This window comes from Klebsiella sp. GN_Kp190 (genome assembly GCF_040061795.1).
Lineage (GTDB): Bacteria > Pseudomonadota > Gammaproteobacteria > Enterobacterales > Enterobacteriaceae > Klebsiella > Klebsiella michiganensis.
On record NZ_JBEAFN010000015.1, the window covers coordinates 1 to 56,077 of the forward strand.

Consider the following 56,077-nt stretch of genomic DNA (forward strand, 5'->3'; position numbering starts at 1 on the left):
AGACCGCACGAATTGTAGCCCGGCTAAGCGCAGCGCGAGCCGGGGAGTTTATTGCGGCTTTTTGGGCCGATACTTTTCCGGTAACTCCGGCACCGGGCGTTTGTCATCGATCAGGTGGCGAATCGTCAGGATCGGGTGCCGCCAGAGCATCCGCGGCCCCGCCCAGCGCATAATCTGCTTCATCTCTTCGCGTTTCGCGGGCTGATAGCAGTGCACCGGGCACTGCTTGCAGGCGGGCTTTTCTTCGCCAAATACGCACTTATCCAGCCGCTTGTCGGCATAGCCGTTGAGCGCCTGATAGTGTTCGGCGTCGTCGCGAGCATCCGGGCAGCGGCGCTGGTAGAGCGCAATCATGCTGCTAATGGTCTTTTTTTCCCGCGCAATACGTTTGCCCGCCATCGCCTGTTCCCTCCGATAAAGATGCATTCATAATACACATTCAGAGAGGACGATGCAGCCCCATACTCCCTGAGGATTATGCCGGTTTATCCACGTGCCCCAGCGGTTTTTCCGGGAAGCACACATCGCGCACCCGGCGCTTGAGCTCCGCCGCGTCGGGGAAACCACCATCCTGCTTGCGCTCCCAGATTTGCACATCATCAACGGCCACCACGAAGATCCCGCCGGTTCCCGGAACCAGCGTGACCGAAGCGATATCGGTGCTAAAGCTGTGCAGCAGTTCCTGTGCCATCCAGCTGGCGCGCAGCATCCAGTTGCACTGCGAACAGTAGGTGATGGTAATCGCGGCTTTATGGCTCATCGGCTTCTCGCTGTCGGTAAAAGGGCAAATTGTAAACAACTTGCAGATTAATTGAAGATAACATGATTATTTTGTTGCAAACGATAATACCTATCATTACCATTCGCAATCAATAAGCATGGAGAAAAAACGTCCAGTAACGGAATAACCGGACACACCTGCACTCTGGAAGTAACGCGTGAGCCAATACTAATAATGATTAAGGCGTGGCTACTATGTATAACTCCACTCAATCAACAGCATGGTTCAAGAAAAGCCTGCTGGTGACTTCTTTGCTTACAGCAATTTATCAGACTTCCGCCGGGGCGGCTGATACCACCGCGAAAACCACCAGCAGCGCATCGACTGATGACAGCTCGGAACGGATGACCGTTACCGCGCCGGCGCCGTTGCTGAAAGCGGGCAGCGAACATTCGATCGGCGCTCAGGAGCTGCAGGATAAAGGGGCCAACGACTTTGGCTCGATCATGCGCTACGAGCCGCTCATTAGCGCCACCGGCGCCAGCGGCGGTTCCGGCAACGGCAAAAGCGGCTTCGACCGCGGCGGCTATACCGGCTACAACATACGCGGCATGGAGAGCAACCGCGTCGGGATCGACGTCGACGGCATCGCCCAGCCGAACGCCACCGGGCGCAGCTACGCCAGCCGCGCGGGCCTTAATACCTTCGGTATGGGCCGCGACTATATTGACCCCTACATGTACGGCAGCATCGATATTCAGTCCGGGGCGACATCAACGGAAACCGCCAACAGCGCCATCGGCGGCAACGTCTCTTTCCGCCCGAAATCCGCGGATGACTATCTGCATCCGGGCAAAACCAGCGCCTTCGGCTACCGCAGCGGCTACGACTCGTCCGATCGCAGCTGGCACAACGGCGTCACGGTCGCCGGCGGCGATGAGACCCTGCGCGGGATCTTCGTCTACAGCCGTCGCGACGGTCAGGAGACGGAAAATAACAGCGGGACCGTTGATTCCTATCCGGCAAACTGGCACTCGGACGCCTTTATGGCCTCCGGGATCTGGCAGCCGAATGACGAACATAAGTTCACCAGCACCTTCGATTATTACCATAAAACGAACCACACGCATTACGACGCCTGGGACTCCAGCGGCAACAGCGTTATCGGTACGTCAAACCAGACCAGCCAGACCCGCCGCTGGGGCCTGAGCCTGAAAGACGACTGGACGCCGATGAACGACTATATCGACAGCGTATCGACCAAAGTCTACTACCAGCATACCGAGGCCCATGACTGGACATATATGCCGGACAGCGTCACCCGCGCGATGCAAACGGTGAGCTCCGACTACGATACCGACACCTGGGGGATTCAGAGCGCGCTGGCGAAATCGATAGGCCGCCACGATCTGAGCGCCGGTTTTAACGCCAGCACGACGAAAACCCAGCGGCCGTTAACCCAGTCGCCAACCCCGAGCGCCTATAGCCAGATTATGCAGCCGGACGCCGACAGCCGCGGCTATATCGTCGCCGGCTTCCTGCAGGACAAAATTAACTTCGACCTCGACGGCCATAACTTTGCGGTTATCCCGGGCATTCGCGTGATGCATCAGTCGACCAAACCGGAAAACGTCTCCGATTTGGCCAACAACAGCAGCGTGCTGACCGGTTCCGACGTGTCAAATCTGTACGGTAAGAACGCTGATACCCAGGCGCTGCCGTCGCTGGTGTTGCAGTACGATATCACCCCGCGCCTGATGACTTATCTGCAGTATCAGCGCGGCGCGCAGTTCCCGAACGCCAGCCAGCTATACGGTTCGTGGAACCTCGGCTCCAGCTACGCCGGACGCGCCCAGTATGCGCTGATCGGCAACACCGATCTGAAAACCGAAACCAGCGATAACGTTGAGTGGGGGATGAAGGGCGAAGTGGCGGAAGGCATCACCATGCGTACCGCGCTGTTCTACAACACCTATAAGAACTTTATCGCCTATACCCGCTACACCCGCGCCAATAATCCGACGCAGTTCACTAACGTACCGTCGAACATCTACACCATTTACCAGGCGGAAAACCGCGATAAAGCGTACATCTACGGCGGCGAAATCAGCGCTAAATTCAACTTTGGCACCTGGTTTGAAGAGGTTAACGGCCTGAGTGCCACCCTCGCTTACGGCTATAGTGAAGGGCAATCGAAATCCAGCTACAGCGGCGATAAGTACGTCGACCTCGATAGCGTCGCGCCAATGAAGGCCATCGTCGGCGTGGCGTGGGACGATCCGGCAAAAGTGTACGGCACCGCGCTGACCGCCACCTTTGTTAAGGGCAAGCGCGCCACCGCCACCAACCGCGAAAGCTATACCAACTCCGGCTCCGCGATTACCGATTCGACCAGCGAGTATATGCGCGTTCCGGGCTACGGCATGCTGGACTGGACAGCGTACTGGCAGGTCGCGAAGAACGTGCGCGTCAACGGCGGCGTGTACAACATTACCGATCGTAAATACTGGGATTATCTGAGCAGCCGCAATATCGAAACGGCGACGAACCAGGACGCCAACGACAGAGCGCTGGCGGTGATGCCTGGCCGCACCTGGCAGCTGGGCGTGAACGTCGATTTCTGACCGGCCAATAATAAGAAACCTGCTCCCCGGCCGCGCGCCGGGGAAACTCATCGTAGAGAAGGATGTGAATTATGCAAAACACCCAACCGCAACATACCCCGCTGTGGCAGCGCTATCTGACCACGAAAGCGCAATCTTCCGCGAAATACGCCCGCGATATCGCCGCCGAAATGGGGATTAGCGAAGCCGAGCTGACCGAAGCCCGCCTGGGCTACGATGCCGTACGTCTGCAGGACGACGCCCGCGCCATTCTGACGGCGCTGGAAACCGTGGGGGAAACCAAATGCATCTGCCGCAACGAATACGCGGTGCATGAGCAGGTCGGCGAATTTACCCATCAGCATCTGAGCGGCCACGCCGGGCTGGTGCTCAATCCGCGCGCCCTCGATCTGCGCCTGTTTCTCAGCCAGTGGGCCAGCGCTTTTCGCCTGAACGACAACGGCCGCCAGAGCATCCAGTTCTTCGATCCGCACGGCGACGCGCTGCTCAAGGTTTACACCACCGGCAATACCGACATGGCGGCCTGGGATGCGCTGATTGCCGGGCATACGCAGCAATCGCCTGCCCCGCTGGCGATTCGCCCGGCCGAACCGCTGAAATATGCCGACTCCGCCGACGCGGCGGCGCTGGAAAATGAATGGCGGGCCATGACCGACGTTCACCAGTTCTTCGGCCTGCTGAGAAAATATAGCCTGTCGCGCCAGCAGGCTTTCCGCCTGGTCAGCGACGACCTCGCCTGCCGCATTGACACCCAGACGCTGCCGGGCCTGCTGGAAACGATCCGCCAGGATGGCAACGAGATCATGATTTTTGTCGGCAACCGCGGCTGCGTGCAGATCTTCACCGGCGCGCTGGAAAAAGTCGCTCCGATGCGCGGCTGGCTGAATATCTTCAACACCGCTTTTACCCTGCATCTGCGCGAGGAGAGCGTGGATGAAATCTGGGTGACCCGCAAACCGACCTCTGACGGCCACGTCACCAGCGTCGAGCTGTTCGCCAAAGATGGCACGCAGATCGCACAGCTGTTCGGTCAACGCAGCGAAGGCCATCCGGAGCAGGCGCAGTGGCGTGCGCAGGTCGATCGTTTGACTACCGAAGGACTCATCGCATGAAGCGCTGGCTGATATTGCTTGCGGCGTTCCCGCTGTTGGCCAGCGCCGCCGCCGAGCGCATTGTGTCACTCGGCGGAGACGTCACGGAGGTGGTTTACGCCCTCAACGCCCAGCGGCAGCTGGTGGCGAAAGACAGCACCAGCACCTGGCCTGCCGCCGCGCAGAGCCTGCCGGATGTGGGCTATATCCGCCAGCTGAACGCCGAGGGGATCCTCTCCCTGCGGCCGACGCTGGTGCTGGCCAGCGCCCAGGCGCAGCCCTCGCTGGTGCTGAAAAAGGTTGAAGAGAATAAGGTTAAGGTGATCAACGTCCCGGGCGGCTACGACCTGCCGGCAATCGAGGCAAAAATTGGCGTGATTGCCGACGCCCTTGGTAAGCAGAGCGAAGGTAACGCCCTGCGCCAGAAGGTTCATCAGCAGATCGCGCAAATTCCGTCGCAGCCCGTGAACAAGCGGGTGCTGTTTATTCTCAGCCACGGCGGCATGAATACCATGGTGGCCGGGAAACAAACCGCGGCGGATGGCGCAATCAGGGCGGCCGGGCTGCAAAATGCCATGCAGAGCTTCGACCATTATCGCAGCATGTCGCAGGAGGGCGTTATCGCCAGCACGCCGGACCTGGTGGTGATCTCCGCCGATGGGCTGAAAGGCATGGGCGGCGAAGCCGGGCTCTGGAAGCTGCCGGGGCTGGCGCAGACGCCTGCGGGACGCCATAAACAGGTACTGGTGATAGATGATATGGCCCTGCTCGGCTTTGGTCCGCGCACCCCGCAGGCGGTGCTCGCGCTGCGGCAAAAAGCGGAGCAGCTGCCCTGATGCGCTCCCACCCTGCCCGTCATCTGTGGTTAATGACGCTGCTGCTGATTGTCCTGACGCTGCTCGCCACGACCCTGGGCGCCATGCGTCTGCCGTTGGCCAGCCTGCTGCCCTCCGGCGATGAGATCCTGAGAAACATCTGGCTGACCATTCGTTTGCCGCGAGTGCTGCTGGCGCTGCTGGTCGGCGCCGCGCTGGCGCTCTCCGGCTGCGTGATGCAGGGGCTTTTTCGCAACCCCCTCGCCGATCCGGGGCTGTTAGGGATCAGCGGCGGCGCGGCGCTGGCGGTCGCCTGCTGGCTGGTGCTGCCTCTGTCGGTGCCGCTGCTCGTGGCGCTGTACGCCCCGATGCTGGCGGCGTTTATCGGCAGCATGGCGGTGATGGTGGTGATTTTTATCCTCAGCCGGGCGGGAGACGCCTCGCTTTCGCGCCTGCTGCTGGTCGGCATCGCCATTAACGCCCTGTGCGGCGCGCTGGTCGGGGTACTGGCGTGGATCAGCAACGATACCCAGCTGCGCCAGCTTTCGCTTTGGGGGATGGGCAGCCTCGGGCAGGCGGAATGGTCGACGCTGCTGGTGGCGGCCACGCTGATGATCCCGGCTTCCCTCGTGGTGTGGGCGATGGCTTCACGGCTTAACCTGCTGCAGCTGGGCGATGAAGAAGCGCACTACCTCGGCGTCAACGTTCGCGCCCTGCAGCGGCTACTGCTGCTGTGCAGCGCATTGCTGGTGGCGTCGGCGGTGGCTATCAGCGGCATTATCGGCTTTATCGGTCTGGTCGTGCCGCATTTGATGCGGATGTGGCTGGGGCCGGACCATCGCGGCCTGGTCCCCGGTTCGCTGCTGTGCGGCGCGATGTTACTGCTGCTGGCCGACACGCTGGCGCGTACCGTTGCCGCCCCCGCCGAGATGCCGGTCGGGCTGTTGACCAGCGTACTCGGCGCGCCGTGGTTTCTGTGGCTGATTTTTCGTCGGGAGAAAGGGACCCATGGATAACCGCTATAGCGCGCGTTCGCTGTCGCTGCGTCTGGGTAACCGGCAGATTATTCATGATGTTTCGCTCCAGCTCTGCGGCGGTGGAATGACGGCATTGATTGGCCCCAACGGCGCCGGTAAATCAACCCTGCTGCGCCTGTTGACCGGTTATTTAACGCCCGACGGTGGCGTACGGGTGGTGGAGGGCCGTCCGCTGGAGAGCTGGTCGGCAGAAACGCTTTCCCGCCGCCGGGCGGTGATGCTGCAGCGTACCCAGCTTCACGCCGACTGGCCGGTTGAGACGGTTATCGCCATGGGCCGTTCGCCGTGGGGCGGCGTAGCAAATGCGGAGATGATCCGCCGGGTGATGGAAGAGACCGGCTGCGATCATCTGGCCGGGAGACGCTACCCTTCCCTCTCCGGCGGCGAACAGCAGCGGGTGCAGCTGGCCCGCTGCCTGGCACAGCTGTGGCGCGATGGCGCCCCCGAGGGCTGGCTGTTTCTTGATGAGCCCACTTCGGCGCTGGATCTCTATTACCAGCAGCATCTGCTGCGCCTGCTCAAACGCCTGGCCCGCAGCAGCCGGCTGCACGTCTGCATAGTGCTGCACGACCTGAACCTCGCGGCGCTGTGGGCCGACCGGATTCTGCTACTGTATCAGGGGAAGCTGGTAGCCGAGGGCACGCCGCAGGAGGTGATCCAGCAGCCGATTATCAGCCGCTGGTACGGCGCGGAGGTCAGCATGGGGGAACATCCCGATGCGGCCGTTCCGCAGGTCTATCTGGCGCCGTGAACTGGTAGCAGTGTTGCGCCAGAATAGCCCGATGCCAGCCAATAATCCTTTCCCAGCTCGCGCTGCGCTTCGTCGGGCTACAATTCGTGCGGTATGTAGTCCGGCGAAGGCGTCAGCCGCGCCCGGAGGACTCCATAAGGGCGCACGTTGTCAGTAAGGCATTGACGTCCGTTCCATTCGTGATTAGCCGGTTACGGTCTTGAAGCCGTGCCATCCGGCGTCCGCGCCATCGTCCATGACGGAATGCCGCCTTCGCACGGATACTTCGCCGCTTTGGCCTCATCAAGATCAATTCCCAGACCCGGTTTATTATTTAGGTAGGCATAACCGTGGTCTATCTCCGGGCATCCCGGGAAGACCTCGCGCAAAGCATCATTCATCGGCGTGTACTCCTGAATACCGAAGTTGGGCGAGCTAAGATCAAGGTGCATGTTCGCGCAAACCCCAACCGGTGAGATATCGCCAGGCCCATGCCATGCGGTGCGCACACCGTTAAGCTCGCTATACACCGCCAGTTTCTTCGCCGGCGTTATCCCGCCGATAGTGCTGACGTGGCAGCGGATATAATCGATCAGCTTATTGTCGATTAAGGGTTTCCACTCATTCACATTCACAAACAGCTCCCCCATAGAGATTGGCGTAGAGGCCTGCTGGCGGAGCATTTTAAGCCAGTCGATATTTTCCGGGGCGACAGGATCTTCAAGGTAGAAGAGCTGATATTGTTCAAGCGTTTTGGCGAGATGAATTGCGGTTACCGGCGTCACGCGCTCATGCACGTCATGAATGAACTCAATACCGAATCCCAGCTTGTTGCGCAGATGGTCAAACAGGCGAGGAACACTTTTAGCATAAGCGTCCGGGTCAAAATAGATTCCCGGCGTTTTGCTGCGCGGGGAACGCTTCGGTTGGATATTTTTCGCCCGCGCCAGTTGGGTCGCAATGAGCTTAAGATCGTCGGTACCCGCGCCACCGTACATCCCCATCTGACAGCGTACGTACTGGTATCCCTCTTCCATTCTGGCGCGGATATTGTCCTCGACTTCGACTTCGTCCCCGCCATCGGTATGGCAATACAGCGGAATGCCGTCGCGGCATTTACCGCCTAACAAATCATACACCGGCATGCCCGCCAGCTTACCTTTAATATCCCACAGCGCCATATCCACACCGGATAGCGCGTTGTTCATAATCGGTCCGCTGCGCCAGTAGCCGCTGACCGCGCCAGACTGCCAGATATCTTCAATTCGCGTGGGATCTTTGCCAATGAGAAAAGGCGCCATGTACTCATCGATAGCGCTTTTCACGGCGAAGATTCGCTGGGTAAACGTCGCACAGCCCAAGCCATACAGGCCTGGCTCGTTGGTTTCGACCTTCACAACCGCCAGATCAATGCCGCCGGGCGCCGTCAGAATCGTTTTCACGTTGGTGATTTTCAGGTTACTCACTTTAACTCCTCAGTTCACAGAATTAACTGCCTGTCATGCTGTAAGCGAATATTATCGCCATATTTGTAAGTTGTCCTACAACTTTGCATTGTTATAACACGACGATTAGCGGCTCGTATCCTCAATCTTTATTTCTGTGATCGCGATCATGCCAGCAAACAAAAAAAGAATTAAAAGCAATATATACAATTACTTATACAAGAAACCTCATTTAAACAGGAGTTGTGTTTGTGATCTATATTGCAAAATTATTTTTAGCTTATTGCTTTTGCTTCGCCAAAAAATCAAGCTTAAATAAGACAGTCGTCATACAAGTAAAATTAAGCGAGGAAATAAAAATGAGCGCATTATTCGATTTAACGGGAAAAACGGCTCTGGTCACCGGTTCGGCGCGCGGTCTGGGGTTTGCCTATGCAGAAGGCCTCGCTGCGGCAGGCGCCAGAGTGATACTGAACGATATTCGCGAAACGCTGCTGGCAGAGTCGGTCGATGTGTTGGCAAGTAAAGGCTACAGCGCGCACGGCGCGGCGTTCGACGTCACCAGCGAAGATGCGATTGAGAAAGCCTTTAGCAAACTGGATGCACAGGGCATTCACGTGGATATTTTGATAAACAACGCCGGGATTCAATACCGCAAACCGATGGTAGAACTGGAGCTGGAAAACTGGCAAAAAGTGATTGATACCAACCTGACCAGCGCATTTCTGGTCTCGCGCGCCGCGGCAAAACGAATGATCGCCCGCCGGTCCGGCGGTAAAATTGTCAATATTGGTTCGCTAACCAGCCAGGCTGCACGGCCTACCGTCGCTCCCTACACGGCGGCAAAAGGGGGGATCAAAATGCTCACCTGCTCCATGGCGGCGGAGTGGGCACAGTTCAATATACAGAGCAACGCCATTGGCCCAGGCTATATTTTGACCGATATGAATACTGCCCTTATCGAAGATAAGCAGTTTGATAGCTGGGTGAAAAACAGCAACCCATCGCAGCGCTGGGGCCGCCCGGAAGAATTGATTGGTACTGCGGTTTTCTTGTCCTCGAAAGCCTCAGATTATATCAACGGACAGATTATTTACGTCGACGGCGGCTGGTTGGCGGTTCTGTAATATCGCGGTGCATTCAGCATTTTTGCCTTTAAAATTTTCGGCGTGCCTGAATATTTACTATACGGGTCTGCCGATATCACACAGGTATAATTATGAAGGCTTCAAGATCACGACTCTTTATTCTCACATTGTTATTTATTGTCACCGCTATTAACTATATGGATCGCGCCAATCTTGCAGTCGCAGGCTCAAATATCCAGGATGACTTTAGTTTAACACCGACGCAGCTCGGTTTACTTTTTTCTATGTTCACCTGGGCATATGCAGCTAGCCAGATCCCCGTAGGCTATATTCTTGACAGAATAGGCTCCCGCATTCTGTACGGTGGCGCTATTATTTTATGGAGTGTATTTACTTTTATGATGGGCTTTTCGTCCCACCATCTTTTCTCGACAGCGACGGCATCCTTCGTCATGCTATTAGCTTGCCGGGCGTTAATTGGTGTCGCCGAAGCACCGTCATTCCCCTCTAATACAAAAATTATTGCTACCTGGTTTCCGGATCATGAACGAGCAAGAGCTACCGCCATATACTCCAGCGCACAATATATTGGTCTGGCTCTACTGACTCCAGCGTTGTCTTTTATCGTCGCCAATTATGGTTGGGAAATGTCATTTTATTTATCCGGCGGCGCGGGAATACTGTTTGGCATATACTGGCTGATATATTATCGCGACCCGCAGCACAGCACTACGGTGAATCAGGCAGAGCTTGATTACATCAAGGCTGGAGGCGGCTATGGCTCAGAGAACCAATCCGCCGTCAGTACAAAAATCGGCTGGCAGGATATTAAATTCTTCCTCTGCCGGAAGACCATCTGGGGCCTGTTCATTACGCAGTTTGCCTGTTCCTCAACGCTCTATTTTTTTCTCACTTGGTTTATTGTTTATCTGGAAAAAGGGCTGCACCTTTCCATATCAAAAGCAGGCGTTGGCGCCATGCTACCTTATATTATGGCAATGTTTGGTGTGCTATGCGGTGGCACACTGAGTGATTTACTGCTGAAAAAAGGAAAATCCAGAACTTTTGCCCGTAAATTACCAGTAATGGCTGGTTTATTAGTTACAATGATTATTGCTTTAGTTAATTTTTTTGAAGACCAGCCGATTATTGCTATTGTGATACTTTCCATTGCTTTTTTTGCCAATGCCTTTTCAAATTTAGGCTGGGTAGTGTGGAGCGATGTCATTCCGCGAAATTTCCTCGGAACCATGGGCGGTTTTTTAAATATATGCGGAAATCTTTCCGGGATCGTCAGCCCGATTGTTATCGGGATCATTCTTGAGCGCACTCAAAATTTCCAATATGCCATGTGGTATATCGCCGCCGTCGCCGGACTGGGTCTGCTGGCCTATATCTTTCTGGTAGGTAAAATAGAAGTTATTTTACCCGAAGAGGATAATCCAGATAGCCGCGATAATAACGCATTGCACCCGGCAACAAATAATAAATCCTGAGGTAATTATGAACACTGAGAAAATAACCTGTAACGCCTGTCTGGCACATGCTGAAAAAGACGTGCGGTTTGCAACACGCGATATTGAATACGGCAAGCATGATGTGTTGGTTAAAGTGGCCTACGGCGGGATCTGCGGTTCAGACATTCACTATTATCAACATGGTCGCGCGGGTATGTCGATTTTGAAACACCCCATGGTCATCGGCCATGAATTTGTTGGCGTGGTGGAAAAATGTCCGGCAGAGAGCGGGTTAAAGGTTGGTCAGACCGTTGCTATCAACCCCTCTTGCCCGTGTAACCAATGTGGGATGTGTCTTTCGGGCAAACAAAACATGTGTAGCTCAATGCGCTTTATGGGAAGCGCGCAGTTTAACCCGCACGTGAATGGCGGCTTTGCTGAATACGTAGCGGTTAAGCCGGAACAATGTATTGCATACGATAGTCGGGTGCCGGCCAACGTCATGGCCTTTTCCGAACCTCTGGCCGTTGCCATTCACGCGGTGAAAATGGCAGGCCAGTTGACTGGAAAACGTGTACTGGTGATTGGGGCAGGCCCTATCGGCTGCCTGATTCTGGCAGCGGCCAAAAGCGCAGGCGCCTCTGATGTGGTGGCCTGCGATTTAAGCCCGCGGTGTCTGGAACTGGCGCAACAGATGGGCGCCACGGCAGTGATGGATCCTCGGGATGAAAAGCGCAGCGCGTATTATCAGCAAAACAGAGGCTACTTCGACATAGTCTTCGAAGCCTCCGGCGCACCTGCGGCAATAGCATCAACGGTGGATTTCACCCGCCCAACAGGAACGATTGTACAAGTGGGTATGGGCGTAAGCCCGATAACCTGGCCGGTCTCTGCCATGCTGGTCAAAGAAATTAATCTGGTAGGCTCGTTCCGGTTTATTGACGAATTTACTACCGCAGTGCGCTGGCTTGAAGATGGCCGCATTAATCCGCGCCCGCTAATTAGCGCCGAATTCTCCCCTGACAGCATTGAACAGGCATTGATAACCGCGGCGGACAAGAATATCTCAGCTAAGGTCCTCATTCGCTTTGAATAACCGCGACAAGCGCCCGGTCGGGCGCTTTGTTCTTAAAAGTGAATGTTATACAATGCTGCAATTCTCAGCACTCTACCGGACAGCGATCTTGAGCATAAAATCCATTCAAAAACAGAACGTTGTAAATGAAATTTATGATCAGATCAGCGCAAAGCTGCTGGATGGGAGCTGGCCACCGGGTAGCCGCCTTCCGTCTGAAGCGGAGCTGACCGCTTCCTTTAACGTTAGCAGGGTCAGCGTGCGCAGCGCTGTCCAGCGCTTTCGCGATCTCGGCATCGTCGTCACTCGTCAGGGGAGCGGTAGCTACGTAAGCGATCACTTTACGCCGCAGATGCTGAGCAACGATCCTCGTCCCATCATGCATCTTAGCCGCGAAGAGTTTCACGATATGATGGTCTTCCGCCAGACCGTGGAGTTCAAATGCGTGGAGCTGGCCGTTACTCATGCCACGGAAGAGGACATTCTTGAGCTCGAACAGGCGCTCAACAATATGCTGATTAACAAAGGCGACTACAAAAAGTATTCGGAGGCAGACTACGCTTTCCATCTGGCTATCGTCAGGGCTTCACACAACAGCGTCTTTTATAACGTAATGAATTCAATAAAAGATATTTATTACTATTATCTTGAAGAGCTGAATCGCGCGCTCGGTATCACCCTTGAGAGCGTAGAAGCCCATATCAAAGTCTACATGTCGATAAAAAATCGCGATGCCAGTACAGCAGTGAAAGTACTTAACGAAGCCATGTCGGAGAACGTTACCGCCATTGATAAAATTAAGTCTTCAACCAGCAGCAACAATTGATTAATCGCCCTCCCCTCTTATCACAACTTTCCGTTGCCGGTATCGCTACCGACAACGGCGGTTTTATAGTGCGTTAGAAAATTGCCCGATACAGCGCTTTAATCTCTTCCAGATTGGTGTCACGCGGGTTGCCGCCGGTGCACACGTCCGCCAGAGCCGCCGCCGCAAGGGCATCAATATCCTCTTCTTTCATACCGACATCGCGCAGGCGCGCCGGGATATTGACGTCGCGATTCAGCTGCGCCACCGCCTCAATGGCTGCCTGACGCGCTTCGGCAATCGGCAGGGTTGACGCCTGCTTGTTGCCGAGGGCCACCGCAATGTCGCGATATTTTTCGCCAGTATATTCGGCGTTGTAGGCCATGATATGCGGCAGCAGCACCGCGTTAGCCACGCCGTGCGGCGTACCGTAGAACGCGCCCAGCGGGTGGGCCATACCGTGGACCAGCCCCAGACCAACGTTTGAGAAGCCCATTCCGGCAATATACTGCCCCAGCGCCATCCCTTCCGCGCCCTGTGCCTCGCCCTGAACGGAAGCACGCAGCGAGCGGCCAATCACCTCGATAGCCTTCAGATGCAGCATGTCGGTGAGTTCCCATGCGCCTTTAGTGATGTAGCCTTCAATCGCATGGGTTAGCGCGTCGACGCCGGTCGCCGCCTTCAGGCTGGCCGGCATGCTGCTCATCATCTCGGCATCGATGATCGCCACTACCGGGATATCGTGCGGGTCATAGCAAACAAATTTGCGGCGATTCTGTACGTCGGTAATCACGTAGTTGATGGTGACTTCGGCTGCCGTACCGGCGGTGGTTGGGATCGCAATCATCGGCACGGCGGCGTTTTTCGTCTCCGCCCCGCCTTCGAGACTGCGGACATCGGCGAACTCCGGGTTATTAATGATGATGCCTATCGCCTTACAGGTATCCTGCGGTGAGCCGCCGCCGATAGCGATCAGGTAGTCGGCGCCCGACTGTTTAAACGTCTCTACGCCCTGCTGCACAACCTCAATCGTGGGATTCGGGACCACTTCATCAAAAATGCTGTAAGGCAGCCCGGCTTCGTCGAGAATAGCAAAAACTTTTGTTGCGACGTTAAAACGAATCAGATCCTTATCCGTGACCACCAGCGCTTTTTTGAAGCCGCGTTTTTTAACTTCATCAACGATACAGCGAATCGAACCTGGGCCAAAATAAGAGGTTTCGTTTAAAATCATTCTGTAAGCCATTTGTGCTCCCTCAATTCGAGTGTTTGATAACCATAATATTTAGCCCTACAGTAACGTGACTGGCGCAGCCATTTTATTAATTCATATCAAATAACACCCTAATTGCCCGGCACGCTGTTGCAGTTAATTAACCCATCGCACATTAGTCATGAGATCTGTCCAGCATACTGGACATCAGCGAGCATCAACTTTAATGACGCCCAGGGACACCAACAGTAATATATACCCGTCATACTTCAAGTTGCTTATGTGTTGGCTACGCTCATTCCCCCCAGTCACATAGTTATCTATGCTCCCGGGGACTCACTCCCTTGCCGCCTTTAAGCAACTCGAATTATTTAGGGTATAGACCTGAGAAAGATATTATCTCATGATGGATATTATTGAACTGGATCACATTATTTTATCTTTTACTGCCGATACGCATTCGTATAGCCAAAAAGATATCTCTGCAGAAGCACAACAGAAACAGGAGGGTCTCATGGCGCTTAAGCCGGCGTGCGTTAAAAACTGCCGTCGATTATTCTCTATATCTCTTTCTTATCCATCTCCTTATCTCACCGCCCGCCAACATCAAGTGCATCAGATAGTCATATCGTCAACTTAACACTTTAGAAACAAAAGCATCATTTCCTCAACAAAGCGGCCATCCCAGGTCGTTGGCTATCGATTAAACATCTATTATAAGAATTATCTGTCATTATTCATAATTGCTTATCGGCCGGTCGATAGCAAAACATCTTTTTCATAAGAGTCGCGAGTTCTCATTATTAAGAATATTCTCTATCATTTGCGAGATATTATTTGTTAATAATCTAAAAACATAAAAAAAACAGTCAAGATCTCTATCTTTATTGCAAACAACATTACCTCTTGTTAATATAGCCCTTGACATATATTATTTATTATAAAAATACCATTTATGATGCTTATTAACTTTTATTCTAATCACCTGACCATACTTCTCCAACGGCAGTAGTAAATGTCTGACTTTATAAATTGACATTTCGCACCTGTCCGCTAATTCACGAGTAAGTAACCCTTCAGGTTCATGTTCTTTCAATACATAAAGAATATACTCCTGCTCTGGTACAATTACCCCGGAGAATTTATTGATGCCCATTGAACTCATCAATACTCGTAAACTTTCAACTGCAGCCACAGAATTTTGATGTGAATGCGGGGTACAGGGTGAAAATGAAATCTTCATGAGTCAGCTCCTTCTGTCATTAAGTACACGGCAGTATGGATTGCCCCTACGAAAACGGCAACATTAGCTTTAAATTTCAACTTAAACAGTACATTTATCTGAAATTCACTTTTTTTTATGATAAAAACCCTGATATAAAGAGTGAATTTTTAATTCCGTGCGGAGATAAAAATGCGGTTCGATATAGAGGGATTTATTACATTTGATACTGAGGAAGCATCGCTGGTCAATCTTTTGACCGGTGATTGTATTGAACTCTCTGCTACATCCACTCGCCTCCTGACCAATCTGTTACAATACCGTGGGGATATTATTTCTCGCGTTGACATTTTTCAGTCGGTGTTTGAAAAATATGGCGCCAGACCTTCTAATAGCAACCTGAATCAATACATCTCAACGCTGCGTCGCAGCCTTGCGGATCTGGGCGTTGAGAAAAATGTGATTATTACGGTACCGCGAATTGGCTTTAAAATTTCTGAGGAAGTCATTATCACCAGCGACAATGATTACTCCTCCTCTTTCACTCTCCCGACGCTGGCCCCTGAACCTCCCAGGCGTAGTTTGCTGTGGCAACACCGCAAAGTCGCCATTTTATTTATCCCGATGGTGATAGCTTTGATACTACTTTTACAGTTTTTTACCCATCAAAAACAGTCCCCTACAGCGATTTTTACTCAGGATAAATGTATTTTTTATGGCGCAGGAGCGCTACGCGTGGGGGAAATACTCAGAAATAAAAAGCTGTTCCCCTCGGGGCTCGATTGTTCTACACCCAAGAAAATTTATCTTTTCAACCGACAATTAAATCAGGAACAGGACTTAGGTATTTATATGGATATATTCATACTCAAATGCGATATAAAGTACCAGCAGTGCCACAGTTACTACTATAAGGAAATAAAAAATGCGTAAATACGCTTTTATCGCGCTGGCCTGTACGCTAACGCTGGCATTAGCTTCCATCCTGTACATTTGTTTCAACAGCCATGACGCTTTCTCCTGTAAATCACAATACGATCTTACAGAGGAAATAAATGAGAATGTTCTCCGCTCCCAGGGCTTGCTGTCCGCTGAGTTTTCCAACCATCGTCTTATAATCAACCTTGAGGGATTGCTCACCAGCGAGGGAGATAAATACATTGTCTCGCGCACCCTCTCCATCACCTTAAAAAAAAGCACCGCTGCGGGTCATCTTTTTTATATTTCTGATTCGCAAACCACTCGCCACAACGGTGATAATACGCCTGATAACATCGCGCAAAAAATCCTCTTTGGCAACCAAACTAATGATAGAATCATCTATATCAATCGCGTTAATGATGATACTATTTTATTCGGTAACCAAACGTTCCCACAATATGGTTGCCAGCGTCAAAAAACAATCATTGATTGAGATTTATCTCATTAATTTTAATTATAAAGATATCATGACGATACATTTACTACCGACGTTAGCCAGCATCGCTAATATCATTGATATGATTAACCCACGGCTAAATCTGCACCATGTCAGAACGGCGTTTATCGCATCGCATCTGGCAAATTTAGTCAATTTTTCTGCGGCCCAGCGGCGTAAAACCATTCTCGCCGCGCTTATTCATGATGTCGGCGGATTAAATGAAAAGTCGCGCCTTGAGCCGCTCAACTACATCGATAATGAACATAATAATCACGCGCTAATCGGCAGCGAGTTGCTTAACCGAATTCCGCTGTTTCGCCCGCTCAACAGAATCGTTCGCTATCATCACACCCGCTGGCGCAACGGTCTGGGGCATTATATTGAAGGTGAGCGGGTGCCCGAAGAGAGCCATCTGCTCTTCTTCGCTGACCGGCTGGATGTACTTTATTGCGAGCACCGTACCGACCATAGCGCCTTTTTAAGCAACAAGCTGGTCGACATCGTTGCTGCCGGAGCTAATATTCTTTATAAACAGGAGTATATTCAGGCCTTCAGAACGCTCTCCGCCGATGGCCATTTCTGGTCCGTCATGGCGTCCACCGATTATCGCGATTACATTAACGCGATCTCCGGCGTCCATAACGACACCCTCTCTTTACACAACCTCCGCGATATTGCCGAGCTGGTCTCTTTTATTATCGATCAATTCAGTCAGCAGACGCCCTGGCACTCCGCCGCCGTCGGGCACATTGCCGGTTATCTGGCGACAAAAATAGAAATGAGCGCGACGCAAGCGCTGAAAGTAGAAATTGGCGGGTTACTGCATAATATTTCCTGTCTGGATCATAGCCCGCCGTCAAAACGCGTTGGTGCGTCAGACAACGCCCGGCACACGCTTTATCCTATTGAAGGTATTGATGATATTTCTGAGTGGATGGCCATACAAAATGGCCCCGCGCCGCTTCAATTACACGAGGAAATCCTTAAGCCAGAAGCCGTGCTTATCGCGGTGAGCCGACGGGTGGTTCATGCGCTAAATGGACCGAAAGCGGAAGAGAAGTCGCTGGCGCAGTTAATAAAAAATAACCCGGGAGAGGAAATTCCCCCGTTTATGTTATCCCTGATTGCCCAATATTCCCCACAGATTATCCAGGTCTATCGTGCAACCGCTGGCGAAATACAGGCGTTAATGAATCGCATTGCGCAACTCACGCATTCCGTTTAGAGGCTAACCCGGCCTAATCACAGACTCAGGCGCTCAATCCGCCGTCCAGAACCAGGGTTTGCCCGGTCATATACTGGCTCCCCTCACCGATTAAAAACGCCACCGCCTGCAGCACATCATCCGTTTCGCCCAATCGGCGTAGCGGTATCGACTGGCGCATCTCTTTCAATTTTTGCGCGGGTATCTCCTCCAGCATCTCCGTACGGATCAGGCCCGGCGCCAGGCAGTTGACCCGAATGCCGAAGCGCCCGACCTCCAGCGCCAGCGAGCGCGCAATACCGCTCATCGCCGCTTTACTCGCGGCGTACGCCGTCTGCCCCACGTTGCCCTTTAACGCGCTGACCGACGACATCATCACGATGGAGCCCCGCCGCTGCGTGAGCATCGCCGGCAGCAGCACCCGGTTCCAGTTCATCATCGAGATCACATTGGTTTCCAACACCTCGCGCCAGAGCGCGGCGTCCTGATGAATATGCAGGCCATCGCGAGCTATCCCGGCATTGTGAATAATCGCTTCCGGCGCCCCCCGCTCGGCCAGTAGCGCCTGCGCAAGCTGTTCAACCCGCGACGCGTCGTTGCCGTCGCAGACGTATCCCTGCACCCGGTGGGCGGAGTTTTCGCTCGCCGCCTGGGTGGCGTTAATCGCAGCCTCATCGCGGCCGGTAAAGACCACGTTCCGGCTTTGCGCCAGGCCGGTGACCAGCGCCCGACCGATACCGCGGCTGCCGCCGGTCACCAATATCCATTGTTGCTCCATATCAGTTACCTGACTCTTTGCTGATGTGCTGACACAGTTCGCCCAGGGTGATCCCCGGATTGTGAATGAACCAGTCCGCCTCCAGGGTGATATTGAATTCACGTTTTGCCAGCACCATGAGCTCGACGTAGTCCAGGCTATCTAATTTCAGTCGAACCAGCGGCGTATTCTCATCAATCTCATCCGGTTCCAGGTCTTTCGCATCGCAAATCATTTCACATACTTTTTGCAGAACTTCATCATAGGCAGTCATAAATTATCCTTAATTATCAATTATGCACGGGGCCAACTTTTAGCGTGACCACGTTCGTTATTATCAGGTCATCCAGCTGCGCCGCCGCGGCGATGCGCACCAGCGCCCCCTGTTCGACCTGGCCCACCACCAGCGAGGGCAGCAGCCAGAGCGCCAGAGATTCGGGCCAAATCGGCGTCGCTTTGCCCGCGAGACGAGCATCAAACACCACCTCCTGGTGGGTTTGCAGCACCGGATAGCGGGTAAATATTTGCTGCAACGAGGTTTCCCCCGGCCCGAGCAGGGAGGCGATACTCTCCTGGCGCAGCAGCGCGGGATCGCCAATCAGCTGGCGGAACAGCAAGGCATCAAGAAACTGCCACTGCGCCAGGTCGGGCCAGGCGGCGTTGAAGCAGAACTGCAGCTCGCGCAGCGTCTTTGGCGCAATCGTACAGGGCTGTTTACCCACCAGCGATTCCGGCTCGGCCGCCGTGCTCATCTGGCAGGAGAGGCAGAGTTCGCCATTGTGCGGATTGCTGACCGATGTGGCGGACAAAAGGCGATTTTTGGCTACCCCGGGCGTTAACAGCCAGTCGGTATCGCACCATATTGGCCTGCGCAGGCGAACCTGGCATTTTACGTAACGCTCAGGGCGGTACAGCCGGGAGTGGGCATCGCGCTTCACGTCGAGCAGCGCGCGCATTCCGTGGACGCTCAGCTGTCCCCCGCCCATCTGGCGCGCTGCCGCGAGGTCGAAGTGAATCGGGTTTTCGTCACCGGAAAACGCCGCCCACTGCTGCGCGTCGGCAAGGGTGTAGTGCAGCAGCGTCACGCGTGTTTCTCCAGCACCAGCGCGGCGTTCGCACCGCCGAAACCAAAGCTCAGATTCAGCGCCCGATGTATCTCCCCCTGACGGTGCCCTTCAGCGATATAGTCAAGATCGCACTGCGGGTCAGGCTGGGTTAAATGGGCCGTCGCAGGCAGGATCCCCGCCGCCATCGCCTGCAGGCAAACAATGGTCTCGAAGCTCCCTGCGGCGGCAATCAGATGCCCGGAGTAGGCTTTGGTGCTGGAAATCGGGATGCGGTACGCCTCGTCGCCCAGCGCCTTTTTCAGCGACTGCGTTTCGTTGAGATCGTTGAGCGGCGTGGAGGTGCCGTGGGCGTTGATGTAATCGAGGTCGGCAGGCTGGAGATCTGCGCCGCGCAGCGCCCAACGGATGGTCTGCTCGCGGGCTACGCAGTCCTCCGCCGGGGAGGTAAAATCCACCGCGTCGGAGAAATTAGCATAGCCGGTGACCTCCGCCAGGATCGTCGCCCCGCGCGCGAGGGCGCTCTCGCGCTCCTCCAGGCACAGCACCGCCCCGCCTTCCGAAAGCACGAACCCGCTGCGCTGCAGGCTGAACGGACAGCTGGCCCGCTCCGGCGACTCCGTTTCCCGGCTCAGCGCGCCGAGCACATCGATATTCCAGATCGCACAAACGCTGTTTAGCGATTCCCCGGCGCCGGCGAGCAGCATGCTGGCGCGGCCAAAGCGAATCGCATCATAGGCCTCGCCGACAGCGATAGTGCCGGTGGCGCAGGCCGCGACCGGGGTATTTTGATAGCCGCGCAAATTCCACAGCTGGCTACAGGCGGCGGTGCTCACGTTGGGCATGGAAAAAAAGCAGCTAAAGGGCGAGGAGACGCCGGTTTTCTCAAACTCGGGTACCGCCAGATAGCTTTCATCCAGCCCTGCCCAGCCGGAGCCGATGATGGCGCCGCACATTAGCGGGTCATAAAACGCCGTGGGAGCTTCGCCCGCAAAGGCCATCGCCACCGCTTCCCGCGCGGCGGCCAGCGCCAGGCGCGCGTGACGCGGCAGACGCCGACGAATCGCGGCGGGAACCCCCTTAAGACTGGGTTCATTCGCCACCTGACCGATAAAATGCGTGTGAATACCGTTCGCGGAGAGATCCACATAGCGGTAGCCGCGTCGATAATCCATGATGGCCTGCCAGCTTTCGGCGGCGCTATCGCCGAGGGGAGTCACCGCGCCATAGCCGGTTATCACCACGCGATAAGGGGAGTTACTGTGACTCATTCTGGGAAGTCCTCTGTTGCGGGTTAATGCCTCCCTGCGCCAGCCAAAGCTGCAAAGTGGCATAAAGATAGTCGTACTGGTTCTGCGCCAGGCTGTTCTGCACATCAAGCAGCGCGTCCTGGGCGTTCAGCAGAGTCTGATAATCCACCGCCCCTGAGCGATAGCGGCTCCCGGTGAGCGCCAGACGCTGCTCGCCCAGCTGCAGCGTTTGCAGCAGACGATCGCGCTGCTCGTCGGCGTTAAGCCGCTTCTCCATCGCGTTGTCCACCTCCGACAGCGCGGTATAGGCGGTGCGGCGAAAGTTCACCGCCTCCTGCTGTACCTTCACGCTGGCCTGCTCCACGGTGAGCTGTACTGTGTTCCACTGGATAAAGGGCGCGGAAACGCTGCTGCCCACGGTGCGCAGCGGGTCGTTAAACCACTGGTGAAAGAGCTGGCTTCCGGCGCTCAGCGTTCCCTGCAGCGAGAGCGTGGGATAGAAGCTCAGCCGCGCGGCGTCTGAGCCCGCCAGCGCCGCCCGCAGGCGGGATTCCGCCGCCTGCAGGTCCGGCCGGCTGGCGAGCGCGGCCAGCGGCGTGGCGTTGGCAATAGCGATATGCTGACGCACATCCAGCGCGGAGGACTCATCGGTATGCTGAGCCGGCGGTCTGTTGAGCAGCAGCGCCAGCGCGTTACGGGAAATTGCCCGCTGCTGCTTCAGGCTCAACAGCTGATTCTGCCGGCTGATGACCGTCTGCCGCGCCTGCAGCACATCGAGCAGGCCCACTTTCCCCGCTCGCTGCCAGGACTCAATCTGCGCCAGCGTCTGCCTGGCGATATTCAGACTCGCCGCCTGATACGTCATTTGCTGATTCAGCAGAGCGATGTTCCAGTACAGCTGCGCGGTGGTGTCAATCGTCGACAGGATCGTCGCCCGGTAGTCCTGCTCGCTGGCTATCGCCTCCCATTCGCTCTGCTCCCGGATCCGCGCCAGCTTGCCCCACAGATCCAGTTCATAGCTCAGGGACAGTGAGGCGCTGTAGCTCTCCTGTGAACCGCCGCTGTTGAGCGGCTTTGAGTTACTGCCGGAGCCGTTGAGGCTCGCGTCAGGGCTGATATTGGTTCGGGTGAGCCCAGCGGAAATACGCGCCTGCTTAAGGGTTAAGGCGGCAGCGGCGAGATCGTTATTGCTTTCCAGCACCTGCCCCACCACCCGCGACAGACGTTCGTCGCCGAAACGGTCCCACCAGCGCTGCGCTTTCTCCTGCGAGCCCACCATGCTGTCTCCCTCCGTCCGCTGCCAGTTCTCCGGCACCGACAGCAGCGGGCGCTGATAATCGCTGCGGGTTAAATTCCCGCAGCCCGTCAGCAATACAATTAACGGTAATAAAGTCAGCGGTCTCATTCGCGGGCCAGCGCCTCCGTCGGGTTCAGTCGCGCCGCGCGGCGCGCTGGAAAATAGCCAAACGTCAGGCCAATCAGGGCGGAAAAACCGCAGGCCATCGCTACCGGCAGCCAGGTGAAGACCATGGAAAACTCCTGCGTCAGCAGGGCAAACAGGTTACCGGCGGCCCAGGAGCCCAATACCCCCGTCAGCCCGCCGAGCGCGCAGATCATCACCGCCTCAATTAAGAATTGATGCATGATGTCGCTGGGGCGAGCGCCGACCGAAAGCCGGATGCCAATCTCATGGGTGCGTTCGGTAACGGAAACCAGCATGATATTCATGACGCCAACGCCGCCAACCAGCAGCGAGATGGCGGCAATCGCGGTGATCAGCAGCGACATGGAGTCAGAGGTTTTTTGCAGCGCGTTGGCGAGCTGTTCGTCGGTCTGGACAAAGAAATCTTTTTTGCCGTGCTCGCGGATAAGATGCCTTTCCGCCCGCCGCGCCGCGTCCTGCGGCGACAGCGTTTCCTGAAAGCGCAGCGTGAGCGCCTCCAGCGGTTTGTCCCCGGAAATCCGCTGCAATAAAGAGGTATAGGGGATCCAGGCCGACATAAATCCGCTGACCATCTTCGGTCCCGGCTTGCTGGCGATGCCGATCACCCGCCACGGTGCGCCGGCGATTTGCACAATTTTACCCAGCGGATCTTCATTACCGGGAAACAGCGTCTCTTTGCTGGTTTCATCCAGCACCAGCACCGGTTCACGATCGTCGACATCGCGGTGGGTAAAACCGTTGCCGTGAAGGAAACGAATACCCTGCAGCGAGAAATAGTCGGCGGAAACCCCGGAAAGAATAATCGAGGAATCAAACCCCTGGCGCACCGCGGTCGTCATGCTGGAGACGATCGGCGACACCCCAAGCACCCACGACTGTTTGCCGAGGCTGGCGATATCATCCAGCGACAGCGCCCGCTCCATATCCGGACGCTTGCTGCCCCAGCCGGTGCCGGGGCGGATTTCGAGCGTGGTATTACCCAGCTTGCCAATCTCATTCATGATGCTCTGCCGGGCGCCTTCTCCCACCGCCATGGAGGAAACCACGGACGAAATGCCGATGATAATCCCCAGCATCGACAAAAAGGCGCGCATACGATGCCCCAGCAGCGACCGCCATGCCATCCGTACCGACTCTCCGATGCTGCGCGACAGCGAGGCCCGACCGTTATCTTGTACCGCGGGCAGCCGCGGAATGCCGCGATTATCACGCGCGCCGTGGGTACTGTCGGCGACCACCTGCCCATCGCTGATCTCGACGATCCTCTGGGCCTGCTGCGCTACCTCGCGATCGTGGGTCACGATAATCACCGTATGCCCGTCAGCGTTCAGCTGGTGCAGAACATCCATCAGCGCCCGGCCGCTGACGCTATCCAGCGCCCCGGTGGGTTCATCGGCGAGAATAATCTGCGCGCCGTTGATCAGCGCCCGACAGACGCTGACCCGCTGCTGCTGGCCGCCGGAAAGCTGCGCGGGTTTATGCGCCAGGCGCGCGTCAATGCCCAGCTTTTCCGCCAGCAGCGCAATGCGCGCCTGGCGCTCAGCGGCGGGCATCGCGGTATAGAGCGCAGGGATGGCAATATTCTCTTCCGCCGTCAAATAAGGCATCAGGTGATAGCGCTGAAAAATAAATCCCAGCCAGCGGCTGCGCAGCTCCGCCAGCGCCGCGCTGTCGGCCTGATGGGTGGCGATGCCGTTGATATACACTTCACCGCTGCTGGGTTTATCCAGACAACCGATAATATTCATCAGCGTCGATTTACCCGAGCCGGAAGCGCCCATAATCGCCACCATCTCGCCGGGCATAATGGTCAGAGAAATGGATTTCAGCACCGGAATCAGTTGCGTCCCGGCAACAAAATGACGAGTGACGTTGTTCAGCAAGATTAACGGCTCAGCCATCAGACGGACCCCGCATCCTGCGGGATCACCACCCGCTCACCGGGCTGTAATCCTTCAAGAACCTGCGCATACTGGCGGTCGTTAATCCCGATGCGGATGGTGCGCTCCTCGCTGCCGTTCTCCTTTTGCACCACGACCAGGTAGCGCTCATCCCCGAGCGAACGCCCCAGCGCGGCAACCGGCACGCGCAGCGCATCTTTCACCTGCGCGATGCGGATAAACACCTGGGCGGTCATCGAGGTTTTCAGCAATCGCTGGCGATTATCCACCTCGAAGGTGCCGTTATAGTAAATGGCGCTGCTCTGCTGGTTACCGGCAGACGCGCCGGCGTTTTGTTCCTCCAGCGCCTCCTGCGGCGCGGGCTGGACATAGCCAAGCTCCCCTTCATAACGGGTTTGCGGGTCGGCAATGACGTAAAACCATAGCGGCTGTCCCGGATGGATTTTCTGGATATCGGCTTCGGAAATGCGGGTTTGGACCTGGACTTTATCGAGATCGGCGAGCACCAGAATCGTAGGCGCAATTTGCGAGGAGACGATGGTTTGCCCTTCACGGGTCACGATGCCCAGCACTTCGCCATCCATAGGCGCGAGAATGCGGGTATAGCCGAGGTTGGCGTTGGCGGTCTGCACGCTCATTTCCGCCTGCACAATCTGCGCCTCATTCACCGCTATCTGCTGAACCTGCGCGGCATACTGCGCCTGCGCTTGTTCGAGATCGCTGCTCACGCCGGAGCCGTCGCGGCTCATGGCCTGCTCGCGCGCCAGCGCTTTACGGTACTGCACCAGCGTGGCCTCAGAGGCCTGCTTTTGCGCTCTGGCGCTGGCCAGCTGCGCGGTAGCGTTGCGTAAGTCGGAAAGCTGCAGCGTCGGGTCGATTTCGGCTAACAGCTGCCCTTTGCGCACCCGCTCGCCCTGGCGCACGTTCAGCTTACGCAGTTGGCCGCTGACCTGCGCGCCGACGCTCACCTGGACGGCAGGTTTGATAATCCCGCTCGCCAGCACGACCTTTTCGATATCCCCGCGATCGAGCGTAACGGTATCAATCGACTCGGCCTGTGCCGTAAATGAGCGCTGATAGTAGACGGCGGCAACAATGGCCAGCATAGCGACCAGCGCAAACAGCCACGTTTTACGGCGGCGTAAAAATGCTCTTCTCATTGCTCCACCTCTCCCTGTGTGATATCGCGCAGCTTGCCTTCCTTCAGGCGATAAACCCGCGTGAAGTGATGCAGGATCTGCTCGCTGTGGGTCACGACGATCAGCGTCTTGCCCTGTTCGCGGCAGTGCTGGCACAGCGCGAGGATCGCCGTTTCCGCGGTTTCATCATCAAGATTGGCGGTCGGTTCGTCGAACAGCAGTATGGGCCGGGTGCTGTAGAGCGCCCTCGCCAGCATCAGCCGCTGACGCTGGCCCAAAGAGAGCGCCGAGTGGCTCTCGCGGATCAGCGCCTCCATTCCTCCCGGCAGCGCCTGAACCACCGGCCCCAGAGCCATTTTTTCGACCAGCGCCTCCACTCGCCCGCGATCGCTGTCGCTGTACCACGGGTCAAACAGGGTGATGTTTTGCAGCACCGAGGCGTTGAACAGGATGTCTTCCTGACTCTGTAGCCATACCTGCGACGCCAGCTGCTGCGCGCTCACCTCGTCGTTGTTCAGCAAAATTCGCCCATGCTGCGCGGAAAAAAGCCCTGCCATCAGCCGCAGCAGGGTGCTTTTTCCGGCGCCGGAGTCGCCCACGATCGCCAGCCGATCGCCGGGCTCCAGGATGAGATCAACGGCATTGAGTACCGGACGCTGCGGGTTGTAATGAAAGCTCACCTGTTCGAACGTCAGCCGCGGAACCGCTTCACCGCTGAGCGGAGCAAACTGGGGCGCAGCAGGCTCATGGCGGGTGAACAGGCCCTGCGCGCGGGTATCGATCACGTGCAGCTGTGATTTACGGATCACGGCATAAAATATCCGCGTGACGTAGGAGGTAAAAATCTGTCGTAAAAAGCTGTAGGCAAAAAAGTCGCCCAGCGAGATAAGCTTTGCGTGCACCAGCGGCAGCACCACCAGCATGAAAACCACCATCTCAAGGCTGCCGGTCAGCTGGTACAGTCCCTCTTTGACCTGCTGATAGACTTTCTGCCGCTGGAGGCAGGTGAAAAGGTCATGAGACAAACGGGCAAACTGCGCTTTACGCTGCGTTTCCAGCCCGGCGGTCTTGATGGTTAACACGCCCTGAAGCGTTTCCATAAAAAAGTCATTCAGCGTCGCGCTTTTCAGCTGCAGCTGCTGCGTATACCAGCGGTCGCGAAAAATGGCCCAGACGCTGATCAGCCCCATCGCCACAATACCCACGGCGGAAATCAGCGCCAGCACCGGGGAGATCCAGAACATAATGCCGATCGCGATAACGCAGATGATCCAGTCCGAGCGGAGCCCGTTATCCAGTTCGATTTTTTGCAGCATCCCGCCCTGCCAGGCGATAAAACGGCTGAAAACGTCCCCCGGCGCGCGTTTTTCAAAAAAACGCAGCGGATTATTCAGCAGGCGGGAAAAACCGATATCGCTCTTAAGCAGGACAAAGCGGCGAATAAATCGCTCGCTAATCACCCTGACGCCCAGCGCCAGCAGCGTGGATACAACAAAGGCGAGGATGAACCATAAATAAGGAAACTGCGTATTCTGAACGTCAGAGAAGGCCTGGTTGATCGCCCGGCTGACCATCGTCGGCATTAAAAACAGGGTGAGCGACACCAGGAAGGTTAAGAGCATCAGCTTATAAATGCCCGGTACCGCCGCGGTCTCCTTCAGGCTCATCGCCCGCGGCATCTCCTGCTGCGCGCCGGCAATAACCGGGTCCGGGCCGGCAATCGCGCCGGGCGACTCTTCAAGGATCAGCGCATAGCCGCTAATCTCTTTTTTTAATGCCGAGAAAGGCAGCCACTGCTGGCCAATCGCCGGATTCATGACGCAGACGTAATCCCCTTTTCGCCAGGCCAGCAGAACATAGTGGCTGGCGCCGTAGTGCAAAATGGACGGGAACGGCAGCGCATGAAGCTCAGCGTGATCGAACAACACCGGCGCGGTGGCAATGCCGATCTGCTGCAGGATAACGGATAAATCGCTCAACGATGTCCCATGATCGGATGCCGGGAAAATTTCCCGCAAAGCCGGCAGCGAGCACGGAATATTCTGGGTTTGCGCCAGCATCGCAATACAGGAGAGGCCGCATTCATTGGTCTCTTCCTGGAAAACCATATCAGGAATAATCTTTTTCATGATGATGCATCAGTGATTAATAAAATAGAGCGAATGGCTGTGCCACAAAAGCCAATCCTGCGGATAATCGCGCAGGGTGTTTTCAATCATCGTTGGTAGCTTTGCCGCGACCTCTTTTGGCGACAGCGGGGAATAGATCTTTATTTTTATCCCGTGCTGATAATAGAGGTGATAAAAAACCACCTTCGCCGATACGATGCGAGAAAACCGCTGTACCCCGCTATGTAATTTTGCCGGGCGGCCAAATAGCCGGCAGCTTATTTTCCCGGACTGCGCTTCCGGGGTCTGCACGGTGTAATCGGCAGGAATGTCGGGGAAAATAATCATATTTTCCCGCCCTGCCGATACATTGGTCATTAACGCCATAAGCTCGCTAGCCAGCGATGTATTATCCTGGTGGATTGAGCAATAAGAGAGCGCGACGCCGCCCATTTTTCGGCTGGCGACGGTGTAGCTTTCCGCGCTGGAAGAGACCACTACGCTGGCTTTGCCCGGCGTCACGCCAGCCCCGACCATCGCCGCTAAGATATCGGAAACGCAGTGCAGCGGCGCAAGGACGACCGGCGTCTTTTGCGCCGCCAGGGGAGCGACAACGGCGTCAAGCTCTCGCGTGCATGCCTGCATCTGGGCCAGGGTGGCCGGGTGCTGTCCCCAGGTCGCCCCTGTCTCCAGCAGTTGGCGACGCATGGCTATCCATCCGGCATCAATTCGGCCCTCGACGCCCGTCAGGCAGCGGTAGTTTTGCGTCGCCACGGCGCTGCGGCCACGGTACTGTCTGCCCAGCAGCCGCAGCCGACACAGCGCGCGAACCGCCAGCAGCAGCAGCGGCATCGGGGTAAAACGCATGACTCTACGCACCGCTTTTTGGCCGTAGCCGGTAAGAGGCCGGTAGCGCCAGCTCAGCTGCGCGGACCATTTTCTTACGCTGAAGACGCTCCAGACGATGAGAAAGCGCGCCACGCTTACTCCTTATCCTGGGTTAACAGCTGGCGTAAATAGTCGGCAAATTCAGGAAACTGACGATCCTTCGCCACTACGTATTTCTTATTCACAATAAACAGCGGCGTCGCGTTAATGTCATAAAGCTCGGTGATTTTCGCCATATATTCCAGACGCTCGGCGACGGCCTGACTTTGGCGTAGCTGATGGTATTTATCGACATCAATACTATTCTTTTTCAGCCAGCCATTAAGCGTTTCCTCATCGGCTAAATTAACCCCGCGGGTCATTACCGCGTTAAACGCCTGGTCGCGCGTCTGGCGTTCAATACCCATAACTTCAAGGGTCGCAAAAACCGGCGCAAAGACCGCCAGGCCGTTATTCTCGCCAGTAATATGGATAACTTCAAACGTGCTATCCGCGGGTAGCGTGGCGGCGAATTTTTCGATCTCTTCCTCGTTCGATGCGCAGTAGTGACAGCCATAGGACATCACTTCAATAATGCTTTTCTCATGTTTTATTGGGCTACTGGCAACGGTTGCGCTGTCAATTTCCCGCAGGGCGGAAGGCTGACTGCTATCCAGTGAAAATGTATTAAACACAAATATGTGATAGCACAGCACGGTAATTAGCGACGAAATTAACGCCACCAGAAACGTATAGCCAACGGCGGTAATAGGTTTTATCTTCATTTGATACCAGGCTCGCGAAAATAGCGGAGAAATACATGGAGGGTTCCCCCTCCATGTATCACATCAGTGATTAATAACGGGCGCTATTTGGCACGACGCACATGCTGTCCGGCGCATCTTTCATGCTAACGGTTGAACCGTGCTTATCCGTACAGGTGGTCACTTGTTTACAGGTAGAAACACCGCCAACGACCACTGTCTCGTAAGAGCTTGTGCAAGTTTCCTTGCAGCAGCCGCCAATAATAGTTGACGCTTCAATCATACTTAATTTTTGCATTTGTTAGATCCTTAACTATTTATATTGAAATGTATTTTTCTTACACTTACCTACTGGCTTAGCTATCTGCCAGTAATTCTGTCGATGTTAGACTTTGTACGCTGTTATACGCAGGGGGTGGCTACGATACATTTGAAAATATTAAACAGCTCTACGTTATTTTTAGCATTTAACTTTTTCATCAGGCCCCGTTTGCAGCGGCTCAGTCGACGAACATCAATTTTTTGCTCAGAGGAAATTTGCGACAATGACTTCCCTTTGAATATTTCTTCCATTAACCACCAGTCATCGCTGGAGATACTGTTATTAAAATCCCGGGCTAACCACTTCTGTCGGGTATAATTAATTAGCGAGCGGCTGTAAAATATTTTCTTTGCCACCATCGAATCAGCGCCTTCAATGAATTTGAAAAAATTCTCCAGCGATTCATTTTTTAATAACCAGCTCGCCTCCGGGAGCAGCGAATGCAGCGCAAAAAACAGAGAAATATTATTTTCTCCTAATAAAATCACCAGTTGCTGATTTTCCCGGCAGTAGTACTCTTTAATGGTGTATAGCGCATTAAAGCGTTCGTCCGGCAAACTGTCGACATCGCAGAGCACCCAGCGCAGCTCCTCTTTCTGCTTCGGCAGACGCAGCGTATTAATCAGCTGAGAGAACTGGTCGAGCCTTGAGAAAGCGCAGTCGCCGTCATGCGCGGCAAGATCGTCAACCAAAGAACGTACGCCTTCTGAGAAAAAGATATTTTTATCGTAGAGAAAGAAACGGCGGCTCATTTATCATCATCCTTGATCTATTCTACTGGTAATTAAGGGTGTAATACGCTGTTGCCTGGAAGGCACCGGTCTGTAAGGTTTTGTTACTCAAGGCGTCCGGTTCCCCTTCAACAAAAGCTTTAAAATTTAACTGCATGGTGGCATCGGAAATGGCGACCGCGGTTGTTGGCGTATTGAGTGAAATCGCCGTGCCGTTACTCTCTTCAAAACCAATGCCAATACCGCTGGCGGAATTTGGCGCTACCGGCGTAATCGCCAGACGGTCGCTCATATTGGCATTTTCCGTCCCGCTAAAGGTTACGGTAACGGAATTAAAAACATCGGTACTGCAATCCTTAAGCTCAATCACAAACGCTTTGGGCTGTGATTTGCGCTCCGCATAGAGCGTACGGGTGGAAATCTGGCCAAAATCCACGGCGATATTTTTGGATGAAGGAACGATACTGCAGCCATGGGCCGCGACGGTGCCTTTGAAGGTTAAGTCGCCGCCGATCAGTTCCCCACTGGCGTACGCCGGCGTGGCCGCCGACAGTAAGCCCAGAAGTACCATAGATGCGATTAATTGACGCATGCTGCCCCCTTACTGAAACTCAGCGACCACGGTGGCCGATGCCTGGAAATCCCCTTCGAGAACATTGGTCCCGGCATTGGCAATCGGCGCGGCGGTCAGATTCCAGGTTCCCTGATTATTATTAAAACCCGGCACGTCATAAAATCTATTCGCGGCCACTAAACTGCCGCCTGAATCTTTCAGAATAATGCCAAGATTGGATCGATCGACGGCGCCGGTGGTCCCTAAATAATCGCTATTAAAACTGGCGGTATTGGCCTGCTGAATACCCAGGCGAATATTTAAATTACCGTTCGCGAAACTTCCCCCTTCGCATTTCACCTGAATCGGCACGGGCCGGCTGTAATTATTGCCATTTAGCAGCGAACCCGAACTGGGGATGGTATCAAAATCAACGACGATCGGTGTACCTGAGTTGACAATGCATTTATCCGGAACGGTAATGACCCCGGAATTAATCGAGACAATCGACATTGGAGTGCTGCCCATTCCTGAGCTATAGTTCCCCAGGCGGCCGTAAAGCTTGGCGATTTCTGTACCCAACAAGTTAACACCGTTGACAATAGGCTTAGTAATCATAAACGTTACCCGCCCCTTGGCGCCGGACTCAAAGTTATTAAATTGGGTGGTTGGCGGAACGCATTTATTCTGAAAAGCGTTATTCGATTCATTATAAAAAGGTACCGCAAAATAATCCATGCGCTGACCACGAATATAAATTTCAATTTTAACATCCATATAATCATTGAGCTTTAAATAGCCCGGCGCGCTTCCCTGCTGCATCAGCGAGGCGGTCGCAGAGTAATAAATCGCCTGATTTTCCATGGGAATGGTACAGTTGGCTATACCAGAATATTGCCCGCCCAATGAAAATTCATAAGGAATTGTTGCCCCTATGCTGTTATTGGTAATATCCTGATTGACCACGTCAATATTATACATTTTAGGTCCGCCGACCGGCGTAATTTCCCCTTCAATCGCCGCGCTGGCGTCAAGGGATAATAAGCTGCCACAGAGTAAAAGCGTGACGCAAGATTTTCGTCCGATAACCATCGTCGTCATCAGAGATACTCCATTTTTAAACGCAGCAGTCCGCTAAAGTTGCCGGCGGTCACGTTTCGTCCGGTTGACTCCAGCACGGCAATAAACGTCAGGCTGCTATCGCCGGTTTTCACAATAAACGGCGGCTGCGTTTGATTAATATCCAGCGCCCGTTCTTTAACATCCAGCAGGCGAATACCGGCTCCTGAGATGCTGCCGGTCAGGCGCAGCAGCTGGCGATTATGTTCATCCGATTCGCCGATAAAAGTGAGCTGAACCGCCTGCTCGCCGGTGGTGTAGAGATGCTTGCTGTTGCCCGTCGTCCGTGAGGCGATGCTGTCGCGCGCCTGCGAGGCGCCTTTCAGGCAATCTCTGAGTTCGACGCGAACCAGCACCGGCTGACTCCGGTCGCCGGCCTGATGAAAACGGCGGGCGCTGATTTCACCCATCTCGATAATCTGCAGGCGGCTCTGCGGCGCCAGCACGCAAGGCGAGGCATAAACGGAGCCATTGAATATCACGTTACCGCCATCTTCCCCCTGATGATCCCGGTTATAGTGCTGTGGCTGTAGCGGAATATCAGCGTCGGCCAGCGCTGGCATACTGATACCGAATACAAACAGTGCTAATAGCGATAGACGCGTTTTCATCATCAGGTTCCTCTTTAATTACCCTTGCTGCGATGGCGGCAGCGCTTTACAGGTATTTCCTTCGCAGCGATATTTCAGCTCCGGATGACCGCCATAATCATTCACATACATCATGGCGAAATCTCGCACGCTGCCGTCGGTTACGCTGAACTCCATGCTGGACTTCGGCGCAATCATAATCCCCGGAAACTTAGTGATTTTTTCACCCTTAACGCGGGACAAGCTAATAATGGTGATGTAATAGGGCGTCGGGTTTTGCGCGGTCATCTTATTGCCGCTCTTTTGAAAGACGACCTGGTCCTGCCAAATCTCGCTTTTGCTTTTGGGAATAATGGCCGTCGGGCGGAAAAATAATTTAATCCGCGACTGCATGGCTAACTGCAGGACATTCGCTTTATCCGGCTTGGGCGGGATTTCGCGCACGCTTAAATAAAACAGGCTTTCCCGGTCCTGCGGCAGTTGGTTAATACCGTCAGTTTTGGTGACCCGCGCCACCCCTTTTTGCCCGCCGTTAATCCGCTGTAAAGGCGGCAGCACCACCAGCGGAGAGGTAATCTTGTTGCCCTTGCTGTCCTCAACCCATGATTGCGCGAGGAAAGGAATATCCGGGCTGGTGTTGGTTAAATTCGCGCTCGCCGAGCTGTCTTTACCGGTGATGATAAGACGCGTGCGATCCAGCGAAACCCCTGCCTGAGCGGTACCGCTTACCGCCGCCAGCATCACAACGCCCATCCAGCAGAATTTGTTGCTTGTTATGCTCATTTTTGGCCTTTTATTACTGTCACTGTCATTTACACGGCAATAGCGCGGCTGTCGAACGACGCACGATGGTCGGCGGGATGGCAATCTGGCACTGCTTTCTCCCGCTCCACACTACGCTTAGCAGCTCCTGAGGATTCACCCCCGCCAGCCATCCCTGGCCACCTTCCATAATCATGGAGACGCTCACGCCATCGCCGTTGATAACCTCCGCGCCGAACGGTGGATAGGTACCGTCAGCCAGGCGAATAATCCCCATCATTTTTTCGCCCTTGGCCATGCCAAAGGTCTGATAGCCAATGGCGCCTTCGGTCAGCGTGGCGGTGCTGATGGCTTTTGCCGGTTCGATGGACTCCGACATCGCATCGACATCAACACGGGTATCAAAGCTGTTGTAGCTCACGATGTCCGGAATAACGGCAATGCCGAAATTGTTGGTTCTTGATTTACCATCATTGAGCGGAACGTCGCCGATACCGTTGGTATTCACCATCACGCGCGCCGTGTTGAGCGTTGCGCCGCTGTTGTGGATCGCCGCCCCGTGCCGGGTAGCGGTAAAGCCGCCGCGCAGGGTGCTGCTCAGGGAAACGTAGTGATCCTGCTGATAGCTGGCGTTGCTGTTGATTTCGGCATACTGCGAGCGGCGCTGATAGTAGCCGTCGACGTTGGCATAGCCGCTCTGGCTCGCCCCGGCACGCAGTCGCCACAGGTTGTTGTAGTCGCTGCTGTCGGTGTACGAGAGCATCGGGCTGGTTTTGCCGTTATTGGTCTGCACGTCGAGACCGCTCCATTTGCTATCGCCAACGGGAATGGAAAGCGAGAAAGCAATAGAGTCGTCTTTACGCCCTTCGTAATCGGAACGGTAGGCCGAAATATTGGTGGTGATCCCGCGAATATTACCGACGTTAAACGAGCGCCCTAACGAGATGCCGTAGCGATCCTGGCTGCTTCGATTCCAGTAATTCTGGTGGGTATAGGTCAGAAAGACGGTAGTCGCTTTGCCTGGCTCATCGGCCCAGAACGTTTTATTCCCGGTGATGGTATAGACTTCTTTTTCACGGCCAAGGCTGTCGTAACCCTCGTAACGCTCGTTGAGATATTGCGAGAAAGAGCGGAAATCTTCCTGAGAGAAGCGATAGCCGGCGAAGGTAATTGAACTGTTATATTCGTCGAACGTTTTCGCATAGCTCAGCTTAAACGAGGTGCCTTTAAGCCGCTTCTGGTTTGACTGTTGGCTGTAGGATTCGGTGGCGTCAAGCGAGAGCGCGCCCAGTACGCTGAGATCGCGGCCAATACCGGCGGAGACCGCGGTATATTCCGCCCCTGCGCTTTGTAAACCACCGTACAGCGACCAGGCGTTGGTTATCCCCCAGGAGAAATCACCGGAAGCGAAACCTGGCCCCTGAATTTTATGGTTATAGCGGGACGGCGCGCCGACAGCCACGTTGTAACGCACGTAGCCGGGACGCGTAAGGTAAGGAATGTTGGCGGTGTTAACCTGGAACGTCGAAATGGAACCGTCCTGCTCCTCCACCTGAACATCCAGCGTACCGCGCACCGAGCTGCGTAAATCCTGAATGTTAAACGGTCCGGCGGGAACCGTCGTTTCATAAATAATGCGCCCGCTCTGCTTCACCGTCACTTTGGCGTTGGTCTTGGCCAGGCCGCGAATTTCCGGCGCGTAGCCCTGCAGGTTTGGCGGCAGCTGACGCTCATCGCTGGCGAGATTAAGCCCGGTAAAGCGCACGGTGTCGAAGACCTGAGAATCAAGGTAGATCTCCCCTGCCGTCAGCTTTGCCGCCATCATCGGCAGGGGACGGTAGGCGTAGATCTGATTCATGTCGAAATCAAATTGATGCGTCGCGCTGTAATAGCTGGTCTGATATTCGCCGCGCAAACGCCAGCCGCCGAGGTTAAACCCGGTCTGGCCGTATCCGCTCAGGGTGGTGTAATCTTCATGCATATCAAGCTGGCGGGTATATTGCCCGGTCAGACTGTAGTCGAGCAAAAACCCACCGATGCCCTGGTCCCAGCGCTCCGGCGGCGTCCAGTTCGGATCGTTGTATTTCATCCACGCCTGCGGGACGGTGATGTCCAGCACCCCGGCGTAGTTGCTGAGCGTAGCGCCAGGAAGGCTCAGCAGGTCATAGCAATCGGCAAACGGCTGTGCGACCTTTTTCTGCGCTTCTTCTTTTAACGCCAATCTGGCAAGAATTTCGCCGTTAATGCAGGCCTGGGTATGCTTCTGGTCTTTAGAAGCCAGATAGCGAACCTTTTGCTGCCCCACCGCCTGGCCATTTATTTTAATATCTAATAAGTACTCGCCCGGCGGGACATAGTTGTCGGTGGCAAAACGGGTTAAATCGATATTGTCGCGATCGGCGGCATCCAGTACGTCGGTATTGAATTCCACGTCAGTTGAGGCACAAGCCATAGAAGCACAGCAGAAAAAAAGCATCTGAGAGAGGATTATTTTTATTTTTAGTTCTGCTGACATGACTATTCATCCCGAATCATTCAGTAAAATATCGTGCGCGGTAAACAAGCTACAACAGCAATAGCTGGCTTGCGTCTAGTTGTAATCCATATAAAAACGAGTGACGGCGTAAAAATCCCCAGCCTTAATATGTTGCTGAACCGGAACCAGCGAAGCGGTGAATTTCAGCGTATTATTCTCATCACTTAGCAGATATCCCGAGGAGGGTTCTCCAAAAGTTAAAACTTCCCCACGGCGATCGCGAATCTGTATACCAAACCCCTTTCCTTCGCCATCCGGAATTAATACGGTCGGGTCCTGCGATGACGCATTGCCGGTAAAAGTAATCGTGGCATAAGCACCGGGCGTTGATTGATTTTCGCTGCCGTAAGACGCGCAGCCCACTAAGCGCACCAGAAAAGGCCGGACGAGCTTACCTTCTTGATCCATATTAATATCGCGAGCGGATATGTTGCCGAAATCCACCCATAGCTCCCGCGAGCTGGGATCAATATCGCAGGCGGCAGCAACCAGCTCCCCCGAAAGCGTCAGCTGTCCGGGCGTAAAATTAGTACTCGAAGCATGTCCGGAAAAGAGTAATACCGATACGAATAGCGCCATCAGTCTCTTTTTCTCTGTATCCTTAACCATACTCAGAATTCCATATTATCGGGTACACCATCCAATATCGCGGGGAGGAACCTCCCCGCGAGCGATAACTCAAAATCGATTATTGATAATCGATAGTGAAATTGATCGTTGACTGGAATGCACCCGCGGTTACGGTAGTGGTAGAACCGCTTGCTGCCGCTTCCGCTTTCAGGAAGGCCACGAAAGGAATGGTGTTAGTACCATCGACCAGGGTGACCGGCGTGGTCTGCGCGCCCCAGGTCACAGTCTGGCTAGCGCTGTCTTTCAGGCCGATACCTGCACCAGATGCGGTACCAGAAGTAAAGGCAGCCAGAGTAGGATCGTTCGGGTTAACCGAAGTCGGGGTATAGGAAACAACGGCGCTGCTGGCGATGGTGGTATCGCAATACTGCAGCTCGATGTTTTTGGTTTCAGTTGCCTGACCACCGCCTTGCAGCAGGGAAACTGGAACCTGACCAAAATCAACGGTTACCGGGCTGGACGACGGCGCTAAACCACACGCGGTATTCACCAGCTCACCCTGAAGCTCAATCTGACCATTAGTGGTATCAGCCAGTGCAGACATTGAGCCGAGAGCAGCAGTTAATGCCACAGCCATAGCAACTTTATTCAGTTTCATAGAAAATTCCTGCGTTATAAATTTTTATCCTAAAGAGTAAGGAGCTATAAAATTGCTGAGTTATACTCTCATAACAATTTGCAGCCCTCCGCATCACCGAAAAATCCGTTTCAATAATTAGACTATTAATTAATATTAATAATTTAATTAAAGCCAGATCCCCTGGTCGACAAAAATACTAACAAATCATTTTTTAGGTAAAAAGAGATACATTTACAAAGGAATTAAAAAAAGATTTAACCTCGCGAACAATGCCACCATAGGAAATTAACTCGCAGAATGCTGAGATATATCCTAAAAACAAATTACGCCAGGTGATTAATAGAGGATAAACGAAAGATGTTGATGGTAAGAGAATTGTAACACAGATCACATTTTATTAACAAAGCCCCTTTTCTGCTACACGCAACGGTGAAAAGTAGACGGAATAAGGGAAATAACGCGAGGCGTACGACGCCGGTGAAAACGGATGTCTCCCCGTCTATACCATCGACCTGCATTCGCCAGTATAGCCTTTTCCGCTGCGACCTCCTCCTCCGGCATACCGCCGCTGCTTCTTGTTTTCCTGACCTGAAGACTCCGTTATCATGCGGCTCATGAGTCAATAAACAAAAATGCACAGTTTCACGGGAACCGATGAGCGATAGCGCGACGTCATGAAAACAATAAACTCCGCTAACTCATTAAAACTGGATTTGACCCTATATATCTTGACGCCCACACCCCGATGATGCAGCAGTACCCTTCATCAAGGGTTAACCTGTTCAAATTGAGGAATAAAGTAATTGCTAAGTAAGTTCTGGCCTACTGATGGTATACATTTTTGGGAATATGAGTGCGGTTTGATAGAAGCAGGTAACTAACTCTTCAAAAGAGCAAAAAACCACATATTGGTTATTTACTCACCTTCGCTCAATAGATACACTATTTACAGGGATTTACAACTACATAAGGAAAAAAGTACATGGCTATTCCGGGTAATATGTGGCTCTATGACGATGGGGGAGCACTAATCAAAGGCGGTTGTGATGTTGCAGACAGGGAATTCAGTATAGAGTTTAAAGGGTTTCACCATAATCTTTCTATTCCCACTGATAATGCTACTGGCAAACCTACCGGCACTCGTCAGCACTCACCAATGATCATCGTTAAAGAATTCGACTATTCCAGCCCATACCTCTACAAAGCAGTTGCTACTGGTCAGAACCTGAAATCTGCTGAAATCAAATGGTATAAAATCAGCGATGCTGGTCAGGAAGTGGAATACTTCAATATGCTACTTGAAGGAGTTCGAATCGTATCAATATCTCCTACAATGGCTTCCCCAGAAGACAAGAACAACAACCATCTTGAATCTGTGGAGCTAAGGTATGAGAAAATCACCTGGAAACATTGTGATGGAAACATAATTTTCACCGATGCCTGGAATGAACGGCAAACAGCCTAATAGGTGATTGAATGGATACGACAGAAGAACTAAACGGAACCTACTTCTACCACGGACAATCGAACCTGTCAGCAGGTGAACTATTTGATGTGATTTTCCTTGAGCAATTTTGTGATGAACTTGGAATTGGCATTGAGTCAGGTGCTGCTATCCTCGCTGGGCAACCGTGGTTAAAAACCAGAACGAAACCGGGAGAGGCAATAAAAGGGACAAGTGTTATTTCCAGGTATGGTAGAATGCTTTTACGAAATGCACAAACTCCTTTTGGTATTAGAGTTCCTACACCAGTTGGTGTAAGAATGAGAAAAACAAATAATCTTGCCGCAGTCATAGCACGATATGTTCCGTGGTTAGGCTGGGTTGGTCTTGTCAATTCAATTTACCAAGTATCAAGGAAAACTCAGGCAAAATACAACCTAATAGCACGCCCTAAAGATCGTATACAATGGACATCCTTTTGATGGATACAATTCAACAAGAGGTGTTAGCACTCTTCCGTGAAGAGATCCCCGGATATTTAGACAGCAATTGGAAAGAAATCCCTTTAGAACTTGATTCTGATTTATTTGAAGCTCCGGGTGATGACCTGCATGAAGCTTTGAATAAATTTGAAAAAAATTTTAATATAGATTTATCAAAAGTTAAATGGTCGTATTATTTTCCTTGGGAGAATACTCCGTTACTAACACGGTGGTTTAAATTAAAAAGGGAAGATGTAGAAAGGAGTCGTAAACCTTTAACTGTAAAAATGTTTGCCGAATCAGCAAAAGCAGGAAAATGGCTTTATGACTGAGTGGACGATGGTGTTATTTATTTTAAATAACAGGAAATATAGATGAAAGCATTACACACTTAAAGAAGACAAAGATTCTGGAGATTTTTATCTTTTTGCAAGAGATATGCACCGAAAGGTGCAGAATATTAATGCACTCTGGTTTCAAAAAAATACATGCAAAAAATGTATAAATCAGGCAATATAGGGAACCGTTTCTCATGTGTCACTGAACAACAATTTAACTTACGATGAAAAATAATAAGTTTCATCTATAATCATCAACCGACCATTGGCGAATATCACATCATGGATAAAAAAATTAAATTAGGTATGGAGATAGTGTTATTTGTAGCTGCTCTTGTAGGAATATGCGCCTACTTCTTTCCCAAAACTCCAGATGCGCACAAGAGTGATGACATCATTGGCATATGGACATCAGATTATTCATATGATAGTGCAGGAATTACAATTAGGGTAAATGGAGAGACATCATACTTTTCTAATGGAAAATACAATGTTAATGCTGATATGTCTTTTCAACCAGATAGCACAACTATCATAACCTTTGCTATTAATGGTGCTGGAGATTGGAATATTCATAATAAAGAACTAATAACAACACTTAATACTTTGAAGTCTATTCCCGCAAAAATGGTTTATAAAGGGAAGGTGTTGGGATCTCAAGATTTTGATATGATGGAAAGAATTTCCAATCAAAAACTTAAGACCATAGAAGATTTCACAGCGCCTGGAGCAAGTCAGTCTTACATTATAAAAAATGATGACCATGACAAAAAGTTATTAGAAGCTATAAATCCCTTTGGCAAAAACTTCAACATAGAGATGTATAGAAAAAAGTAGGATCTTTCATGAGACTGTAATTTAAATTGTGTATCTGCCTGTTTTTGATATGTTCATCCCAACAATGGAGACAGGCAAATTATGGACGAAAACAAACTTAAGGCGCTGACTGCCGAACTGGCTAAAGGCCTCAAAACCAAAGCTGACTTAAACCAGTTTTCCCGTATGCTGACGGATTTAACCCTCGAAACAGCACCCAATGCTGAACCCTGGCATGAGAAAAACGCGCCCAAAAAAGGCTTTAATACACGCAATGGCTACTCGTCAAAAACCCTGCTTTGCGATAGTGAGCAAACACCTCATTAATAATGAGTTATGAAGCCTCTGTTTCTCGCTTAACCCTATTGGGATTTCTTTTGGTAGCGCTCATGGTCTGAACCAATACCCTGGCGGCTTCACGGGCTTGATCGAGCCTCGGATAACCAGAAACATTTCCTACTTTCACTTTTAGGACCGAACTCGGTTTCTTATCTTCTTTCACATCACGAGCATCGGAAGGCACTCTTCTCTGGATTACATATGTTTTTTTCGTCAAACTTACCTTCACCCCGAATCCCACAGGAGCGTCCCTGTGATCATCAAAGACTGTGTAAGGTTTTTGGTCAGGGTAACTTCGAAAACAATTTTTCCTGGATCACTAAGAGCAGGCTTCAAAATTATGATTAACTTATTGATAATAAAAGATTGATTCAGGGTTGTTCTCTAAGCACCACTACCATTTGTAGCTCAAGAATGATTAGAGGGTAACTTATCGCGTTCTGAGCTACAAGTGAGCTACAAATTTGTGGGTTCATGTGAGTTTTACAGGGGTTTAAATGTGCCACATGAGTACTCGAAAGAATTAAAAAATGAGTAAAATCAATATGAATGAAGAAATTGATAAGGACTTCTCTAACCACACCCCGATGATGCAGCAGTATCTCAAGCTGAAAGCCCAGCACCCGGAGATTCTGCTGTTTTACCGAATGGGTGATTTTTACGAACTGTTCTATGACGATGCGAAACGCGCATCGCAGCTGCTGGATATCTCGCTGACGAAGCGCGGCGCTTCCGCGGGCGAACCGATTCCGATGGCCGGGATCCCCCATCACGCGGTAGAGAACTATCTGGCTAAGCTGGTTAATCAGGGCGAGTCGGTGGCCATTTGCGAACAGATTGGCGATCCGGCAACCACCAAAGGGCCGGTTGAACGCAAAGTCGTCCGCATTGTGACTCCGGGTACCATCAGCGATGAAGCGCTGCTGCAGGAACGCCAGGACAATCTGCTGGCCGCCATCTGGCAGGACAGTAAAGGTTTTGGCTACGCCACCCTCGATATCAGCTCCGGACGTTTTCGCCTGAGCGAACCCGCTGACCGCGAAACGATGGCGGCGGAGCTCCAGCGCACCAACCCCGCCGAGCTGCTGTACGCGGAGGATTTTGCCGAGTCGTCGCTGATTGAGGGCCGCCGCGGCCTGCGCCGCCGTCCGCTGTGGGAATTTGAAATCGACACCGCGCGCCAGCAGCTCAATCTCCAGTTTGGCACGCACGATCTGGTTGGTTTCGGCGTTGAAAACGCCCCGCGCGGCCTGTGCGCCGCCGGCTGCCTGCTGCAATACGTCAAAGACACCCAGCGCACGTCATTGCCGCATATCCGCTCCATCACGATGGAGCGCCAGCAGGACAGCATCATTATGGATGCGGCCACCCGCCGCAATCTGGAGATCACCCAGAACCTGGCCGGCGGCTTTGATAATACGCTGGCCTCGGTGCTCGACTGCACCGTGACCCCTATGGGCAGCCGTATGCTTAAGCGCTGGCTGCATATGCCGGCGCGCGACACCGCCGTGCTGGTAGAGCGCCAGCAGACCATCGGCGCGCTGCAGGAACATTACACCGAGCTGCAGCCGGTACTGCGCCAGGTCGGAGACCTCGAACGTATTCTGGCGCGCCTGGCGCTGCGCACCGCCCGCCCTCGCGATTTAGCGCGTATGCGTCACGCTTTCCAGCAACTGCCGGCACTGCGCGCGATGCTGGGGGACGTCGACTGTGCGCCAGTACAGCGGCTCCGGGAAAAGATGGGGGAATTTAGCGAGCTGCGTGAACTGCTGGAACGGGCGATTATCGATGCGCCGCCGGTACTGGTTCGCGACGGCGGCGTTATCGCCCCCGGCTATAACGCGGAACTCGATGAGTGGCGCGGGCTGGCCGATGGCGCGACCGATTACCTCGACAGACTGGAAGTTCGCGAGCGCGAGCGCCTGGGGCTGGACACGCTGAAGGTAGGCTACAACGCCGTCCACGGCTACTACATCCAGATTAGCCGCGGTCAGAGCCAGCATGCGCCGATCCACTACGTCCGTCGCCAGACCCTCAAGAACGCCGAGCGCTATATTATTCCTGAGCTGAAGGAGTATGAAGACAAAGTGCTGACCTCCAAAGGGAAGGCGCTGGCGCTGGAAAAGCAGCTGTACGATGAACTTTTCGATATGCTGCTGCCGCATCTTGGCGATCTGCAGCTGAGCGCCAGCGCGCTGGCGGAGCTCGATGTGCTGGTGAACCTCGCCGAGCGCGCGGAGACCCTCAACTACTGCTGCCCGACCTTTAGCGATAAGCCGGGTATTCGTATCAGCGAAGGCCGCCATCCGGTGGTTGAGCAGGTTCTGAAAGAGCCGTTCATCGCTAACCCGCTGCACCTCGCCCCGCAGCGGAGAATGCTGATTATCACCGGCCCGAATATGGGCGGTAAAAGTACCTATATGCGTCAGACCGCGCTGATCGCCCTGCTGGCGTATATCGGCAGCTACGTTCCGGCGGAAAAAGTCGACATCGGCCCCATCGATCGTATTTTCACCCGCGTCGGCGCGGCGGATGACCTGGCCAGCGGCCGCTCAACCTTTATGGTAGAGATGACCGAAACCGCCAATATTCTGCATAACGCCACCGAGCATAGCCTGGTGCTGATGGATGAAATCGGTCGTGGCACCTCGACCTACGATGGCCTGTCGCTGGCGTGGGCCTGCGCGGAAAATCTGGCGAACAAGATTAAGGCCCTGACCCTGTTTGCCACCCACTACTTCGAGCTGACCCAGCTGCCGGAGAAAATGGAAGGCGTGGCCAACGTCCATCTTGATGCTCTGGAGCACGGCGACACCATCGCCTTCATGCACAGCGTGCAGGATGGCGCGGCCAGTAAGAGCTACGGTCTGGCGGTTGCCGCGCTGGCCGGTGTGCCGAAAGAGGTGATTAAACGCGCGCGGCAGAAGCTGCGCGAGCTGGAAAGCATTGCGCCGAGCGCTGCCGCCACGCAGGTGGACGGTACCCAGATGTCGCTGCTTTCCGCTCCGGAAGAGACCTCGCCCGCGGTTGAAGCGCTGGAGAATCTTGACCCGGATTCGCTGACTCCGCGCCAGGCGCTGGAGTGGATCTATCGCCTGAAGAGCCTGGTGTAGTTCTCGTTTAACGTGAAAAAACGGCAGCGCCCTGCGGTGCTGCCGTTTTAACAAATGCAAACTGGGTGCGAGAGGATGCATCCTGACAACCAATACGCGGGGTTGCCCCCGCGCTGATGCTATTTCTTCGATTCGTAAGCGAGAACAGCTTTAAACTCCATACTACGCTCTTTAATACTGAGTTCGCACAGCGAGCTGCGCACCAAAAGCGTAAATCCCAGTACCGTAATACACAGTACGACGATTGCCACAAGGGCATATTTTGTTAGCATGTCTTGCCTCCCTGCAAAGAAGAGACTAACATCTGAATTGTTAGGGTTCATACGCCAGCCTCGGTTGATAGAAATATCTTCTGGGGCTTTCGTCTATCTGACTCCTTGTCAATGCTCAAAGCCAGATAGCCTCAAGCACCCGCCGCTATTCTATATTTTCCCGGCCGCGAAACTTATCGGTAATTTATCAAACCCGTTGATTTTATTATAAACTGGAAGAAGGCTCGCAAACGTATCTGCTCTATTAACCTTTTATGCAATTTGAAAATTTAATTAATAAATATTTTGCATTGATTAACTAAATATAAAAAGGCCCGACTAAGCGGGCCCGTTGATTTTAGCGTTTATCTTCCGCCAGCAGCGGCGGAATATGAGGCACCATTGGCGCGTCATCGATATCCTTTTGGGTCATGCGGAACGCTTCCGGATAATGTTCCCGGCTGGTGCGGCGTAGCGGTTCAGTATTCCGCCAGGTGTAGAAACAGTGCTGGCACTGGAATACCGTCCAGACATCTTTTACCGGCGATGTTGCCAGCACTTCAATATGTTCATCGGCGCAGCGTGGACAAATCATCTTCTTCTCCTTATTTACGGTTGGCCAGCATGGCGGTCAGTTTTTCAGCCCAGGCTTTGGTTTCAGGAAGATCCTGTACCGGCTGGCTGTAGTGGCCGCGCAGATCGGGCGCAACCGGCGTGGTGGCGTCGATAATCAGTTTGTCGGTGATCCCCGCCGGGCTGGAGCCTGGATCAAGCTCCAGGACCGACATATTCGGCAGCTGCACCAGGTCACCCGCCGGGTTGACCTTCGACGACAGCGCCCACATCACCTGCGGCAGGTTGAACGGGTCGACGTCTTCATCAACCATGATCACCATCTTCACGTAGCCCAGGCCGTGCGGCGTGGTCATCGCCCGCAGACCCACCGCGCGGGCAAAGCCGCCGTAGCGTTTTTTGGTGGAGATAATCGCCAGCAGGCCGTGGGTGTACATCGCGTTGACGGCCTGCACCTCCGGGAACTCGGCCTTCAGCTGCTGATACAGCGGTACGCAGGTGGCCGGGCCCATCAGGTAGTCGATCTCGGTCCACGGCATACCGAGATAGAGGGACTCGAAAATCGGCTTGCTGCGGTAGGAAACCTTATCGATACGCACCACCGTCATATTACGGCCGCCCGAGTAGTGGCCGGTAAATTCGCCGAACGGGCCTTCAATTTCGCGCTTGCGGCTTTCAATCACCCCTTCGAGGATCACCTCTGACCCCCACGGTACGTCGAAGCCGGTCAGCGGCGCGGTGGCGATTGGGTACGGGCTTTCACGCAGCGCGCCGGCCATCTCATATTCCGACTGATCGTATTTCAGCGGCGTGGCGCCCATCAGGGTGATAATCGGATCGTTACCCAGGGTAATGGCAATCGGCAGGTCTTCACCGCGCTCTTCCGCTTTGTGCAGATGCAGAGCGATATCGTGCATAGGTACCGGCTGCAGGCCGAGTTTACGTTTGCCCTTCACCTCCATACGGTAAATGCCGACGTTTTGCTTACCAAAATTGTCCGGGTCGAGAGGATCGCGAGAAACCACGCAGGCTTTGTCGAGATAAAAGCCGCCGTCGCCGTCATTGAGACGGAACAGGGGCAGAATATCGAACAGATTAATCGCCTCGCCGTCGACGGTATTTTCCGCCCACGCCGGGTTTGCCCGCCGCTCCGGCGTTACCGGGAATTTATCCCAACGACGAATAAATTCGTCGATCTGATTTTTCACCGGCGTATTCGGCGGCAGCCCCAGCGAGATAGCGTGGTTCTGCCAGGAACCGATGGTGTTCATTGCCACGCGCGCATCGGTAAAACCGCGAATATTGTCAAACCACAGCGCGGGAGCGCCATCGCCGATGCGCCCGGTCGCGTTTGCCGCCGCGGCCAGATCCGGCTCCGCGTTCACTTCTTCGCTAATTTTCAGCAGTTGCCCCTGGTCGTCCAGCGCCTGCAAAAAGCTGCGCAAATCATCAAAAGCCATTATTCATTCTCCTGTGATACATTCTCTACCGCCCGCAACCCGCTCCAGCGGCGCGCTTTGTGATACTCCAGACCGAACTGATCCAGCACCCGCGTGACAACGTGGTCAGTGACGTCCTCAATGGTTTTGGGATGGTTGTAATAAGCGGGCATGGGCGGCACCATCGCCACCCCCATGCGTGACAGGGCCAGCATGTTTTCCAGATGGATCGTGCTCAACGGCATTTCACGCGGCACCAGCACCAGCTTACGCCCCTCTTTCAGCACCACGTCCGCGGCCCGCCCCACCAGCCCCTCGGCATAACCGGCACGGATACCCGCCAGCGTTTTCATACTGCAGGGGATAACGATCATGCCGTCGGTACGAAATGAACCCGATGAGATAACGGCGGCCTGGTCCGCCGGACTGTGCGAGAAATCGGCCAGCGCAGCCACTTCACGGGCGCTGTAAGGCGTTTCCAGCTCAATGGTGGTTTTGGCCCACTTTGACATCACCAGATGCGTTTCCACTTCCGACATCTCTCGAAGCGCTTTGAGCAGCGCCACGCCCAGCGGAGCACCCGTCGCTCCGGTCATCCCTACAATTAGCTTCATCATCGCCTCACAATTGTTCGTATACGAACGTTTTTATTAAAACTACGCTTGATGAGCTTTTCGTGCAAGTGCGTTCGTACACGGCCGCATTTTTCATCAAAACAGGAAAAATGCTAAAACCCCTCCCGAACGGCTATCATAGAACCGACGGTTTGATTACGGAGTTGTCATGGAGTTAAAAAACGAGGCGTTTCACCTGCTACGCCAGCTTTTTCAGCAGCACACCGCCCGCTGGCAGCTTGAACTGCCGGACCTCACCAAACCGCAGTATGCGGTGATGCGTTCCATTGCCGAACATCCCGGCATTGAACAGGTGACGCTAACGGAAGCGGCGGTCAGCACAAAAGCGACGCTGGCGGAGATGCTGAGCCGAATGGAGAGCCGCGGTCTGGTTCGTCGCGAACACGATCCGGCGGACAAACGCCGTCGGTTTGTCTATTTAACCGCAGAAGGCGAAGCGCTACTGGCAAGCTCAATGCCGCTGGGTAACGCCGTTGATGAAGAATTTTTAGGTCGGCTGAACGATGAAGAGCGCCAGCAGTTTTCGCAAATCATCCACAAGCTGATAGCGCGAGAGCCCAATTAACCCAGGCGCTCGCGGAGAAAATCAATAAACGCCCGGACCCTGACGGGAACGTGCTGCGCGTCCGGGTAAACCGCGTACACCCCCTGGCGCGGAAAGCTAAACGCCGGCATTACCTTCACCAGCGCGCTGTCTGCCAGCGCAGCGGCCACCAGCCATTCGGGCAGCAGCGCGATGCCGCTGCCCGCCAGCGCAAAGGCCATCAGCGCGCTGGCGCTATCTGCCGACAGCCGCGGCGCCTGTTTAATCTCGAAGGCGATGCTCTCCTCATCGGGCCCGGTAAGCCGCCAGCGGAGCGGTGCGGTCAGACGTTCATGAATAATCCACGCCGCGTGGGCCAGCTCCTCAAGCGTCTTTACAGGATGCTGCGCCAGCCATGATGGGGCAGCAACCGGGACGATGGCAAAACGCGATATCAGCGCCGCGCGGTAGCGCGAATCCGCCAGCGTCCCGAGGCGAATCGCCACGTCAAACCGTTCGGAGATTAAATCCGCGTGGTGAGAAGAAGAAACATGGCGCACGCGGAGCGCTGGATGCCGCTGGCTGAACTCCGCCAGCGCCGGGATAATCACCTGCGCGCCATATTCTGGCGTCGTTGTGATCCGCAGTTCACCGCTCAACCCCACGTGGCTGCCCCGGACGTCGTCCTGCAGGTTTTCCGCCGCTTTCAGCAGCGCGACCCCGCGATGATAGAAGAGCGAACCGGCTTCCGTCAGCGTCAGCCGACGGGTCGATCGCAACAGCAGCGTAACCCCCAGCTCGCTCTCCAGCTGGCGAATGTTGAAACTCACCACCGCCTTGGTCTGCCCCAGCGCCGTCGCCGCCGCGGTAAAACTTCCGCTATCGACCACCGCTACAAACATGTTCATCCGCTGCAGGTTCAGCATCGCGCCGCCAATTGTCAAAAAATTTCAGACAGTATATCTCCGAATGTCGTGTTTATTCGCCCTGACGCTGAGGTTTACAGTAGCGGCCTTCACGGGGGGTTTAATCAATGACGTATCGCAGCAAGGTCGCAACCGTTTTTCTGCTGGGTTTCTTTCTCGACTTAATCAATATGTTCATCGCCAGCGTCGCCTTTCCGGCGATGAGCCGGACGCTGCACGCGTCGGTGGGCGAACTGGCGTGGGTCAGCAATGGCTATATTGCCGGACTCACGCTGGTACTGCCATTTAGCGCCTGGCTCAGCCAGCAGTTTGGTACCCGGCGGGTATTCCTGCTTTCGCTCAGCATATTTAGCTTTGGGGCTCTGGCCGCAGGAATGGCCGACTCGTTGACCAGCCTTGTCATGTGGCGCGCCCTGCAGGGGATGGGCGGCGGACTATTGATTCCGCTAGGCCAGTCGCTAACCTGGCAACAGTTCAGGCCTCATGAGCGGGCGAAACTTTCCGCCGCGGTGATGCTGGTCGGGCTGCTGGCGCCGGCGTGCTCGCCGGCGATCGGCGGGGTGCTGGTGCAGTCGCTCAGCTGGCGCTGGGTTTTCTTTGCCAGCCTGCCGATCGCGCTGCTGACGTTCGGACTGGCAGCGCTGTGGATTAAGGATGAGAGACGCGTCGCGCGGCCGGGGGGACTCCTGCGTCTCTCGCTACTGCGCGATCCGCTGCTGCGCTTTTCAATGCTGGTCTATCTCTGCGTGCCGGGGACTTTTATTGGCATCAATGTCGTCGGGATGTTTTATTTACAAAGCGTGACGGGGATGTCGCCCTCCGCCATCGGCGCCCTGATGCTTCCGTGGTCGCTGGCCTCGTTTGTGGCGATCGCGACGACCGGCCGCTATTTCAATCGTCTCGGCCCCCGCCCGCTTATCGCGGTCGGCTGCCTTCTCCAGGCTGTCGGGATCGTCACCCTGGCTGGCGTCAATGCGCATACCGCCAGCAGTATGCTAATCGCGGCATTTATATTCATGGGCGCAGGCGGCAGCCTGTGCAGCAGTACGGCCCAGAGCAGCGCGTTTCTGAATGTGGCGAACGGCGATATGCCGGACGCCAGCGCGCTGTGGAATCTTAACCGCCAGCTCAGTTTCCTGATGGGATCTGCGCTACTGGCAGCCTTACTGAGCGCCTTTTTGCTTTACTGGCCAACGCCGCAGGCGTGGCGTGGCGTATTTATCGCCGCCGCCGCGTTGACCCTGGCGCCGCTGCTGGGCTGCCTTACCTTCGATAACCGGGCGATAATCATGCGCCTGCACGGTAAAATGGAGAACAAATGAATCGCTATATTGCGGAAGTTATTGCGGCCCACGTGGCTATAGAAAACTGGCTGAATCAGGGGGACGGGAGCGCCGACGCGCTGATGCGTCGCTTTAGCCCGGACTTTACCATGATCCCGATAAACGGTATGCGCATGGATCATCAGGCGGTCAGCGCCTTTTTTCACGGGGCTCGCGCCAGCCGTCCGGGCTTAAAGATTGTCGTCGATAGTGCCGCCATACTTGCCGAATGGCGCGATGGCGCAGCGGTGAGCTACCGGGAAACACACGCTCTCCCAGGCAAAGCGGAAACCGCGCGCTGGTCGACGGTTCTTTTCCGTCTGCAGGAAGAGAAAATCATCTGGCGGCACCTCCACGAGACGGCGATCGCGTAAGCGACGGAGGCCCAAAAAAGAAAAAGGCCCAATCAAAGGATTGAGCCTTTTTTAAGAAAGGTGTCTTACTCGCGGAACAGCGCTTCGATGTTCAGCCCCTGGCTTTGCAGGATCTCCCGCAGACGGCGGAGACCTTCTACCTGGATCTGACGCACGCGTTCGCGGGTCAGGCCAATTTCGCGGCCCACATCCTCAAGCGTCGCGGCTTCATAGCCGAGCAGACCAAAGCGACGAGCCAGCACTTCACGCTGCTTGGCGTTCAGTTCGAACAGCCATTTGACGATGCTTTGTTTCATATCATCGTCCTGCGTGGTGTCTTCCGGGCCGTTGTCTTTTTCATCGGCCAGAATATCCAGCAGCGCTTTTTCCGAGTCGCCGCCCAGCGGTGTATCCACCGAGGTAATGCGCTCGTTCAGACGCAGCATCCGGCTCACGTCATCAACTGGCTTATCCAGCTGTTCGGCTATCTCTTCCGCGCTTGGCTCGTGGTCCAGCTTATGGGACAACTCGCGTGCGGTACGCAGATAAACGTTCAGCTCTTTGACGATATGGATAGGTAAACGAATGGTACGGGTTTGGTTCATGATCGCCCGTTCAATCGTTTGGCGAATCCACCAGGTCGCGTAAGTCGAAAAACGGAACCCACGTTCCGGGTCAAACTTCTCAACTGCGCGAATCAGCCCCAGGTTACCTTCTTCAATCAGATCCAGCAGAGCCAGACCGCGATTGCCGTAACGGCGGGCTATCTTGACGACCAGACGCAGGTTACTTTCGATCATCCGGCGGCGTGACGCAACGTCACCACGCAGCGCGCGACGCGCAAAATAAACCTCTTCTTCGGCCGTCAGCAGTGGGGAATAACCAATCTCTCCAAGATAAAGCTGCGTCGCATCGAGCACCCGTTGGGTTGCTCCCTGCGAAAGAAGCTCTTCCTCAGCCAGATCGCTATCACTGGGTTCCTCTTCAACTAAGGCTTTCTCATCAAAAACCTCGACTCCGTTCTCATCAAATTCCGCGTCTTCATTTAAATCATGAACTTTCAGCGTATTCTGACTCATAAAGATGGCTCCTACCCGTGATCCCTGAGCAAAGCACCTTCCGCTAAACATCACTTAAAAGACGCCCGGACGAGAACCTTTTCTGCCCCGGTAAAGCAGGCATTCTGGCCGCCCTGGCGCCTCTTTTAGCGATACTGAGCTTATCCGTACTTTGCCAAATTATCGCTGCGGTAAATACTGCAGCGGGTTGACGGATTTCCCCTTGTAACGAATTTCAAAATGCAAACGTGTAGAACTTGTACCTGTGCTACCCATGGTAGCGATTTTCTGCCCCGCCTTGATATCTTGTTGCTCTTTTACCAGCATCGTATCGTTATGTGCGTAGGCGCTCAGGTAATCATCGTTGTGTTTGATGATAATAAGATTACCGTAACCGCGCAGTGCGTTACCGGCATAGACGACGCGCCCATCTGCGGTCGCGACAATAGCCTGTCCTTTACTGCCTGCAATATCAATACCTTTATTGCCACCTTCGGCACCACTAAAGTTCTCGATAACCTTGCCATCAGTCGGCCAGCGCCATGAAGAGATCGGCGAACTGGTTGACGTACTGCTTGCAGTCGATTGGGTTGTGCTGACAGCCGGGGCCGTAACAGGCGCGACGGTTGTTGTCGTCGTCGCAGGCTTGTTATTCGGCAACATCTTATTAGCACTCTGTTCACCTGAAGATTCAGAATACGTAATAGTTGGTTGGGACGCAACCACCGCGGTGGATTTTTGTGCAGAATTTGCGGTTAACATCCCGCCGCTGCTGGCCTTCACGCTGGCCTGGGCGACAGGGTTATCTCCGGTGATTGGCTGACCGGACGCGTTACCAACCTGCAGCGTCTGACCCACGTTCAGACCGTACGGCGCCGGGATATTATTACGCTGCGCCAGGTCGCGGAAGTCGTTCCCGGTGACCCACGCAATATAGAATAGCGTGTCGCCGCGTTTAACAGTATAGGTACTGCCGCCGGTATAGCTACCTTTCGGAATATCCCCATACTTACGGTTGTAGACAATTTTGCCGTTCACCGTTTGTACCGGCTCCTGAGCCATCGGCTGAACCTGAGCGGGCTGCGTCTGCACCGGCTGCGTTTGTACCGGGCGCGCCTGCGGAACGTTATTGGATGGAGGCGTGATCAGCATTCCGGAATTCGTGCTGGAAGACGACGTCCCGCCAGCCGAGCTGACCGGCGCAGGCGGATTGTTGGAGCTGCTGCAGCCTGCCAGCCACAGTGACACCAGTGATAAAGCCGCAATGCGGCTTAAGGTAAAATTTGGGCTTCCCGCGCTCATTTATCCCCCAGGAATATGTTAACTACCAATATCTTGCTCACCGGACGGCGCCCGGCCAGGACACGAAAAATGCGTCCACCCTATGCCTAAATGCAGGCAAAAAAACCTGGAATAATCCGGGTTCAGGCTAACTCCCCCTTCACGAGGGGAACAAAGCGCACGGCTTCGACAGTATCAATGACAAACTCGTTGCCGCGCCGACGGATCCGCTTCAGGAACTGATGCTCTTCGCCAACCGGCAGCACCAGTACGCCGCCATCGTCCAGCTGCGCCAGCAGCGCGGCCGGAATTTCCGGCGGCGCGGCGGTAACGATAATCGCGTCGAACGGCGCACGCGCCTGCCAACCCTGCCATCCATCGCCGTGACGGGTTGAAACATTATGTAAATCAAGTTGTTTAAGACGACGGCGCGCGTGCCACTGCAAACTCTTAATTCGCTCAACCGAGCAAACGTGATGCACCAGATGCGCCAGAATCGCCGTCTGATAGCCAGAGCCGGTGCCGATTTCCAGCACCCGGGACTCCGGCGTTAGCGTCAGAAGCTCGGTCATCCGCGCCACCATGTAGGGTTGCGAGATGGTTTGCCCCTGACCAATCGGCAGCGCCGTGTTTTCCCACGCCTTATGTTCAAAGGCTTCATCAACAAACTTTTCTCGCGGCACCATGGCGATCGCGTTCAGCACGCGCTCGTCAATAATGCCCTGCGTGCGGAGCTGATTGAGAAGACTTTCAACACGTTTACTTACCATTGCGTATCAACTCCAACGCGATCCAGCCAGCCGCTAACCACCTCATGCGCGCCGTGGGCGGTTAAATCGACGTGTAGCGGCGTGACCGACACATAGCCTTCATCCACGGCGGCAAAGTCGGTATCCGGCCCGGCGTCGTACTTTTCGCCCGGCGGTCCGATCCAGTACAGCGTATTGCCGCGCGGATCTTTTTGCGGGATCACCTGGTCGGAAGGATGGCGACTGCCGCAGCGGGTCACGCGGATACCTTTGATCTGCTCAAGAGGCAGATCCGGCACGTTGATATTGAGAATGCGCCCGGTGCGCAGCGGCTCGCGGCCTAAAGCGCGCAGAATAGAGCAGGTGACCGCAGCGGCGGTATCGTAATGCTGATAGCCGTTTAGCGAGACGGCCAGCGCCGGAAAGCCCAGATGACGGCCTTCCATCGCGGCGGCAACGGTGCCGGAATAGATGACGTCGTCACCGAGGTTGGGTCCGGCGTTAATGCCGGAAACCACGATATCCGGACGCGGCCGCATCAGGGCGTTGACCCCGAGATAAACACAGTCCGTCGGCGTGCCCATCTGTACGGCGATATCGCCGTTATCAAAAGTGAAAGTACGAAGCGAAGATTCCAGCGTCAGGGAGTTCGACGCTCCGCTGCGGTTACGATCGGGTGCAACTATCTGAACCTCAGCGAATTCCCGTAAGGCCTTTGCCAGGGTCTGAATGCCCGGCGCATGAATCCCATCATCGTTACTCAGCAATATTCGCATAGTCACCCGTTGTATTGATAAGCTCCCTTACTACGCTGGTGGCGAAGCTGCCCGCGGGCAGCCAGAAACGCAGTTCAACGGTAACGTCATCCCACCAGTTCCAGCTCATCTGCTGGGGATAAAGCAGCATCGCCCGGCGGGCGGCATCTACTTTTTCACGCACCAGCAGCGCCTGTAGCTGCGTCTCTTCGACCACTGCCGCCTGCTCGGCGGCCAGCGCACCCCGTTGGCTTCCCCAGTCGCCGCTGCCCACAAGCGCAGCGGTAATCATCAGCTCGCGGTTATCTACCCGCGCCTGGAGTTCCGTCAGTTCTTCAGAGGCCGCAACGAACCAGCTTCCGCGCCCCGCTAATTGTAGCGCATCGCCATCAACAACCTGATTAAATTCCGGTTTTTTTAATCTAATACCAACCTGTTGATTAAACAATGCGCTGCGGGCCGCCGACAACCAAAAACTGCGTTTATTACGATCGCGCACCGGCGCGCCGCTCTCGGCCCAGCGCAGCGCCCCCAGCAGGTTACTGCCGCCGATACCGAAGCGCTGGGCGCCAAAATAGTTGGGTACGCCATGCTCAGCAATCGCCTGTAAACGCGTTTCGACATCGTCGCGATCGCTGATTTCGCGCAGCACCAGCGTAAACTGGTTCCCCTTCAGCGCCCCGAGGCGCAGCTTGCGCTTATGGCGCGCGTACTCCAGTACCTGACAGCCTTCAAGCTGAAATTTGCTCAGGTCGGGCATCTCTTTGCCCGGCACTCGGGCGCACAGCCACTGTTCAGTCACCGCGTGTTTGTCCTTCTGCCCGGCAAAGCTCACTTCACGCGCATGAATTTTAAGGAATTTTGCCAGCGCGTCAGCAACAAAACGTGTATTGCAGCCGTTTTTCAGAATACGCACCAGCACATGCTCGCCTTCGCCGTCAGGCGCAAAGCCGAGATCCTCAACCACCACGAAGTCCTCCGGGTTGGCTTTTAGCAGCCCCTGGCTCAGCGGTTTTCCATGCAGATAAGTGAGTTCGTCAAAAGCGATCATTTCTCCGCCTTACGCAGCAGCGCCACCGCTTCACAGGCAATGCCTTCGCCGCGACCGGTAAAGCCCAGCTTTTCCGTGGTGGTGGCTTTGACGTTAACATCGTCCATATGGCAACCGAGATCTTCGGCAATAAAGATGCGCATCTGGGGAATATGCGGCAGCATTTTTGGCGCCTGGGCGATAATGGTGACGTCAACGTTGCCAAGGGTATAGCCTTTCGCCTGAATCCGCCGCCACGCTTCGCGCAGCAGTTCGCGGCTGTCGGCGCCCTTAAAGGCCGGGTCGGTATCCGGGAACAGCTTGCCGATGTCGCCCAGCGCCGCCGCGCCGAGCAGCGCATCGGTCAGCGCGTGCAGCGCGACGTCGCCGTCGGAGTGGGCCAGCAGCCCTTTCTCGTAGGGTACGCGCACGCCGCCGATGATGATTGGGCCTTCACCGCCAAAAGCGTGTACGTCAAAACCGTGTCCAATTCGCATTAAGCCTTCTCCTGGTGTCGGGAACGGGTAAGGTAAAACTCGGCCAGCGCCAGGTCTTCCGGGCGCGTCACTTTAATATTATCAGCTCGTCCGGCGACCAGTTCAGGATGAAAGCCGCAGTACTCCAGCGCCGAGGCTTCGTCGGTGATGGTCGCCCCTTCATTAAGCGCCCGCGTCAGGCAATCAACAAGCAGTTCGCGAGGGAAAAATTGCGGCGTCAGCGCGTGCCATAAATCGTTACGTTCAACGGTATGGGCGATGGCAGCCCTGCCCGGCTCCGCGCGCTTCATCGTGTCGCGAACCGGAGCGGCCAGAATGCCGCCCGTACGACTGGTTTGGCATAGCTGAAGCAGGCGGCTGAGATCGTCCTGGTGCAGGCAGGGGCGCGCGGCATCGTGCACCAGCACCCAGTCGGCTTCGCCAAGAACCTTCAGGCCAGCGAGAACGGAGTCCGCGCGTTCCGTGCCGCCATCAACGACGGTGATTTGGGAGTGGTTCGCCAACGGCAGTTGGCTGAAGCGAACGTCGCCCGGGCTGACGGCAATCACCACCCGCTGTATAAGGGGGTTTGCCAACAGCGCGGCGACCGCGTGCTCGAGAATCGTTTTGTTACCGATTGAGAGATATTGTTTAGGGCATTCCGTTTGCATGCGGCGGCCAAAACCGGCTGCCGGCACCACGGCGCAAACGCCCGGAAAAGTGGCTGCCATGTTGTAATCCTGGGCCTGTTTATCGATTATTCTGCTGTTGCCCCGCGGCCTGGTTGCGTTTTGACGCATCCGGCACCAGACGATAAAACGTTTCGCCCGGGCGGGTCATACTGAGTTCATTGCGCGCGCGCTCTTCGATAGCTTCCTGACCGCCGTTGAGGTCGTCAATTTCGGCGAACAGCTGATCGTTGCGTGCTTTTAATTTAGCGTTCGTTGCCTGCTGCGCGGAGACATCGTCGTTAACCCGGCTATAGTCGTGCAGACCATTTTTGCCGAACCATAGCGAGTACTGCAGCCAGACCAGCAAAGCCAATAACAGCAGCGTTAGTTTACCCATCCTGCCCCCTGAAAAACGGCATCATCATCCCATAACTCGCCC

Annotated in this window: 58 protein-coding genes and 2 pseudogenes; 22 read left to right on the plus strand and 38 right to left on the minus strand. The window is 54.5% G+C overall.

Translation table 11 applies throughout. The features are described 5' to 3' along the window. Positions 1-48 precede the first annotated feature (48 nt). Together ABLU67_RS11840 and ABLU67_RS11845 are read right to left on the minus strand one after the other, a co-directional pair. Positions 49-399, minus strand: a complete 351-nt coding sequence (locus tag ABLU67_RS11840; RefSeq protein WP_014226548.1) for a nitrous oxide-stimulated promoter family protein — start codon at positions 397-399, stop codon at positions 49-51. Positions 400-475: 76 nt separating this feature from the next. Beyond that, positions 476-760: a SelT/SelW/SelH family protein gene (locus tag ABLU67_RS11845; RefSeq protein ID WP_004853555.1), complete on the minus strand. Its 285-nt coding sequence runs from the start codon at positions 758-760 to the stop codon at positions 476-478. Between the two features lie 215 nt (positions 761-975). Here ABLU67_RS11845 and ABLU67_RS11850 point away from each other — a divergent pair, with 215 nt between their 5' ends. The 5 genes from ABLU67_RS11850 to ABLU67_RS11870 all read left to right on the plus strand — a co-directional run bounded on the left by ABLU67_RS11850 (position 976) and on the right by ABLU67_RS11870 (position 7,039). After that, a complete protein-coding gene (locus ABLU67_RS11850) occupies positions 976-3,345 on the plus strand; it encodes a TonB-dependent receptor (RefSeq protein WP_046877417.1) in 2,370 nt (789 codons plus the stop codon). Positions 3,346-3,416: 71 nt separating this feature from the next. After that, positions 3,417-4,457 carry a ChuX/HutX family heme-like substrate-binding protein gene (locus ABLU67_RS11855; RefSeq protein ID WP_064404100.1) on the plus strand — a complete coding sequence of 347 codons (1,041 nt, stop codon included), beginning with the start codon at positions 3,417-3,419 and terminating at the stop codon, positions 4,455-4,457. Beyond that, a complete protein-coding gene (locus ABLU67_RS11860; RefSeq protein ID WP_064404102.1) occupies positions 4,454-5,272 on the plus strand; it encodes a hemin ABC transporter substrate-binding protein in 819 nt (272 codons plus the stop codon). The genes ABLU67_RS11855 and ABLU67_RS11860 overlap by 4 nt, the downstream gene beginning before the upstream one ends. Then, positions 5,272-6,267 (plus strand): iron ABC transporter permease, encoded by a 996-nt coding sequence (locus tag ABLU67_RS11865; RefSeq protein WP_014226552.1) that lies wholly within the window; start codon positions 5,272-5,274, stop codon positions 6,265-6,267. The genes ABLU67_RS11860 and ABLU67_RS11865 overlap by 1 nt, the downstream gene beginning before the upstream one ends. Further along, positions 6,260-7,039: a heme ABC transporter ATP-binding protein gene (locus ABLU67_RS11870; protein ID WP_128334567.1), complete on the plus strand. Its 780-nt coding sequence runs from the start codon at positions 6,260-6,262 to the stop codon at positions 7,037-7,039. The genes ABLU67_RS11865 and ABLU67_RS11870 overlap by 8 nt, the downstream gene beginning before the upstream one ends. Positions 7,040-7,230: 191 nt before the next feature. Here the strand turns inward: ABLU67_RS11870 and ABLU67_RS11875 are convergent, their stop codons facing one another. Then, positions 7,231-8,484 (minus strand): enolase C-terminal domain-like protein, encoded by a 1,254-nt coding sequence (locus ABLU67_RS11875; protein ID WP_128334566.1) that lies wholly within the window; start codon positions 8,482-8,484, stop codon positions 7,231-7,233. Between the two features lie 338 nt (positions 8,485-8,822). On the opposite strand from ABLU67_RS11875, the gene ABLU67_RS11880 reads away from it, so the two are divergent. The 4 genes from ABLU67_RS11880 (at position 8,823) to ABLU67_RS11895 (ending at position 12,909) form a co-directional block, all read left to right on the plus strand. Further along, positions 8,823-9,590: an SDR family oxidoreductase gene (locus tag ABLU67_RS11880; RefSeq protein WP_032694641.1), complete on the plus strand. Its 768-nt coding sequence runs from the start codon at positions 8,823-8,825 to the stop codon at positions 9,588-9,590. Between the two features lie 92 nt (positions 9,591-9,682). Next, positions 9,683-11,047, plus strand: coding sequence for an MFS transporter (locus ABLU67_RS11885; protein WP_128334565.1), 1,365 nt, complete (start codon positions 9,683-9,685; stop codon positions 11,045-11,047). A 7-nt stretch (positions 11,048-11,054) separates the two neighbouring features. Next, positions 11,055-12,104, plus strand: a complete 1,050-nt coding sequence (gene idnD, locus ABLU67_RS11890) for an L-idonate 5-dehydrogenase (protein ID WP_128334564.1) — start codon at positions 11,055-11,057, stop codon at positions 12,102-12,104. Positions 12,105-12,192: 88 nt separating this feature from the next. Next, entirely contained in the window at positions 12,193-12,909 is a 717-nt protein-coding gene (locus ABLU67_RS11895; protein ID WP_032751004.1) for a FadR/GntR family transcriptional regulator, read from the plus strand. Positions 12,910-12,982: 73 nt separating this feature from the next. Here the strand turns inward: ABLU67_RS11895 and fucO are convergent, their stop codons facing one another. After that, a complete protein-coding gene (gene fucO, locus ABLU67_RS11900; RefSeq protein WP_032751006.1) occupies positions 12,983-14,134 on the minus strand; it encodes a lactaldehyde reductase in 1,152 nt (383 codons plus the stop codon). 370 nt (positions 14,135-14,504) lie between these two features. On the opposite strand from fucO, the gene ABLU67_RS11905 reads away from it, so the two are divergent. Then, a complete protein-coding gene (locus ABLU67_RS11905) occupies positions 14,505-14,741 on the plus strand; it encodes a hypothetical protein (RefSeq protein ID WP_129897099.1) in 237 nt (78 codons plus the stop codon). Between the two features lie 291 nt (positions 14,742-15,032). On the opposite strand, the gene ABLU67_RS11910 is transcribed toward ABLU67_RS11905, so the two are convergent. Then, positions 15,033-15,344 (minus strand): FaeA/PapI family transcriptional regulator, encoded by a 312-nt coding sequence (locus ABLU67_RS11910; protein WP_025106451.1) that lies wholly within the window; start codon positions 15,342-15,344, stop codon positions 15,033-15,035. A gap of 171 nt (positions 15,345-15,515) precedes the next feature. Here ABLU67_RS11910 and ABLU67_RS11915 point away from each other — a divergent pair, with 171 nt between their 5' ends. The 3 genes from ABLU67_RS11915 to ABLU67_RS11925 are packed head-to-tail and all read left to right on the plus strand — an operon-like array spanning position 15,516 to position 17,968. Continuing rightward, the gene (locus tag ABLU67_RS11915; protein WP_128335004.1) at positions 15,516-16,256 is read left to right on the plus strand and encodes a winged helix-turn-helix domain-containing protein; all 741 of its coding nucleotides are present in this window, start codon (positions 15,516-15,518) and stop codon (positions 16,254-16,256) included. Beyond that, positions 16,249-16,737, plus strand: coding sequence for a hypothetical protein (locus ABLU67_RS11920; RefSeq protein WP_224254855.1), 489 nt, complete (start codon positions 16,249-16,251; stop codon positions 16,735-16,737). Before ABLU67_RS11915 ends, ABLU67_RS11920 begins: the two co-directional genes overlap by 8 nt. Next, the gene (locus tag ABLU67_RS11925; RefSeq protein WP_348852305.1) at positions 16,703-17,968 is read left to right on the plus strand and encodes an HD domain-containing protein; all 1,266 of its coding nucleotides are present in this window, start codon (positions 16,703-16,705) and stop codon (positions 17,966-17,968) included. The genes ABLU67_RS11920 and ABLU67_RS11925 overlap by 35 nt, the downstream gene beginning before the upstream one ends. 25 nt (positions 17,969-17,993) lie before the next feature. On the opposite strand, the gene ABLU67_RS11930 is transcribed toward ABLU67_RS11925, so the two are convergent. The 19 genes from ABLU67_RS11930 to ABLU67_RS12020 all read right to left on the minus strand — a co-directional run bounded on the left by ABLU67_RS11930 (position 17,994) and on the right by ABLU67_RS12020 (position 37,082). Next, positions 17,994-18,725: an SDR family NAD(P)-dependent oxidoreductase gene (locus ABLU67_RS11930; RefSeq protein WP_064358564.1), complete on the minus strand. Its 732-nt coding sequence runs from the start codon at positions 18,723-18,725 to the stop codon at positions 17,994-17,996. 1 nt (position 18,726) lies between these two features. Continuing rightward, a complete protein-coding gene (locus ABLU67_RS11935; RefSeq protein WP_004853570.1) occupies positions 18,727-18,978 on the minus strand; it encodes an acyl carrier protein in 252 nt (83 codons plus the stop codon). Between the two features lie 16 nt (positions 18,979-18,994). Further along, entirely contained in the window at positions 18,995-19,789 is a 795-nt protein-coding gene (locus tag ABLU67_RS11940; protein WP_128335001.1) for a MaoC/PaaZ C-terminal domain-containing protein, read from the minus strand. Further along, positions 19,786-21,039 carry a beta-ketoacyl-[acyl-carrier-protein] synthase family protein gene (locus tag ABLU67_RS11945; protein ID WP_014226566.1) on the minus strand — a complete coding sequence of 418 codons (1,254 nt, stop codon included), beginning with the start codon at positions 21,037-21,039 and terminating at the stop codon, positions 19,786-19,788. Before ABLU67_RS11945 ends, ABLU67_RS11940 begins: the two co-directional genes overlap by 4 nt. Beyond that, a complete protein-coding gene (locus ABLU67_RS11950) occupies positions 21,026-22,423 on the minus strand; it encodes a TolC family protein (protein WP_049083782.1) in 1,398 nt (465 codons plus the stop codon). Before ABLU67_RS11950 ends, ABLU67_RS11945 begins: the two co-directional genes overlap by 14 nt. Beyond that, complete coding sequence (locus ABLU67_RS11955) at positions 22,420-24,363, minus strand: ABC transporter permease (protein ID WP_348852306.1); 1,944 nt, start codon at positions 24,361-24,363, stop codon at positions 22,420-22,422. Before ABLU67_RS11955 ends, ABLU67_RS11950 begins: the two co-directional genes overlap by 4 nt. Continuing rightward, complete coding sequence (locus tag ABLU67_RS11960) at positions 24,363-25,523, minus strand: efflux RND transporter periplasmic adaptor subunit (RefSeq protein WP_348852307.1); 1,161 nt, start codon at positions 25,521-25,523, stop codon at positions 24,363-24,365. Before ABLU67_RS11960 ends, ABLU67_RS11955 begins: the two co-directional genes overlap by 1 nt. Continuing rightward, positions 25,520-27,631 (minus strand): ATP-binding cassette domain-containing protein, encoded by a 2,112-nt coding sequence (locus ABLU67_RS11965; protein ID WP_348852308.1) that lies wholly within the window; start codon positions 27,629-27,631, stop codon positions 25,520-25,522. The genes ABLU67_RS11960 and ABLU67_RS11965 overlap by 4 nt, the downstream gene beginning before the upstream one ends. 9 nt (positions 27,632-27,640) lie before the next feature. Beyond that, a complete protein-coding gene (locus ABLU67_RS11970) occupies positions 27,641-28,591 on the minus strand; it encodes an ABC transporter (protein WP_224254852.1) in 951 nt (316 codons plus the stop codon). Between the two features lie 2 nt (positions 28,592-28,593). Further along, complete coding sequence (locus ABLU67_RS11975) at positions 28,594-29,262, minus strand: DsbA family protein (RefSeq protein ID WP_064374706.1); 669 nt, start codon at positions 29,260-29,262, stop codon at positions 28,594-28,596. A 70-nt stretch (positions 29,263-29,332) separates the two neighbouring features. Then, complete coding sequence (locus ABLU67_RS11980; protein WP_014226573.1) at positions 29,333-29,539, minus strand: DUF4762 family protein; 207 nt, start codon at positions 29,537-29,539, stop codon at positions 29,333-29,335. A gap of 104 nt (positions 29,540-29,643) precedes the next feature. Continuing rightward, positions 29,644-30,315: a transcriptional regulator gene (locus tag ABLU67_RS11985; protein WP_014226574.1), complete on the minus strand. Its 672-nt coding sequence runs from the start codon at positions 30,313-30,315 to the stop codon at positions 29,644-29,646. Between the two features lie 22 nt (positions 30,316-30,337). Further along, positions 30,338-30,886: a fimbrial protein gene (locus ABLU67_RS11990; protein ID WP_109241472.1), complete on the minus strand. Its 549-nt coding sequence runs from the start codon at positions 30,884-30,886 to the stop codon at positions 30,338-30,340. Between the two features lie 9 nt (positions 30,887-30,895). Beyond that, on the minus strand, positions 30,896-31,948 hold the full coding sequence (locus ABLU67_RS11995; protein ID WP_348852309.1) for a fimbrial protein: 1,053 nt from the start codon (positions 31,946-31,948) through the stop codon (positions 30,896-30,898). Next, the gene (locus ABLU67_RS12000; protein WP_049079478.1) at positions 31,948-32,577 is read right to left on the minus strand and encodes a fimbrial protein; all 630 of its coding nucleotides are present in this window, start codon (positions 32,575-32,577) and stop codon (positions 31,948-31,950) included. The genes ABLU67_RS11995 and ABLU67_RS12000 overlap by 1 nt, the downstream gene beginning before the upstream one ends. 18 nt (positions 32,578-32,595) lie before the next feature. Further along, positions 32,596-33,339: a molecular chaperone gene (locus ABLU67_RS12005; protein WP_064374708.1), complete on the minus strand. Its 744-nt coding sequence runs from the start codon at positions 33,337-33,339 to the stop codon at positions 32,596-32,598. Positions 33,340-33,364: 25 nt separating this feature from the next. Next, complete coding sequence (locus ABLU67_RS12010) at positions 33,365-35,833, minus strand: fimbria/pilus outer membrane usher protein (RefSeq protein WP_348852310.1); 2,469 nt, start codon at positions 35,831-35,833, stop codon at positions 33,365-33,367. A gap of 75 nt (positions 35,834-35,908) precedes the next feature. Continuing rightward, on the minus strand, positions 35,909-36,463 hold the full coding sequence (locus tag ABLU67_RS12015; protein WP_348852311.1) for a fimbrial protein: 555 nt from the start codon (positions 36,461-36,463) through the stop codon (positions 35,909-35,911). 79 nt (positions 36,464-36,542) lie between these two features. After that, positions 36,543-37,082, minus strand: coding sequence for a fimbrial protein (locus ABLU67_RS12020; protein ID WP_004124241.1), 540 nt, complete (start codon positions 37,080-37,082; stop codon positions 36,543-36,545). A gap of 964 nt (positions 37,083-38,046) precedes the next feature. On the opposite strand from ABLU67_RS12020, the gene ABLU67_RS12025 reads away from it, so the two are divergent. From ABLU67_RS12025 to ABLU67_RS12045, 5 genes and pseudogenes are all read left to right on the plus strand, one after another. After that, the gene (locus tag ABLU67_RS12025) at positions 38,047-38,529 is read left to right on the plus strand and encodes an Hcp family type VI secretion system effector (RefSeq protein WP_000997079.1); all 483 of its coding nucleotides are present in this window, start codon (positions 38,047-38,049) and stop codon (positions 38,527-38,529) included. Positions 38,530-38,540: 11 nt separating this feature from the next. Beyond that, positions 38,541-38,990 (plus strand): STM2901 family protein, encoded by a 450-nt coding sequence (locus ABLU67_RS12030; RefSeq protein WP_128334997.1) that lies wholly within the window; start codon positions 38,541-38,543, stop codon positions 38,988-38,990. Continuing rightward, positions 38,975-39,322: a DUF1493 family protein gene (locus ABLU67_RS12035; protein ID WP_128334996.1), complete on the plus strand. Its 348-nt coding sequence runs from the start codon at positions 38,975-38,977 to the stop codon at positions 39,320-39,322. The genes ABLU67_RS12030 and ABLU67_RS12035 overlap by 16 nt, the downstream gene beginning before the upstream one ends. Before the next feature lie 288 nt (positions 39,323-39,610). Beyond that, the gene (locus ABLU67_RS12040) at positions 39,611-40,165 is read left to right on the plus strand and encodes a hypothetical protein (protein WP_064358556.1); all 555 of its coding nucleotides are present in this window, start codon (positions 39,611-39,613) and stop codon (positions 40,163-40,165) included. Between the two features lie 81 nt (positions 40,166-40,246). Then, positions 40,247-40,450 (plus strand): annotated as a pseudogene (locus ABLU67_RS12045) (IS256 family transposase); the annotation flags it as partial. 31 nt (positions 40,451-40,481) lie between these two features. On the opposite strand, the pseudogene ABLU67_RS12050 reads toward ABLU67_RS12045, so the two are convergent. Beyond that, positions 40,482-40,858, minus strand: a pseudogene (locus tag ABLU67_RS12050) (integrase); the annotation flags it as partial. 170 nt (positions 40,859-41,028) lie between these two features. Here ABLU67_RS12050 and mutS point away from each other — a divergent pair. After that, entirely contained in the window at positions 41,029-43,596 is a 2,568-nt protein-coding gene (mutS, locus tag ABLU67_RS12055; protein ID WP_128334709.1) for a DNA mismatch repair protein MutS, read from the plus strand. 119 nt (positions 43,597-43,715) lie between these two features. Here mutS and ABLU67_RS12060 read toward each other — a convergent pair whose 3' ends face one another. The 4 genes from ABLU67_RS12060 to ABLU67_RS12075 form a co-directional block, all read right to left on the minus strand. Further along, positions 43,716-43,868 (minus strand): Hok/Gef family protein, encoded by a 153-nt coding sequence (locus tag ABLU67_RS12060; RefSeq protein WP_009651623.1) that lies wholly within the window; start codon positions 43,866-43,868, stop codon positions 43,716-43,718. 337 nt (positions 43,869-44,205) lie between these two features. Then, positions 44,206-44,442 carry a non-oxidative hydroxyarylic acid decarboxylases subunit D gene (locus ABLU67_RS12065; protein WP_004853596.1) on the minus strand — a complete coding sequence of 79 codons (237 nt, stop codon included), beginning with the start codon at positions 44,440-44,442 and terminating at the stop codon, positions 44,206-44,208. A gap of 10 nt (positions 44,443-44,452) precedes the next feature. After that, positions 44,453-45,880: a non-oxidative hydroxyarylic acid decarboxylases subunit C gene (locus ABLU67_RS12070; protein WP_004853598.1), complete on the minus strand. Its 1,428-nt coding sequence runs from the start codon at positions 45,878-45,880 to the stop codon at positions 44,453-44,455. After that, positions 45,880-46,473: a non-oxidative hydroxyarylic acid decarboxylases subunit B gene (locus ABLU67_RS12075; protein ID WP_102803719.1), complete on the minus strand. Its 594-nt coding sequence runs from the start codon at positions 46,471-46,473 to the stop codon at positions 45,880-45,882. Before ABLU67_RS12075 ends, ABLU67_RS12070 begins: the two co-directional genes overlap by 1 nt. 169 nt (positions 46,474-46,642) lie before the next feature. Between ABLU67_RS12075 and ABLU67_RS12080 the strand changes: the two genes are divergently transcribed. Next, positions 46,643-47,059: a MarR family transcriptional regulator gene (locus ABLU67_RS12080; protein ID WP_004853601.1), complete on the plus strand. Its 417-nt coding sequence runs from the start codon at positions 46,643-46,645 to the stop codon at positions 47,057-47,059. On the opposite strand, the gene ABLU67_RS12085 is transcribed toward ABLU67_RS12080, so the two are convergent. Next, the gene (locus tag ABLU67_RS12085) at positions 47,056-47,943 is read right to left on the minus strand and encodes a LysR family transcriptional regulator (RefSeq protein ID WP_128334710.1); all 888 of its coding nucleotides are present in this window, start codon (positions 47,941-47,943) and stop codon (positions 47,056-47,058) included. The two genes, ABLU67_RS12080 and ABLU67_RS12085, sit on opposite strands and share 4 nt — an antisense overlap. 107 nt (positions 47,944-48,050) lie before the next feature. On the opposite strand from ABLU67_RS12085, the gene ABLU67_RS12090 reads away from it, so the two are divergent. Continuing rightward, positions 48,051-49,265, plus strand: a complete 1,215-nt coding sequence (locus ABLU67_RS12090) for an MFS transporter (protein ID WP_048260277.1) — start codon at positions 48,051-48,053, stop codon at positions 49,263-49,265. Further along, on the plus strand, positions 49,262-49,639 hold the full coding sequence (locus tag ABLU67_RS12095) for a DUF4440 domain-containing protein (protein WP_032751032.1): 378 nt from the start codon (positions 49,262-49,264) through the stop codon (positions 49,637-49,639). The genes ABLU67_RS12090 and ABLU67_RS12095 overlap by 4 nt, the downstream gene beginning before the upstream one ends. A gap of 65 nt (positions 49,640-49,704) precedes the next feature. Here ABLU67_RS12095 and rpoS read toward each other — a convergent pair whose 3' ends face one another. From rpoS to ftsB, 8 genes are all read right to left on the minus strand, one after another. Continuing rightward, on the minus strand, positions 49,705-50,697 hold the full coding sequence (gene rpoS, locus ABLU67_RS12100; protein WP_004104962.1) for an RNA polymerase sigma factor RpoS: 993 nt from the start codon (positions 50,695-50,697) through the stop codon (positions 49,705-49,707). A gap of 159 nt (positions 50,698-50,856) precedes the next feature. After that, positions 50,857-51,918 (minus strand): murein hydrolase activator NlpD, encoded by a 1,062-nt coding sequence (nlpD, locus tag ABLU67_RS12105; protein WP_223852525.1) that lies wholly within the window; start codon positions 51,916-51,918, stop codon positions 50,857-50,859. Between the two features lie 182 nt (positions 51,919-52,100). Then, a complete protein-coding gene (locus tag ABLU67_RS12110) occupies positions 52,101-52,727 on the minus strand; it encodes a protein-L-isoaspartate(D-aspartate) O-methyltransferase (protein ID WP_009651549.1) in 627 nt (208 codons plus the stop codon). Then, complete coding sequence (gene surE / locus ABLU67_RS12115) at positions 52,721-53,482, minus strand: 5'/3'-nucleotidase SurE (RefSeq protein WP_025106440.1); 762 nt, start codon at positions 53,480-53,482, stop codon at positions 52,721-52,723. Before surE ends, ABLU67_RS12110 begins: the two co-directional genes overlap by 7 nt. Next, positions 53,463-54,512, minus strand: a complete 1,050-nt coding sequence (gene truD, locus ABLU67_RS12120) for a tRNA pseudouridine(13) synthase TruD (RefSeq protein WP_064374711.1) — start codon at positions 54,510-54,512, stop codon at positions 53,463-53,465. The genes surE and truD overlap by 20 nt, the downstream gene beginning before the upstream one ends. Beyond that, entirely contained in the window at positions 54,509-54,988 is a 480-nt protein-coding gene (gene ispF / locus ABLU67_RS12125) for a 2-C-methyl-D-erythritol 2,4-cyclodiphosphate synthase (RefSeq protein ID WP_004853615.1), read from the minus strand. The genes truD and ispF overlap by 4 nt, the downstream gene beginning before the upstream one ends. Then, the gene (gene ispD / locus ABLU67_RS12130) at positions 54,988-55,698 is read right to left on the minus strand and encodes a 2-C-methyl-D-erythritol 4-phosphate cytidylyltransferase (protein WP_004853617.1); all 711 of its coding nucleotides are present in this window, start codon (positions 55,696-55,698) and stop codon (positions 54,988-54,990) included. Before ispD ends, ispF begins: the two co-directional genes overlap by 1 nt. A gap of 19 nt (positions 55,699-55,717) precedes the next feature. Next, positions 55,718-56,035 carry a cell division protein FtsB gene (gene ftsB / locus ABLU67_RS12135; protein WP_004104977.1) on the minus strand — a complete coding sequence of 106 codons (318 nt, stop codon included), beginning with the start codon at positions 56,033-56,035 and terminating at the stop codon, positions 55,718-55,720. Positions 56,036-56,077: the final 42 nt, after the last annotated feature.

Coding starts and splice junctions, on each gene's coding strand:
- ABLU67_RS11860 (WP_064404102.1), top strand. CDS start 4,454: ATGAAGCGCTGGCTGATATTGCTTGCGGCGTTCCCGCTGTTGGCCAGC.
- ABLU67_RS12060 (WP_009651623.1), bottom strand. CDS start 43,868: ATGCTAACAAAATATGCCCTTGTGGCAATCGTCGTACTGTGTATTACG.
- ABLU67_RS12085 (WP_128334710.1), bottom strand. CDS start 47,943: ATGCTGAACCTGCAGCGGATGAACATGTTTGTAGCGGTGGTCGATAGC.
- ABLU67_RS11960 (WP_348852307.1), bottom strand. CDS start 25,523: ATGAGAAGAGCATTTTTACGCCGCCGTAAAACGTGGCTGTTTGCGCTG.
- ispD (WP_004853617.1), bottom strand. CDS start 55,698: ATGGCAGCCACTTTTCCGGGCGTTTGCGCCGTGGTGCCGGCAGCCGGT.
- ABLU67_RS11950 (WP_049083782.1), bottom strand. CDS start 22,423: ATGAGACCGCTGACTTTATTACCGTTAATTGTATTGCTGACGGGCTGC.
- ABLU67_RS11865 (WP_014226552.1), top strand. CDS start 5,272: ATGCGCTCCCACCCTGCCCGTCATCTGTGGTTAATGACGCTGCTGCTG.
- ABLU67_RS12065 (WP_004853596.1), bottom strand. CDS start 44,442: ATGATTTGTCCACGCTGCGCCGATGAACATATTGAAGTGCTGGCAACA.
- ABLU67_RS11915 (WP_128335004.1), top strand. CDS start 15,516: ATGCGGTTCGATATAGAGGGATTTATTACATTTGATACTGAGGAAGCA.
- ABLU67_RS11840 (WP_014226548.1), bottom strand. CDS start 399: ATGGCGGGCAAACGTATTGCGCGGGAAAAAAAGACCATTAGCAGCATG.
- mutS (WP_128334709.1), top strand. CDS start 41,029: ATGAATGAAGAAATTGATAAGGACTTCTCTAACCACACCCCGATGATG.
- ABLU67_RS11925 (WP_348852305.1), top strand. CDS start 16,703: ATGGTTGCCAGCGTCAAAAAACAATCATTGATTGAGATTTATCTCATT.
- ABLU67_RS11980 (WP_014226573.1), bottom strand. CDS start 29,539: ATGCAAAAATTAAGTATGATTGAAGCGTCAACTATTATTGGCGGCTGC.
- ftsB (WP_004104977.1), bottom strand. CDS start 56,035: ATGGGTAAACTAACGCTGCTGTTATTGGCTTTGCTGGTCTGGCTGCAG.
- ABLU67_RS12000 (WP_049079478.1), bottom strand. CDS start 32,577: ATGAAAACGCGTCTATCGCTATTAGCACTGTTTGTATTCGGTATCAGT.
- ABLU67_RS11850 (WP_046877417.1), top strand. CDS start 976: ATGTATAACTCCACTCAATCAACAGCATGGTTCAAGAAAAGCCTGCTG.
- ABLU67_RS12015 (WP_348852311.1), bottom strand. CDS start 36,463: ATGGTTAAGGATACAGAGAAAAAGAGACTGATGGCGCTATTCGTATCG.
- ABLU67_RS11930 (WP_064358564.1), bottom strand. CDS start 18,725: ATGGAGCAACAATGGATATTGGTGACCGGCGGCAGCCGCGGTATCGGT.
- ABLU67_RS11965 (WP_348852308.1), bottom strand. CDS start 27,631: ATGAAAAAGATTATTCCTGATATGGTTTTCCAGGAAGAGACCAATGAA.
- ABLU67_RS12025 (WP_000997079.1), top strand. CDS start 38,047: ATGGCTATTCCGGGTAATATGTGGCTCTATGACGATGGGGGAGCACTA.
- ABLU67_RS11955 (WP_348852306.1), bottom strand. CDS start 24,363: ATGGCTGAGCCGTTAATCTTGCTGAACAACGTCACTCGTCATTTTGTT.
- ABLU67_RS11935 (WP_004853570.1), bottom strand. CDS start 18,978: ATGACTGCCTATGATGAAGTTCTGCAAAAAGTATGTGAAATGATTTGC.
- ABLU67_RS11975 (WP_064374706.1), bottom strand. CDS start 29,262: ATGAAGATAAAACCTATTACCGCCGTTGGCTATACGTTTCTGGTGGCG.
- ABLU67_RS11990 (WP_109241472.1), bottom strand. CDS start 30,886: ATGCGTCAATTAATCGCATCTATGGTACTTCTGGGCTTACTGTCGGCG.
- ABLU67_RS12020 (WP_004124241.1), bottom strand. CDS start 37,082: ATGAAACTGAATAAAGTTGCTATGGCTGTGGCATTAACTGCTGCTCTC.
- ABLU67_RS12035 (WP_128334996.1), top strand. CDS start 38,975: ATGGACATCCTTTTGATGGATACAATTCAACAAGAGGTGTTAGCACTC.
- ABLU67_RS12005 (WP_064374708.1), bottom strand. CDS start 33,339: ATGAGCATAACAAGCAACAAATTCTGCTGGATGGGCGTTGTGATGCTG.
- ABLU67_RS11995 (WP_348852309.1), bottom strand. CDS start 31,948: ATGACGACGATGGTTATCGGACGAAAATCTTGCGTCACGCTTTTACTC.
- ABLU67_RS11885 (WP_128334565.1), top strand. CDS start 9,683: ATGAAGGCTTCAAGATCACGACTCTTTATTCTCACATTGTTATTTATT.
- ABLU67_RS12090 (WP_048260277.1), top strand. CDS start 48,051: ATGACGTATCGCAGCAAGGTCGCAACCGTTTTTCTGCTGGGTTTCTTT.
- ispF (WP_004853615.1), bottom strand. CDS start 54,988: ATGCGAATTGGACACGGTTTTGACGTACACGCTTTTGGCGGTGAAGGC.
- ABLU67_RS11855 (WP_064404100.1), top strand. CDS start 3,417: ATGCAAAACACCCAACCGCAACATACCCCGCTGTGGCAGCGCTATCTG.
- truD (WP_064374711.1), bottom strand. CDS start 54,512: ATGATCGCTTTTGACGAACTCACTTATCTGCATGGAAAACCGCTGAGC.
- ABLU67_RS11845 (WP_004853555.1), bottom strand. CDS start 760: ATGAGCCATAAAGCCGCGATTACCATCACCTACTGTTCGCAGTGCAAC.
- ABLU67_RS11905 (WP_129897099.1), top strand. CDS start 14,505: ATGATGGATATTATTGAACTGGATCACATTATTTTATCTTTTACTGCC.
- rpoS (WP_004104962.1), bottom strand. CDS start 50,697: ATGAGTCAGAATACGCTGAAAGTTCATGATTTAAATGAAGACGCGGAA.
- ABLU67_RS12010 (WP_348852310.1), bottom strand. CDS start 35,833: ATGTCAGCAGAACTAAAAATAAAAATAATCCTCTCTCAGATGCTTTTT.
- ABLU67_RS11920 (WP_224254855.1), top strand. CDS start 16,249: ATGCGTAAATACGCTTTTATCGCGCTGGCCTGTACGCTAACGCTGGCA.
- ABLU67_RS11880 (WP_032694641.1), top strand. CDS start 8,823: ATGAGCGCATTATTCGATTTAACGGGAAAAACGGCTCTGGTCACCGGT.
- ABLU67_RS12030 (WP_128334997.1), top strand. CDS start 38,541: ATGGATACGACAGAAGAACTAAACGGAACCTACTTCTACCACGGACAA.
- ABLU67_RS11870 (WP_128334567.1), top strand. CDS start 6,260: ATGGATAACCGCTATAGCGCGCGTTCGCTGTCGCTGCGTCTGGGTAAC.
- ABLU67_RS12040 (WP_064358556.1), top strand. CDS start 39,611: ATGGATAAAAAAATTAAATTAGGTATGGAGATAGTGTTATTTGTAGCT.
- ABLU67_RS11945 (WP_014226566.1), bottom strand. CDS start 21,039: ATGAGTCACAGTAACTCCCCTTATCGCGTGGTGATAACCGGCTATGGC.
- ABLU67_RS12080 (WP_004853601.1), top strand. CDS start 46,643: ATGGAGTTAAAAAACGAGGCGTTTCACCTGCTACGCCAGCTTTTTCAG.
- ABLU67_RS11985 (WP_014226574.1), bottom strand. CDS start 30,315: ATGAGCCGCCGTTTCTTTCTCTACGATAAAAATATCTTTTTCTCAGAA.
- ABLU67_RS12070 (WP_004853598.1), bottom strand. CDS start 45,880: ATGGCTTTTGATGATTTGCGCAGCTTTTTGCAGGCGCTGGACGACCAG.
- ABLU67_RS11910 (WP_025106451.1), bottom strand. CDS start 15,344: ATGAAGATTTCATTTTCACCCTGTACCCCGCATTCACATCAAAATTCT.
- surE (WP_025106440.1), bottom strand. CDS start 53,482: ATGCGAATATTGCTGAGTAACGATGATGGGATTCATGCGCCGGGCATT.
- ABLU67_RS12110 (WP_009651549.1), bottom strand. CDS start 52,727: ATGGTAAGTAAACGTGTTGAAAGTCTTCTCAATCAGCTCCGCACGCAG.
- idnD (WP_128334564.1), top strand. CDS start 11,055: ATGAACACTGAGAAAATAACCTGTAACGCCTGTCTGGCACATGCTGAA.
- fucO (WP_032751006.1), bottom strand. CDS start 14,134: ATGGCTTACAGAATGATTTTAAACGAAACCTCTTATTTTGGCCCAGGT.
- ABLU67_RS12095 (WP_032751032.1), top strand. CDS start 49,262: ATGAATCGCTATATTGCGGAAGTTATTGCGGCCCACGTGGCTATAGAA.
- ABLU67_RS12075 (WP_102803719.1), bottom strand. CDS start 46,473: ATGAAGCTAATTGTAGGGATGACCGGAGCGACGGGTGCTCCGCTGGGC.